General features: G+C 72.3%; 46 protein-coding genes and 1 other RNA gene (2 of these 47 running past the window's edge). 31 read left to right on the forward strand and 16 right to left on the reverse strand.

Annotated elements, in window-relative coordinates:
- Both ACIBCT_RS04640 and ACIBCT_RS04645 read right to left on the reverse strand, forming a co-directional pair.
- On the reverse strand, positions 1-1,294 hold the 5' portion of the coding sequence (locus ACIBCT_RS04640; RefSeq protein ID WP_399185997.1) for a PTS transporter subunit EIIC. Its footprint begins 131 nt before the window's first position; only the first 1,294 of its 1,425 coding nucleotides appear in the window; it begins with the start codon at positions 1,292-1,294; its stop codon lies off the left edge, out of view.
- Between the two features lie 190 nt (positions 1,295-1,484).
- Positions 1,485-2,225, reverse strand: coding sequence for a GntR family transcriptional regulator (locus tag ACIBCT_RS04645; RefSeq protein ID WP_399185998.1), 741 nt, complete (start codon positions 2,223-2,225; stop codon positions 1,485-1,487).
- A 160-nt stretch (positions 2,226-2,385) separates the two neighbouring features.
- On the opposite strand from ACIBCT_RS04645, the gene ACIBCT_RS04650 reads away from it, so the two are divergent.
- The 7 genes from ACIBCT_RS04650 to ACIBCT_RS04680 all read left to right on the forward strand — a co-directional run bounded on the left by ACIBCT_RS04650 (position 2,386) and on the right by ACIBCT_RS04680 (position 8,508).
- The gene (locus ACIBCT_RS04650; RefSeq protein ID WP_399185999.1) at positions 2,386-3,420 is read left to right on the forward strand and encodes an SIS domain-containing protein; all 1,035 of its coding nucleotides are present in this window, start codon (positions 2,386-2,388) and stop codon (positions 3,418-3,420) included.
- 81 nt (positions 3,421-3,501) lie between these two features.
- Complete coding sequence (locus ACIBCT_RS04655) at positions 3,502-3,738, forward strand: glucose PTS transporter subunit EIIB (RefSeq protein ID WP_344889252.1); 237 nt, start codon at positions 3,502-3,504, stop codon at positions 3,736-3,738.
- 43 nt (positions 3,739-3,781) lie between these two features.
- Complete coding sequence (locus ACIBCT_RS04660) at positions 3,782-4,237, forward strand: PTS glucose transporter subunit IIA (RefSeq protein ID WP_399186000.1); 456 nt, start codon at positions 3,782-3,784, stop codon at positions 4,235-4,237.
- Positions 4,238-4,352: 115 nt separating this feature from the next.
- Positions 4,353-5,018 (forward strand): HAD family hydrolase, encoded by a 666-nt coding sequence (locus ACIBCT_RS04665; RefSeq protein ID WP_399186001.1) that lies wholly within the window; start codon positions 4,353-4,355, stop codon positions 5,016-5,018.
- A 50-nt stretch (positions 5,019-5,068) separates the two neighbouring features.
- Positions 5,069-5,326, forward strand: coding sequence for an HPr family phosphocarrier protein (locus ACIBCT_RS04670; protein WP_399186002.1), 258 nt, complete (start codon positions 5,069-5,071; stop codon positions 5,324-5,326).
- Complete coding sequence (gene ptsP, locus ACIBCT_RS04675; protein ID WP_399186003.1) at positions 5,323-7,005, forward strand: phosphoenolpyruvate--protein phosphotransferase; 1,683 nt, start codon at positions 5,323-5,325, stop codon at positions 7,003-7,005. The genes ACIBCT_RS04670 and ptsP overlap by 4 nt, the downstream gene beginning before the upstream one ends.
- Before the next feature lie 117 nt (positions 7,006-7,122).
- A complete protein-coding gene (locus ACIBCT_RS04680; RefSeq protein ID WP_399186004.1) occupies positions 7,123-8,508 on the forward strand; it encodes a glycoside hydrolase family 3 protein in 1,386 nt (461 codons plus the stop codon).
- Between the two features lie 72 nt (positions 8,509-8,580).
- On the opposite strand, the gene ACIBCT_RS04685 is transcribed toward ACIBCT_RS04680, so the two are convergent.
- Both ACIBCT_RS04685 and ACIBCT_RS04690 read right to left on the reverse strand, forming a co-directional pair.
- Positions 8,581-8,724, reverse strand: coding sequence for a hypothetical protein (locus tag ACIBCT_RS04685; protein WP_399186005.1), 144 nt, complete (start codon positions 8,722-8,724; stop codon positions 8,581-8,583).
- A 66-nt stretch (positions 8,725-8,790) separates the two neighbouring features.
- Entirely contained in the window at positions 8,791-13,359 is a 4,569-nt protein-coding gene (locus tag ACIBCT_RS04690; RefSeq protein WP_399186006.1) for an HAD-IC family P-type ATPase, read from the reverse strand.
- A 170-nt stretch (positions 13,360-13,529) separates the two neighbouring features.
- Here ACIBCT_RS04690 and ACIBCT_RS04695 point away from each other — a divergent pair, with 170 nt between their 5' ends.
- The 6 genes from ACIBCT_RS04695 (at position 13,530) to ACIBCT_RS04720 (ending at position 20,681) form a co-directional block, all read left to right on the forward strand.
- Positions 13,530-15,044: a hypothetical protein gene (locus tag ACIBCT_RS04695; protein ID WP_399186007.1), complete on the forward strand. Its 1,515-nt coding sequence runs from the start codon at positions 13,530-13,532 to the stop codon at positions 15,042-15,044.
- A 607-nt stretch (positions 15,045-15,651) separates the two neighbouring features.
- The gene (locus ACIBCT_RS04700) at positions 15,652-16,296 is read left to right on the forward strand and encodes an HAD family hydrolase (protein WP_399186008.1); all 645 of its coding nucleotides are present in this window, start codon (positions 15,652-15,654) and stop codon (positions 16,294-16,296) included.
- Between the two features lie 195 nt (positions 16,297-16,491).
- Positions 16,492-16,998 carry a DUF6912 family protein gene (locus ACIBCT_RS04705; RefSeq protein ID WP_399186009.1) on the forward strand — a complete coding sequence of 169 codons (507 nt, stop codon included), beginning with the start codon at positions 16,492-16,494 and terminating at the stop codon, positions 16,996-16,998.
- A 39-nt stretch (positions 16,999-17,037) separates the two neighbouring features.
- Complete coding sequence (locus ACIBCT_RS04710; RefSeq protein ID WP_399186010.1) at positions 17,038-17,670, forward strand: HAD family hydrolase; 633 nt, start codon at positions 17,038-17,040, stop codon at positions 17,668-17,670.
- A 223-nt stretch (positions 17,671-17,893) separates the two neighbouring features.
- A complete protein-coding gene (locus ACIBCT_RS04715) occupies positions 17,894-18,628 on the forward strand; it encodes an HAD family hydrolase (protein WP_399186101.1) in 735 nt (244 codons plus the stop codon).
- 100 nt (positions 18,629-18,728) lie between these two features.
- Positions 18,729-20,681 (forward strand): acetoacetate--CoA ligase, encoded by a 1,953-nt coding sequence (locus ACIBCT_RS04720; protein WP_399186011.1) that lies wholly within the window; start codon positions 18,729-18,731, stop codon positions 20,679-20,681.
- Between the two features lie 34 nt (positions 20,682-20,715).
- On the opposite strand, the gene ACIBCT_RS04725 is transcribed toward ACIBCT_RS04720, so the two are convergent.
- From ACIBCT_RS04725 to ACIBCT_RS04745, 5 genes are all read right to left on the reverse strand, one after another.
- Positions 20,716-22,278 (reverse strand): FAD-binding oxidoreductase, encoded by a 1,563-nt coding sequence (locus ACIBCT_RS04725; protein WP_399186012.1) that lies wholly within the window; start codon positions 22,276-22,278, stop codon positions 20,716-20,718.
- Positions 22,279-22,465: 187 nt separating this feature from the next.
- On the reverse strand, positions 22,466-24,031 hold the full coding sequence (locus tag ACIBCT_RS04730) for an NADH-ubiquinone oxidoreductase-F iron-sulfur binding region domain-containing protein (protein WP_399186013.1): 1,566 nt from the start codon (positions 24,029-24,031) through the stop codon (positions 22,466-22,468).
- A gap of 49 nt (positions 24,032-24,080) precedes the next feature.
- Complete coding sequence (locus ACIBCT_RS04735; RefSeq protein ID WP_399186014.1) at positions 24,081-24,902, reverse strand: hypothetical protein; 822 nt, start codon at positions 24,900-24,902, stop codon at positions 24,081-24,083.
- Between the two features lie 140 nt (positions 24,903-25,042).
- Positions 25,043-26,527 carry a DUF1996 domain-containing protein gene (locus ACIBCT_RS04740; protein ID WP_399186015.1) on the reverse strand — a complete coding sequence of 495 codons (1,485 nt, stop codon included), beginning with the start codon at positions 26,525-26,527 and terminating at the stop codon, positions 25,043-25,045.
- Positions 26,528-26,532: 5 nt separating this feature from the next.
- Positions 26,533-27,210, reverse strand: a complete 678-nt coding sequence (locus tag ACIBCT_RS04745) for a DUF4142 domain-containing protein (RefSeq protein WP_399186016.1) — start codon at positions 27,208-27,210, stop codon at positions 26,533-26,535.
- 358 nt (positions 27,211-27,568) lie between these two features.
- Here ACIBCT_RS04745 and ACIBCT_RS04750 point away from each other — a divergent pair, with 358 nt between their 5' ends.
- The 3 genes from ACIBCT_RS04750 to ACIBCT_RS04760 all read left to right on the forward strand — a co-directional run bounded on the left by ACIBCT_RS04750 (position 27,569) and on the right by ACIBCT_RS04760 (position 33,914).
- Complete coding sequence (locus tag ACIBCT_RS04750) at positions 27,569-28,060, forward strand: sigma-70 family RNA polymerase sigma factor (RefSeq protein WP_399186102.1); 492 nt, start codon at positions 27,569-27,571, stop codon at positions 28,058-28,060.
- A 23-nt stretch (positions 28,061-28,083) separates the two neighbouring features.
- Complete coding sequence (locus ACIBCT_RS04755; RefSeq protein ID WP_399186017.1) at positions 28,084-28,263, forward strand: zf-HC2 domain-containing protein; 180 nt, start codon at positions 28,084-28,086, stop codon at positions 28,261-28,263.
- Positions 28,264-29,036: 773 nt separating this feature from the next.
- Positions 29,037-33,914, forward strand: a complete 4,878-nt coding sequence (locus ACIBCT_RS04760) for an NAD-glutamate dehydrogenase (protein WP_399186018.1) — start codon at positions 29,037-29,039, stop codon at positions 33,912-33,914.
- A 69-nt stretch (positions 33,915-33,983) separates the two neighbouring features.
- Here ACIBCT_RS04760 and ACIBCT_RS04765 read toward each other — a convergent pair whose 3' ends face one another.
- On the reverse strand, positions 33,984-35,093 hold the full coding sequence (locus ACIBCT_RS04765; protein ID WP_399186019.1) for a hypothetical protein: 1,110 nt from the start codon (positions 35,091-35,093) through the stop codon (positions 33,984-33,986).
- A 65-nt stretch (positions 35,094-35,158) separates the two neighbouring features.
- On the opposite strand from ACIBCT_RS04765, the gene prfB reads away from it, so the two are divergent.
- A complete protein-coding gene (gene prfB, locus ACIBCT_RS04770) occupies positions 35,159-36,280 on the forward strand; it encodes a peptide chain release factor 2 (protein ID WP_399186020.1) in 1,122 nt (373 codons plus the stop codon).
- A 48-nt stretch (positions 36,281-36,328) separates the two neighbouring features.
- On the opposite strand, the gene ACIBCT_RS04775 is transcribed toward prfB, so the two are convergent.
- A complete protein-coding gene (locus tag ACIBCT_RS04775; RefSeq protein ID WP_399186021.1) occupies positions 36,329-36,520 on the reverse strand; it encodes a hypothetical protein in 192 nt (63 codons plus the stop codon).
- A 236-nt stretch (positions 36,521-36,756) separates the two neighbouring features.
- Between ACIBCT_RS04775 and ftsE the strand changes: the two genes are divergently transcribed.
- The 5 genes from ftsE to ssrA all read left to right on the forward strand — a co-directional run bounded on the left by ftsE (position 36,757) and on the right by ssrA (position 41,346).
- Positions 36,757-37,446, forward strand: coding sequence for a cell division ATP-binding protein FtsE (gene ftsE, locus ACIBCT_RS04780; RefSeq protein WP_012888192.1), 690 nt, complete (start codon positions 36,757-36,759; stop codon positions 37,444-37,446).
- Between the two features lie 31 nt (positions 37,447-37,477).
- The gene (gene ftsX, locus ACIBCT_RS04785) at positions 37,478-38,389 is read left to right on the forward strand and encodes a permease-like cell division protein FtsX (RefSeq protein WP_344889191.1); all 912 of its coding nucleotides are present in this window, start codon (positions 37,478-37,480) and stop codon (positions 38,387-38,389) included.
- 89 nt (positions 38,390-38,478) lie between these two features.
- Positions 38,479-38,952: an SsrA-binding protein SmpB gene (smpB, locus tag ACIBCT_RS04790; RefSeq protein WP_344889188.1), complete on the forward strand. Its 474-nt coding sequence runs from the start codon at positions 38,479-38,481 to the stop codon at positions 38,950-38,952.
- On the forward strand, positions 38,949-40,838 hold the full coding sequence (locus tag ACIBCT_RS04795; RefSeq protein WP_399186022.1) for a penicillin-binding transpeptidase domain-containing protein: 1,890 nt from the start codon (positions 38,949-38,951) through the stop codon (positions 40,836-40,838). Before smpB ends, ACIBCT_RS04795 begins: the two co-directional genes overlap by 4 nt.
- A gap of 123 nt (positions 40,839-40,961) precedes the next feature.
- Positions 40,962-41,346: a transfer-messenger RNA gene (gene ssrA, locus ACIBCT_RS04800) on the forward strand.
- A gap of 216 nt (positions 41,347-41,562) precedes the next feature.
- Here the strand turns inward: ssrA and ACIBCT_RS04805 are convergent.
- Entirely contained in the window at positions 41,563-41,928 is a 366-nt protein-coding gene (locus ACIBCT_RS04805) for a hypothetical protein (protein ID WP_399186023.1), read from the reverse strand.
- Positions 41,929-42,567: 639 nt separating this feature from the next.
- Here ACIBCT_RS04805 and ACIBCT_RS04810 point away from each other — a divergent pair.
- The gene (locus ACIBCT_RS04810) at positions 42,568-43,530 is read left to right on the forward strand and encodes a hypothetical protein (RefSeq protein ID WP_399186024.1); all 963 of its coding nucleotides are present in this window, start codon (positions 42,568-42,570) and stop codon (positions 43,528-43,530) included.
- 86 nt (positions 43,531-43,616) lie between these two features.
- Positions 43,617-43,985 (forward strand): roadblock/LC7 domain-containing protein, encoded by a 369-nt coding sequence (locus ACIBCT_RS04815; protein WP_399186025.1) that lies wholly within the window; start codon positions 43,617-43,619, stop codon positions 43,983-43,985.
- Positions 43,986-44,085: 100 nt separating this feature from the next.
- On the opposite strand, the gene glpK is transcribed toward ACIBCT_RS04815, so the two are convergent.
- The gene (glpK, locus tag ACIBCT_RS04820) at positions 44,086-45,603 is read right to left on the reverse strand and encodes a glycerol kinase GlpK (RefSeq protein WP_399186026.1); all 1,518 of its coding nucleotides are present in this window, start codon (positions 45,601-45,603) and stop codon (positions 44,086-44,088) included.
- Between the two features lie 86 nt (positions 45,604-45,689).
- Positions 45,690-46,520 (reverse strand): MIP/aquaporin family protein, encoded by an 831-nt coding sequence (locus ACIBCT_RS04825; protein ID WP_399186027.1) that lies wholly within the window; start codon positions 46,518-46,520, stop codon positions 45,690-45,692.
- Positions 46,521-47,485: 965 nt separating this feature from the next.
- Between ACIBCT_RS04825 and ACIBCT_RS04830 the strand changes: the two genes are divergently transcribed.
- From ACIBCT_RS04830 to ACIBCT_RS04840, 3 genes are all read left to right on the forward strand, one after another.
- A complete protein-coding gene (locus tag ACIBCT_RS04830; RefSeq protein WP_399186028.1) occupies positions 47,486-47,698 on the forward strand; it encodes a hypothetical protein in 213 nt (70 codons plus the stop codon).
- Positions 47,699-47,784: 86 nt separating this feature from the next.
- Positions 47,785-48,129, forward strand: coding sequence for a type II toxin-antitoxin system VapC family toxin (locus ACIBCT_RS04835; RefSeq protein WP_399186103.1), 345 nt, complete (start codon positions 47,785-47,787; stop codon positions 48,127-48,129).
- Between the two features lie 155 nt (positions 48,130-48,284).
- Positions 48,285-49,352 (forward strand): polysaccharide deacetylase family protein, encoded by a 1,068-nt coding sequence (locus tag ACIBCT_RS04840; RefSeq protein ID WP_399186029.1) that lies wholly within the window; start codon positions 48,285-48,287, stop codon positions 49,350-49,352.
- 100 nt (positions 49,353-49,452) lie between these two features.
- Here ACIBCT_RS04840 and ACIBCT_RS04845 read toward each other — a convergent pair whose 3' ends face one another.
- Both ACIBCT_RS04845 and ACIBCT_RS04850 read right to left on the reverse strand, forming a co-directional pair.
- A complete protein-coding gene (locus ACIBCT_RS04845; protein ID WP_399186030.1) occupies positions 49,453-50,340 on the reverse strand; it encodes a S1C family serine protease in 888 nt (295 codons plus the stop codon).
- Positions 50,341-50,602: 262 nt separating this feature from the next.
- A complete protein-coding gene (locus tag ACIBCT_RS04850; protein ID WP_399186031.1) occupies positions 50,603-52,090 on the reverse strand; it encodes an AMP-binding protein in 1,488 nt (495 codons plus the stop codon).
- A gap of 111 nt (positions 52,091-52,201) precedes the next feature.
- On the opposite strand from ACIBCT_RS04850, the gene ACIBCT_RS04855 reads away from it, so the two are divergent.
- From ACIBCT_RS04855 to ACIBCT_RS04870, 4 genes are all read left to right on the forward strand, one after another.
- Positions 52,202-53,551: a hypothetical protein gene (locus ACIBCT_RS04855; RefSeq protein WP_399186032.1), complete on the forward strand. Its 1,350-nt coding sequence runs from the start codon at positions 52,202-52,204 to the stop codon at positions 53,549-53,551.
- A 382-nt stretch (positions 53,552-53,933) separates the two neighbouring features.
- Positions 53,934-56,162, forward strand: a complete 2,229-nt coding sequence (locus tag ACIBCT_RS04860; RefSeq protein WP_399186033.1) for an acyl-CoA dehydrogenase — start codon at positions 53,934-53,936, stop codon at positions 56,160-56,162.
- A gap of 12 nt (positions 56,163-56,174) precedes the next feature.
- Positions 56,175-56,939 (forward strand): FkbM family methyltransferase, encoded by a 765-nt coding sequence (locus tag ACIBCT_RS04865; protein WP_399186034.1) that lies wholly within the window; start codon positions 56,175-56,177, stop codon positions 56,937-56,939.
- Positions 56,939-57,671, forward strand: partial view of a hypothetical protein gene (locus ACIBCT_RS04870; protein ID WP_399186035.1) — the beginning only. The gene runs 950 nt beyond the window's last position; the window shows 733 of its 1,683 coding nt (coding positions 1-733); it begins with the start codon at positions 56,939-56,941; its stop codon lies off the right edge, out of view. The genes ACIBCT_RS04865 and ACIBCT_RS04870 overlap by 1 nt, the downstream gene beginning before the upstream one ends.

Here is a 57,671-nt window from a genome sequence, read left to right on the forward strand (position 1 = left end):
CGACGTCGGGTTCGGGCTCCCGGCCGGGGGTCATGATGTTCAGCCTCCTGATCAGGAAGCTGAACCCGGTGTAGTAGACCACCGCGTAGACCAGCCCCATCACGATGATGATCGGTATCCCCTGGGCGTTGGGCGCCGTCCCGTACAGGACCAGGTCGATCAATCCCGAGGAGAAGCTGAAGGCGAGCTTGGCGCCCAGGGCAGAGGCCAGCGCCAGGGAGACGCCGGTCAGCACGATGTGGATCACGAACAGGACCGGTGCGACGAAGATGAAGGCGAACTCGATGGGCTCGGTGATCCCGGTGAGGAACGCGGTGAGCGCCGCGGAGATCATGATCGAGCCGACCGCGGTGCGCCGGTGCGGCGGCGCGGCCCGCCAGATGGCGAGCGCGGCGGCCGGCAGGCCGAACATCAGGACCGGGTAGAAACCGGCCTCGAAGCCACCGTGGCCGACGGCGCCGTTGTTGAAGCAGATCAGGTCCCCGGCGAGCCTCTTGCCGTCCACCACGCACTCGGGGACCTGCGTCCAGATCACGTTGTTGACGATGTGGTGCATCCCGAGCGGGAGCAGGGCGCGGTTGACCATGCCGTAGATGCCGGCGCCGAGCTCGCTGTTGGAGGCGAGCCAGGTCCCGCCGGCGCGGACCCAGCCGCCCAGCACCGGCCAGACGGCGCCGAGGAACACGCCGATCACCAGCCCGGCGAAGGCGGTCAGGATCGGCACCAGGCGGCGTCCGCCGAAGAAGGCCAGCCAGGTGGGCAGCCTGGTGCGGTGGTAGCGCTGCCAGAGCAGCGCCGACACCAGGCCCATGACGATGCCGCCGAGCACCCGGGTCGGGTTCTGCGCACCGAGGTCGAGCACCACGTCCGGGACGCCCGGGGTGCTCCTGTCGAACACCTCGACGGTGATGGACTCCCGCATGCCGGCGTCGAAGAGGATGAAGAACATGTTCATGCTGACGGCGTGGAAGACCAGGTAGCCGACCAGGGCGGCCAGCGCGGTGGAGCCGTCGGCCTTGCGCGCGAACCCGATGGCGACGCCGATCGCGAACAGCACGGGCAGGTTGTCGAACAGGGCGCCGCCCGCGGTGCCGACGACGCGGGCCACGTCGTCGAGCAGCGCGCTGTCGCTCCGGCCCAGCAGGTCGTCCTGCCCGAGCCGCAGCAGCAGGCCCGCGGCCGGCAGGACCGCGATCGGCAGCATCAGGGAGCGTCCCAGACGCTGGAGCACGCTCATCGCGGCGGACCCGGCCGGGGCGGCGGGCAGGCCCGCGTCCGCCGAAGGAGGACTCATACGGGCATTTCCTCCAGGGCTGGAAGGGAGGAGGTCGGCGGGACCGGTCACCCGGAGCGGTCCTCCCGGAAGGCGGGACCGGTCACGAGGGGCGGCGATCGGCGGGACCGGCCGCCGGGACGGACCGGCGGGACGGGCTCACTGGACGGGTTCGGGGGACGGGCGGGGACGGATCCGCGGGCGACCGGGGTCAGCCGCGGCGGGCCGGTGTCTCCAGGATGGTACGGAGCTGGTAGCGGTCGGCGCGATAGGTGGAGACGCCGAGTTCGGCGCAGACGCCCCCGGCGAAGGAGCGCCGCTGGAGCAGCAGCACGGCCCCGCCGCGCGGGATCTTCAGCAGGTCCGCGTCCCCGGGGTCGGCGATGCCGCCGTCGATGGTCAGCTCGCCGGCGTCCAGCACCAGGCCGTAGCGGGTCTCCAGCAGGGCGTACAGGGAACGGCCCGTCAGGTCGTGGGTGTCCAGGTCGGGCGCGATCGAGACCGGGATGTGGGCCCGCTCGATGCACATGGGCTCGTCGGCCGCGGTCCGCAGCCGCTCGATGAAGTGCACCTCGTCGCCGGGCCGGATGCCGAGCTCCCTGGCCAGGTGGGCGCTGGCCCGGACCACCCGGCGGTCCAGGTCGCGGGAGCCGGGCTCCATGCCGCGGGCGCGCATCTCGTCGCTGAAGGAGGTGAGCCGCAGCGACATCTCGATCTTGGGACGGGCCACGAAGGTGCCCTTGCCGGCGACCCGCTGGAGGCGGCCCTCGGAGACCAGGTGGTCGACGGCCTGCCGCACGGTCATCCGGGAGAGGCCGAAGCGCTGGCAGAGCTCGCGCTCGGACGGGATCGCCGTGCCGATGGCCAGCTCGTTGTTCTCGATCAGGTCGAGCAGGATCTCCCGCAGCTGGAAGTACTTCGGGACCGGGCTGTCCGGGTCGATGTGCGCCATGAGATTCCTCCCCCCTCGATCTGAGATGACTGATGAGTTATGGTTCGTACTGGTCTAGTCCGGACTAGACCACAGGCCGGAAAAGGGTGTCAACGTACGGACCGGCGACGGATCGATAACGGCCCGATCTCGTCCGTCCGAACCGAAGGATGAGCGCGAGATGACCACCAAGATGCGCAGCGAGATCGCCGAGCAGCCCGCTGCGTTGAGAGCCACGCTCGACGCACTCCTTCCCAGGACCGCGGAGGTGGAGCGGCTCGCGGGGCAGACCCGTCAGCTGCTGTTCATCGCCCGCGGCACCTCGGACAACGCCGCAGTCTACGGCCGGTACCTGGCCGAGGCGCACACGGGCAGGCTCTCCACCCTGGCCGCCCCCTCGATCGCCACCACCTACCGGCGCAGGCTGGACCTGGACGGCGTGCTGGCCGTCGCGCTGTCGCAGTCGGGCCGTACCGAGGAGATCGTCGAGACCCTGACCTGGGCCAAGGACTGCGGGGCCCGGACCGTGGCCATCACCAACGGCGGCGAGGGCACCCCCCTGGCCCAGGCCGCGGACCTGGCCCTGTGCACGGTGGCGGGCGAGGAGAAGGCCGTCCCGGCGACCAAGACCTACACCACCGCGCTCGCCGCGCTGGCGGTGCTCGCCCTCGGCCTGGGGGCCGACGTCGACCGTGACGACCTGCGGCGGGTCCCGGACGCGGTGGAGAAGCTGATCACCGACCCGGGTGACCTGGAGGCGATCGTCGAGGGCCTGGCCGACAAGCCGGGCGTGGTGGTCTCCGGCCGCGGGCTGGCCTTCTCCACCGCGCTGGAGCTGGCGCTCAAGCTCAAGGAGGCGTGCTACCTGCACGCCATGGGCCTGTCCTACGCCGACCTGCTGCACGGCCCGATCGCGGTGGTCGACTCCGACACCCCGGCCCTGCTGGTCGCGGCCGGCGACGGGCCGACCCTGGCCGGTACGGTGGCGCTCGCCGAGCGGGTGACCGGCGCGGGGGCGGCGGCGTACACGGTCGGCGGCGGCACCGCGCTCTCCTCGGTCGCGACCGCCGCGCTGAACGGCCCCGACCTGCCCGAGTGGGTCGCCCCGATGGGCCTGATCGTCCCGGGCCAGCTCCTCACCGAGGCGCTGGCGCGACGGCTGGGGATCGACCCCGACGCCCCGCGCGGCCTCAACAAGGTGACGCAGACCGACTGACACCGGCGCGGACCGGCGGGTGCCCGCCTCCTCTAGCCTGTTCATGGCCTGGGAGCAGGATGGCCACGATTGGAGGGCGACATGGCGGCCGACGCCGACGCGATCATCGCTGGACTCGGTGGTGCGGGCAACATCATCGAGATCGAACCGTGCATCACCCGGCTGCGCACCGAGGTGCGCGACGCCTCCAAGGTCGACCAGGCGGCCCTGCGCGCGGCCGGTGCGCACGGCGTGATGGCCGCGGGCAACATCGTCCAGGTGGTGGTGGGGCCCGAGGCCGACACGATCGCCAGCGACATCGAGGACATCATCGGCTGACGGGACCGTCCTCGCGGGCGGCGGGCGTGCCGAGGGGAGTGCGGTGACCACGGTTCTGGCACCGGTCACGGGGGTGGCCGTCAGGCTCGGCGCGGTGCCCGACCCGGTCTTCTCCGAGGGCCTGGTCGGCTCCGGCATGGCGATCGAGCCGGACAGGACCCCCGGCCCGGTGGTCGCCCCCATCGCGGGCACCATCGTCAAGCTGCACCCGCACGCCTTCGTCGTGGTCGGCGACGACGGCCGCGGGGTCCTGGTCCACCTGGGCATCGACACGGTCGAGCTCAGGGGCGAGGGGTTCGAGCCGCTGGCCGCCGAGGGCGACCGGGTGAGCGCGGGGCAGCCGGTCATGGCGTGGGACCCGGCCCGCATCGAGGCGGGCGGGCGCCATCCCATCTGCCCGGTCGTGGCGCTGGAGGCCGCGACGGGCACCGTCTCCGGCTTCGCGGCGGGCGCGGTGGCCGCGGGGGACGGGCTCTTCGAGTGGGACGACCCGGCCTGAGGGCTCGCGTCCCGCCGGGGCGGCGGGGATGCTGGAAGGGCCGGCGGGAACAGCGACGGACGACGACGGACGACGACGGACGACGACGGACGACGACGGGGAAGGAGGGCCTGCCATGGAACCGGCCATGCCGGCCGCGGGAGGGCGGACGAAGGCGGCGCTCTTCGACCTGGACGGGACACTGGTCAACAGCGAGCGGCGGAGCATGGCCATGTGGTCGATGCTGCTGGAGCGGCACGGGGTGAGCCACGACGAGACCGTGCTGCGCGAGTTCATGGGACGGCGGGGCCGCGACGTGCTGGCCGAGCGGGCCCACCTGTTCCCCGGCAGGAAGGTCGAGGACCTGATCGGTGAGGTCCTCTCCTTCAAGGACCATCCCGGCCTGCCCGACATCGTGCCGGTCCCCGGAGCGGCCGAGCTGATCCGCGGCGTCGCGGCGTACGGCTCGCCGATCGCGGTGGTCACCTCCGCGGGCCGCGACTGGGCCGAGGAGCGGCTGGCCCAGATCGGCGTCCGCGACCTGCTGGACACGCTGGTGTCCGCCCTGGACGTGACCAGGGGCAAGCCCGATCCCGAGGGCTTCCTGCTCGCCGCGGCACGGCTGTCGGTGGATCCGGCAGACTGTGTCGTGTTCGAGGACTCGATCGCCGGGATCGCGGCCGCCAAGGCGGCCGGCATGGCCTGCGTGGGCATAGCGACGACCCACGAGGGCACGGACCTGGCCGCGGCCGACCTGGTGGTCGCGGACCTGACGGGGGTCACCTGGCCCCCGGGTACATGAACGACGAGCCGTGCGGTCCCCACCGCGCGGCCGATACGCAGGAGGAACACGTGGCCGAGCGCCAAGTCACCGTCAAGTCAGAGGTCGGCCTGCACGCCCGGCCCGCCGCGACGTTCGTGCAGACGGCGGCCAAGGCGTCCCTGGACGTCACCATCGCCAAGGGATCCGGTGAGCCGGTGAACGCCAAGAGCATCCTGTCGGTCCTCTCGCTGGACGTCAGGGAGGGCGACATGGTGGTGATCAGGGCCGAGGGCGAGGGCGCCGACGAGCTCCTGGACCGGCTGGCCGGGATCGCGTCGGCGCCGTGAGCGCGCTGACGGGGGTGGGCGTGAGCCCGGGGGTCGGTCTCGGCCCCGCCTACGTGCTCGCGTACCGGGCCCCCGTCCCGGAGCCGGGGTCCCGGCACGACGGTGACGCCGCCGCGGAGCTGGCCGTTGCCGTCCGGGCGCTGGAGCGGGTCGCCACCGACCTGGAGGAGCGCGGCGCCAGGGCCGGGGGCGAGGCCGCGGGCATCCTGGAGGCCCAGGCCATGATGGCGCGCGACCCCGGGCTGGCCGCCGGGGTGGCCGAGCTGATCGAGGCGGGTACCGCCGCGGCCCGCGCGGTCCACGAGGCGTTCGGCCGCTACCGGGAGGTGCTCGCCGCCGCCGGAGGCTACCTCGCCGCGCGCGTCGCCGACCTGGACGACGTCAGGGACCGGGCCGTCGCGGTGATCGAGGGCCGTCCGGTCCCGGAGCTGCCCACCGGGGACGGGGAGCCGTACGTCCTCGTCGCCCGGGACCTGGCGCCCGCGGACACCGCGCTGCTCTCCCGGGACGTGGTGGCCGCCTTCGTCACCGAGCAGGGCGGCCCGACCAGCCACACCGCGATCCTGGCCCGCGCCATGGGGGTCCCGGCCGTGGTCGCCTGCCCCGGGGCGGCCTCGATCCCGTCGGGCACCCCGACGCTGGTGGACGGCACCTCCGGCCTGGTGCGGACCGTGCCCTCCGGCGAGGACGTCCTCGCCGCGCGCGACGCCGACGCCGCGCGTCAGGCCGCGCTGTCCGCCGTCACCGGCCCCGGGGCCACCGCCGACGGGTACGCCGTGCCGCTGCTCGCCAACGTCGGCGGACCGCACGACGTGGCCGCCGCGCTGGAGCACGGGGCCGAGGGGATCGGGCTCTACCGGACCGAGTTCCTCTTCCTGGACCGGGCCGAGGCGCCGTCGGCGGCCGAGCAGGAGGCCGCCTACCTGGAGGTGCTGGACGCCTTCCCGGGCGGCAGGGTGATCGTGCGGGCCCTCGACGCGGGCGCCGACAAGCCCCTGGCCTTCCTGCCGCCGGGCGAGCACGAGCCCAACCCGGCCCTGGGGGAGCGCGGGGTCCGGCTGCTGCGCGCGCACCCGGAGGTGCTGGCCGCCCAGCTGACGGCCCTGGCCGCCGCGGCGGCGCGCTCGGCCGGTGCGCTGCGGGTGATGGCGCCGATGGTGGCCACCGCCGAGGAGGCAGCCTGGTTCGCGGCCGCCTGCGACGCGGCCGGGCTGCCGGCGGCGGGCGTGATGATCGAGGTGCCCTCCGCGGCGCTGCGCGCCTCCGACCTGGCCGCGCACGCGGGTTTCCTCTCGGTCGGCACCAACGACCTGACCCAGTACGCGCTCGCCGCGGACCGGCAGCTGGGCGCGCTGACCGGCCTCCAGGACGCCTGGCAGCCCGCGGTGCTCGACCTGGTCGCGCTGGCCGCGCAAGGCGCCGCCGAGCACGGCAGGCCGTGCGGGGTGTGCGGCGAGGCCGCGGCGGACCCGGCGCTCGCCTGCGTGCTCGTCGGGCTGGGAGCCACCTCGCTGTCGATGTCCGCACCCGCGCTGCCCGCCGTACGGGCCGCGCTGTCGCGACACACCCGGGAGCAGTGCGTCCTCGCCGCGGGGTCCGCGCGCGCCGCGACCGGCCCCGAGGACGCGCGCGCCGCCGCCCGCTCCCACCTGCCGGGCCTGGCGGACCTGGCCCTGTGAGACAGGCGGCCGGGTGCGTTCGGACCCGGCCCGGTGAGACGGAGGCCGGGTGCGCCGCGGACCGGCGGCGGGCGCCGGGGCGTCCACCCGGATAGCGTAAGCGTCATGTTTCGGTGGATGCGTGTGACGGGAATCGCGGTGACCGCGTCGATGGCGGCGGTGGCGTCGGTGTTGTCGATGGCGGCCGGATGCGCCGGTTCGGCCAGGACGGCCCCGCCCGCGGCCGGAGTCACCGGGCCGGGCGGGACCCCGGCGAGCTCCGAATCGTCCGGTACGGCGGACGGTACGGGCACCGGTGAGGCGTCGGCGAGCCCCACGGCCCCGGCGACCGCCGCCACCCCGGCGGCGCGGTCGCGGGACGTGGAGGCGGTGCTCGCCTCGATGACCGTGGAGGAGAAGGTCGGCCAGCTCTTCATGCCCGTGCTGTACGGCCAGGCGGCCGACACCGTCTCGGGGGAGAACCAGGCGCGGTTCGGCGCGGGCACCCCGGCGAAGGTGGTCGCCCGCCATCGTCCCGGCGGGGTGATCCTGTTCCCCTGGGCGGGCAACATCAAGAGCGTCCGCCAGGTGGTGGCGCTGACCAACGGGCTGCAGAAGGCGTCGCCGGAGATCCCGCTGCTGATCGCCGCCGACCAGGAGAACGGCAAGGTCTCCCGGCTCGCGCCGCTGGTCACCGACCTGCCCGGGGCCGCCACGATCGGCTCCACCGGGGACGCCTCGCTGGCCCGGCGGGCGGCCGAGGTGACCGGGACCGAGCTGCGCGCCCTGGGGATCAACCTCGACTTCGCGCCGGTGGCCGACGTCAACATCAACCCGCGCAACCCGGTGATCGGCCCGCGCGCGTACGGCTCGGACCCGAAGAAGGTGGCGCCGATGGTGGCCGCCGCGGTCCGGGGGTTCCACGACGCCGGGATCGCGGCCACGGCCAAGCACTTCCCCGGCCACGGCGACACGAGCGTCGACAGCCACACCGGGCTGCCGGTGATCAAGCACTCCCGCGCGCAGTGGGACAGGCTGGACGCGCCGCCGTTCGCCGCGGCCATCGGCAGGGACGTCGACGCGATCATGACGGCGCACGTCGTGATGCCCCGGCTGGACCCCTCCGGCGACCCGGCCACGCTCTCCAGGCCGATCCTGACCGGCCTGCTCCGCGAGAAGCTCGGGTTCGACGGGGTCGTCTCGACCGACGCGCTCGACATGGAGGGCGTGCGGAAGAAGTACGGGGACGGGCAGGTGGCGGTACGGGCGATCCAGGCGGGAGTGGACCTGCTGCTGATGCCGCCGGACTACGACGAGGCCCACGGGGCGGTGCTGGCCGCCGTCCGGTCCGGGAAGATCTCCGAGGCGCGGCTCGACCAGTCCGTCCGGCGCCTGCTGAGGCTGAAGGCCGCCCGCGGCCTGCTGGGGAAGGCGCCGGTGGCCGACCCGGCCAGGGCGGAGCGGGTGCTGCGCTCGGCCGAGCACCGCAGGGTCGCCCGGCTCATCACCTCCAGGGCGCGCTGAGCGGGACGGGACCCGGGATCGGACGCGGCCCAGGGCCGGGGCCGGATCCGGGCCGGGGCCCGCGGGCCCGGGTCAGGCGAGGCCGAGGTTGCCGTTCCTGCCGAGGTTGCCGGTCCTGGAGAGCGAGGTGATCAGCGACTGGACGATGCGGGTGAGGAGTGCCTCGAGCAGCATCACGACCGCCTTGGCGAGCACGGTGGAGAGAAATCCGGACATCAGAGCCTCACAGTGAGAAGGAACACTTAAGGCGATAATTCATACCAAACGTGGATAAGTCACCTATCAGCAGGTTGCTGTTCGGTGAACGTTCGGTGACGTCTCCTGCGTGACGGCCTGGAAGGCCACGGCCGCCGCGGTCGTGGCGGCCGCGCTGCCCAGGGCGATGATCCATCCTGTCGGGCCGAGGACGTGGCAGCCGAAGAACCGGCACAGGCCCGGCACCGAGACGGTCAGGCCCAGCACGGCCAGGGAGACCAGGGACGCCAGCACCACCATGCGGTCCCGGCTGCCCAGGACCAGCGTCTGGAGAAGCTGCGTCGCCACCAGCGCGACCAGGCCCATGGTGTCCGCCCGGCCGCGCGTGCCGGTCATCCGGCCGATCGCCCAGGCCGCGCCCGCCGCGCTCGCCGTGGTGACGGCGCGGAGCTGGATGTCCCGGGTCAGGGAGGCGCCCAGCGAGGCCTCGGGCCCCTCCTGGAGGAGTTTCTCGGGGCTGGCCGCCGCGGGGGGACGGGCCGCGACCGCCATCGCCGGCAGCATGTCGGTGAGCAGGTTGACCAGCAGGAGCTGGCGGGTGTTCAGCACGTTCGCGCCGCTGATCAGGCTGGACCCGACCGCGAAGACGATCTCGCCGATGTTGCCGCCGAGCAGGATGCTCAGCGCGTCGCGGACCGAGCTCCACATGGCCCTGCCCTCGATGATCGCGTCCACGATCGTCTCGATGCGGTCGTCGGTCACCACGATGTCGGCGGCCGACCGGGCCGCCGGGGTGGCGCGGGAACCGAGGGCGATCCCCACGTCCGCGCCCCGGATCGCGGGGGCGTCGTTGGCGCCGTCACCGGTGACCGCGACGACCTTGCCCGCCCGGCGCAGGCAGGCGACGATCCTGGCCTTGTGGGCCGGGGTGGTCCTGGCGAAGACCGTCACGTCGGGCAGCGCCTCCACCAGCGTGTCGTCGTCCAGGTCGTCCAGCTCGGGGCCGGTCATGACCCGCCCGCCGTTCAGCACGTTCAGCTCGGCGCCGATCGCCTCGGCGGTGCTCGGGTGGTCGCCCGTGATCATCACGATGCGCACGCCCGCCCGCGACAGGCGGCCGACGCTCTCGGCCGCGGTGGGCCGTACCGGATCGGCCAGGCCGAGGAACCCCAGGAAGCACATGTCCTGGATGCGGGACTCGTCCAGGTCGCGACGGTCGGAGGCGGCGCGTTCGGCGACCGCGAGCACCCGGTAGCCCCGCCTGGCGAGCTGGTCGAGCTCCTTGCCCAGCTCCGCCTCGACGACGTCGGTGAGCGGGACCACCCGGCCGTCGCGCAACGCGCTCGAACAGCGGGTGACCACGATCTCGGGGGCGCCCTTGACGCTGAGCAGCGGTCCCGAGCCGCCCGTCCCGAGCACGGCGTGGTAGCCGCGTCCCGGCTCGAAGGGAAGCTCGTCGATCCGTTCCCAGGCCCCGTCCTCCTCCGGCGTCACGCCCAGCCGCTCGGCGCCGTTCAGCACGGCCCGGTCGGTGGGGTGCGGGACCGGCCGCCCGTCGTCGTGCCGCGGCCCGGCCCGCAGGCCCGCCGCCACGATCTTCCTGAGCGCGGGCGTCAACGCCTCGACGGGACGCTCGTCCTGCCCGTCCGAGACGCACCTCAGGCTGATGCGCCCCTCGGTGAGAGTGCCGGTCTTGTCGAAGCAGAGCACGTTCACCCGGCCCAGGGCCTCGATCGTGGAGGGGTTGGGCACCAGGGTGTTGCGCGTCGACAGCCGCCGGGCGGCGGCGAGCTCCGCGACCGAGGCGACGAACGGCAGCCCCTCGGGCACCGCGGCGACGGCGAGGCTCACCGCGGGCGCCAGCGCCGCGGGCAGGGACCTGCCCCGCATCAGGTCGGCGACCAGCAGGACCACGCCCGAGCCCACCGCGACCGGCAGGATGCGCCGGCTCAGCGACCGCAGCCGCAGCTGCACGCCCGAGGCCGGGGGCTGCTCCCGGGTGAGCCTGGCGGTCCTGGCCGCCTCCGTGGACTCGCCCGCCGCGACCACCACGGCCAGCCCGACGCCGGCGGCCACCGTGGTCCCCTCGTAGACCATCGACGTGCGGTCGGCGACGGCCGGCGCGTTGACCGGCGCCGGTGACTTGGCGACGAGCTGGGACTCGCCCGTCAGGGCCGACTCGTCCATCTCCAGGTTCGTCGCCTTGGTCACGCGGCAGTCGGCCGGCACGGTGTCGCCCGCGCGCAGCTCGATCACGTCGCCCCGTACGAGCCCGTCGATCGTGGTGCTCACGGGCTGGTGGGGGCGGCGTACCCGCGCCGGGGTCGCGACCGCCTCGGTCAGCCGGTTCAGCGCCCGGTCGGCGCTGAAGCGCTGGCCACCTCCGATGAGCGCGTTGGCGGCCACCACCGTGGCGATCATCGCCGAGTCGGAGACCGAGCCGACCATGGCCGACAGGCCCGCCCCGGCCGCCAGGATCGGCGTCATCGGGTTGACCAGCTCCTCCAGGGACGCGCGGAGCAGCGAGGGCGGGCCCTGCGTGCTCTTCAGCCTCGTCGAGGCCCTGCGGCGCGCGGCCTCGGCCTCGGTGATCCCGCCGGGGGAGGACTCCAGCAGGGAGAGCACGTCCTCGACCGCCATCGCGTGCCAGGGCGTGCGGTCCTCCCGGACCGGGGGCGCCTCCCGGCCGGCGTGCCAGCCCGCCCACTCGCCCATGGCGATGGTCGCGATCGTCGTACAGTCGTTCGCCAGCTGGGCCCTGCCCAGCGCCTGGGCCGAAGAACCGAAGGCGGTCAGCGCGCCGGCGGCCGTGGTGCCCGCGGTGGTGAGCCACACGGAGCGCTCGCTGGTCCTCCTGGCCGGTGCCAGGCAGGTCAGCAGCAGGTGCGCCTCCTCCAGCTCGGCGATCACGTCCGCGTCCCAGGGGGTCCGGCCCGGCCGGCGCGGCACGCCGATGCCCAGGTCGGCCTGGGCCAGCGCGGCCATCCGCCGTGCCGACACCACCGCGACCCCGTGCCCCTGCGCCTGGAGCGCGCGGACCGACCGGGCCAGCCGGGAGCCTCCCGGTACGGTCTCGTCCACCCCGAGCCGCGCGCCGAGCTCGGGCCCGCCGCCGGCCAGCCGCACGGCGCAGCCGCTTCCGGCCGCGGCGACGACGGCGTCCGCCAGCGGATCCACGCCCGGGGTCATGCCGACCAGGGCGACCGGGACGCCCTGCCTCGTCACGCGGACGGCCCGCACGCCCCGGACCTCCCAGCCGGCGGCCTCGGCCGCGACGAGCACGGCCGGGGCCTCGACCGGCTCGGCCGCCCAGCCGTCGCGTTCCCGCCGCGCGCCCGGGTCGCTGAGGTCCAGCAGGGAGTGCAGCCGCGCGTGCAGCCCGTCGGTGTCCGCCCCGTCGGTGCCGGTCCCGTCGCCCAGCGGGACGACATGGTCGATCTCCCAGCAGCCCGTGCCGAGCACGTCGGCGTCCAGGACGACCATGTCGATGCCGTCCATGTGGCGCAGGGCCCGGGAGTCGAGCACGATCGCCCCGCGCCGGGCCAGGGCGCGCCCGATCGCCGAGGCGAAGGACTCCCTGCCCTGTTTCGCGGCCTTGGGCGTGGTCGCGGTGAGCATGGCGACGGTCCGGTGCCGGTCGTGGCCGAGAAGCTGGGTCAGGCCGGAGACGCCCGCCGCCGCGGGGCTCGCGGCACGCTCGAACCGCTCCACCGGGCTGTGCCTCAGCGGGGCCGGGCGCGGGCTTCTGGGCGAGCGGATGTGGCGGTAGGAACCGTCGGCGGAGGCCAGCTCGCGCTCGCGCGCGGCCCAGGCCCGGCGCGTGTCACGTGCCTCCAGGTAACCGCCGGCGGCGGTGGCCGACTGGATGATCATGCCCAGGGGACGCAGCGCCAGCGTGTGGGTGACGATGTTCGCGGTCACGAGCAGGTCGAACGTGGCCGAGGAACCCAGGCGGCGTTCCAGCCCGGCGCGCACCTTCGGGGTGGACTCGGCCAGGTTCAGCAGGGCGGGGACGATCGCGGGCAGGGCCGGGGCGCGCACGGCGCGTCCGGCGATCGTCAGGCCCGCCCCGAGCAGGGTCGCGCCGAGCCGGATACCGGCCCGCGTGTGACGCTCCACCAGCCTGGCGGCGTGATGCTCGGCGATCATGGAGATGAGGGCCGCGGGTCCCGCCGAGGGGTCCTTCGCGGACGCCGGGTCGTCGGCGTCCTCGGCGTCCTCGGCGTCCTCGGCGTCCTCGGCGTCCTCGGCGTCTTCGTCGTCGTCCTCGTCGGTGCCGGTGATGTCGTCGGCGTCGTCGGCGTCGTCGGCGTCACCGGTGTCGTCGTCGGCGTCCTCGGGGTCGTCGCCGTCGAACGCCTCGACCAGTTCGAGGATCTTCTCCAGGTCGATCGAGGCGGGGTCGCATCCCACGAAGACGGAGCCGAGGACGCCGTTCACCTCCGCGCGCTCGATCCCCTCCAGCCGCAGCAGCAGGCTCTCCAGCCGCCGCGCCTTCTTCCGGCTGCCCGGATCGCCGACCGTGCGCAGGTCGACGCGGAGCCCGCCGGGACAGACCCTGCTGCCCCGGGAACGCGGCAGCAGGCCGCGGACCGCTTCGGGTACGACGCTCCGGAGGGTTTCGTTGGCGGGTGAGAGCAGGCGGGGCATGAACATCCAGGACTCCGGTGGAAGAAATGACGAGGCCGATCAGGCCGCGGTCGCGCATGGCCTGATCGGCCTCATCATGTGATCACCCGGACGAGCGACCGCCGGCCGAGCTCCTCGACCGGGCGCCGGACGCCCCGGCCCGGGAGGCGGTCGCCCGGGTCGTGCCCGTCCGGGACGTGGCCGTTCTCCGCGAGCTCCGCGAGGCGGCGGTCCGGGACGTGCCGCTCCCGGCCCGTGCGGTGGACGCCGAGGCCCTGGACGCCGGCTTCGTGGTGCGCGCGGCGGGCTTGGCGGTCCGCGACGCGGGCTTGGCGGCTCGCGAGGCCATGCTCCCGGTCCGGGAGGTGGCGCTCCCGCTCCGGGACGCGGGCTTCGCGCTCCGCGAGGTGCCGGACGCCCGTGAGGTGCCCGACGCCCGCGAGGTGGACGCCGTCGCCCGGGTGGTGCCGCCGGTGGACCGCGACGTGGCCGCCGAGGTCCGTGCCGCGCCGCTCCGGGTACCGGACGCGGCCCTCGACGCGGTGGTCCGCGTGGTCCGGGACGCGGCACCCGCGGTGCGCGAGGCGGGCCTCGTGGCGCGGGACGTGGTGCTCGCCGTGCGAGACGTCGAGCCCGCGGCCCGTGCGGTGGAGCCCGTGGCGCGGGACGCGGTGGTCCTGCTCCTCGACGTGGAGCCCGCCGCCCGCGACGCCGGTCTCGTCCTCCCGCCGGCCGAGGCCGCCGTACGGGACGTCGCGCTCCGGGTCCGCGGTGTGGTGGTCCGGGACGTGGTGCCCGTGGTGCGGGACGCGGTCGTGCGGGTCCGCGGGGTGGTGCCCGTGGTACGCGACGCCGTGCTCCGGCTGCGGGTGGCGGTACCGGTGGTCTTGGACGCGGTGCCCGCGGTGCGCGAGGCGGGCGTCCTGGTCCGGGACGCGGTGCCCGTGGTGCGGGACGCGGTGGTGCGGGTCCGCGGGCTGGTGCCCGAGGCCCGGGTGGCCGCCGTCCTGGTCCGGGACGTGGTGCCGGTCGCGCCTGAGGCGGTGCCCGCGGCGCGGGTGGCGGGTGTCCTGGTCCGGGACGCGGTGCCCGTGGTGCGGGACGCGGTCGTGCGGGTCCGCGGGGTGGTGCCCGTGGTACGCGACGCCGTGCTCCGGCTGCGGGTGGTGGAGCTCCCGGAGGCGGTCCCCGTGGTCTTGGACGTGCCGCTTCTCGTGCGGGAGGTGGTGCTCCGTCCGCCCGAGGCCGAAGCCGCCGTCCGGGTGGTCCCGCTCGCACGGGAGGCCGTGCCCGTCGCCCGGGAGGTGGAACCCCCGGTGCGGGAGGCGGCCCCCGTCGTACGGGACGCCGAACCGCTCGTCCGGGAACCGGTGCTCGCGCTGCCGCCGCTGCTCGTCGTGCTGCGGGACGCCGTGGACCGTGAGGTCCTGGACGCCGTGCCGCCGGACGACCGCGAGGCGGTGCCGCGCGAGGTGGTGCGGGAGGCGGACCCTCCGGTGCGGGACGCGGATCCCGTGGAGCCGGACCCGGTCATCGCGGAGATCGGGTTCATGCTCTGCGCGGCGGACGCGATGGAGCTCGCGGCCCGGGAGGCGCCGGAGGACCGGCCCCTTCCCCGTGCGCGCTGGGCTATCAGCGTCCCCACCCCGATGGCGGCCGCCACCGGCCACTCGATCAGTCCCACCACCGCGAGGGCGCCGAGCCCTCCGTAGTAGGCGATGCGTTCGGCCGGAGGGAGGAACGATGTGGCGGTTTCAGTGGCCTGAGCCGCCCCCCGGGTGTCGACACGTGGCATGCGGACGTTCGGGGGTCGGAGCTGCACGGTCAGCATCGGAAGCTTGAGCGTTAGCGAGTTGCCGTCGCGCTTCCGTTCCGTCGTTGCATTGGTGGCTGATGCGGTCGGTCTCGACGCCGTACGGGCGCGGGAGCGACTCGCCTGAGTTACTGCCATGATCCCTCCTCATGGGAACCGAGGGAAGGTGCGGATGGAGCCCGCAGGAGGTTGATCACGCCTTCTACGTGCGGTTATATGGCACGACTGCCATTCTCATAATCTTCCTCGTATTAGAGCCGCGAAACTCGCACCAGTCCTTGAATCGGATGTTAGGGGATGAATCTCCGGTCAATCGCACCCTTCTTGTGTCGTTCCAGGAGAGATACGGCTTGAACTCGCGATGGGACTGCGCGCGCGGACGGACCCCGTCGCGTCGCGTCGCGACGCGTCGCGGCGTCACGGTGCGCGGACGCGGAGGCCGTCCCCGCGCTCGGCCGGTCCGCGGGACGCGTCTACTCTGAAACCCGTTCCATCGAGGAGGACGGATGCTGAAGGGCGTGCTGATCGACTGGGGTGGCGTGCTGACCGTCGGTCTCTCCCAGGCGGTCGCGGAGTGGATCGTCGACGAGAGGCTCGACGCGACCCACTACCGGCAGGTGATGAGCGAGCTGATATCACACGCGTACGAGGGCTCGGAGAACGGGGAGAACGCGATCCACGCGCTGGAGCGCGGTGAGATGTCCGGGCTGGACTTCGAACGTCACCTCGCCGACAGGCTGGTCACCACGGACGGCGTGCCGCCGGAGGCCGAGGGGCTGCTGTCCCGGATGTTCTCCCGCTTCCACCGGGTCGAGCCGATGTACGAGATGCTCCGCGCGGTCCGCGCAGCCGGGTTGCGGACCTGCCTGCTCTCCAACTCCTGGGCGAACGAGTACCCCCGGGAGGGCTGGGACGACGTCTTCGACGAGGTGGTCATCTCCGGCGAGATCGGCATGCGCAAGCCCGAGCCGAGGATCTTCGAGCACGCGCTCGGCAGGCTCGGCCTGGCCGGTGAGGAGTGCGTGTTCGTCGACGACATCGAGACGAACATCGAGGCGGCCCGGCGGCTCGGCATCGTCGGCGTGCACCACCGCGAGCCCGACCTCACCATCGCCGAGCTGGAGCGCCTGCTCCGGATCCCGCTGCGCTGAGCCGTCCACCAGGGCGGTCGTCACCGCGGATCCCGCCGTGCCGAGCCGTCCACCAGGGCGGTCGTCACCGCGGGTCCCGCTGCGCCGAGCGGTTCGCACGGGCGGTCATCACCGGGACTCGCCGGTACTGGCACACTCGATGGGTGAATCGGTGCCGAACCGGCGCCGACGTGGGAGAGACAGATCGAGGCATGGATGCGCGTCTACCTGCCGTGCACGCTCCCGGCGCTGGCCCGCGTGGCCACCGCGGGGGAGCTCGGCCCGGCCCCGCTGACCGGTTACGCGGTGACCCCCGCGCTGATCGAGTGGTACGTCTCGGGTGACACCGAGGAACTGGAGTACGTGGCCCTGACCGAGGCGGCCAGGGCCTCGCTGCGGATGCTGGCGGCCGACCGCGCGGACGGGGTCGAGGTCGCCGCCCGGCGGGTCGTCGTGGCCGTCGACGTACCGGACGGCGACGTCACCGTCCGGGCGGACCTGGAGGAGCGCGCCCGGGTACGGCTGGACGCGGCGGTGCCGTCGGCGCGGATCGCCGCCGTCCACGTGGACGAGCCCGAGGCGGTGAAGGACGTCGAGGCCGCCATCGCGGCGCTGCCCGCGGCCGACCTCGGCGACGACGACGCCCGGTTCACCGTGGACGGCGCCGAGGCCAACGAGCTCCTCTGGTACGCCACCCAGGAGATCCCCGACCTGATCGGCTGACCGCGCCCCTCCCGGGGCTTTGGCTATTCTTGACGGCATATGAGACACATCGTGTGGGATTGGAACGGCACGCTTTTTCATGACATCGACGCTGTCGTCGGTGCCACGAACGCGGTGTTCGAGCCGTACGGGCTGGGCTCCTACGACGCCGATCGCTTCCGTGCCGTCTACACGCGCCCGATCTGGGCCGCCTACGAGCGCATGCTCGGGCGTCCCCTCCGCGAGGGCGAGTGGGAGGCGCTCGACCTCGGCTTCCATGACAACTACCACCGGCTGATGCTGGAGTGCGGGCTGGCCGAGGACGCGCTCTCCACCCTGGACGCCTGGAAGGCCACGGGGGGCCGGCAGTCGCTGCTGTCCATGTGGGCGCACGAGCGGCTGGTCCCCAAGGTCGCCGAGCTCGGCATCGACCACCACTTCACCCGGATCGACGGCCTGCGCGGCGTCCCCGGGGGGCACAAGGCCGAGTGGATGGTGGCCCACCTCGCCGCGCTCGGCGTCGACCCGGCCGACGTCCTGGTGATCGGTGACAGCCTGGACGACGCGCACGCCGCCCGGCACGTCGGCGCGCGGGCGGTGCTCTACACCGGTGGCATGACCAGCCGGGCCGACCTGGCGGCCTGCGGGGTGCCGGTCGTCGACACCCTCGCGAACGCCCTGGACCACGCCTAGCGACATACCCCGGTCCTGGTCCCGACCCCGGCCCCGACTCCGACTCCGACTTCGACTCCGGCGCAGGTCCCGGTCCCGGGAGGCCCGGGACCGGTACGGCCGCCACCGGTGCCCGCTCGATGTCGGGAAACATCCGGAAACAGGATGGTTTCAGCATCGGAGGCGGTCGCCGGGCGCCCCGGGCCGTACCCTGGGCATCCGCACCCTCTCCGGGAGGCCCCCGATCAACCGCCTCGTTCTGTGGAACATCGACCTCACCCTGGTGGACGTCTCCATCGTCACCCGTGAGGCGTACGCGGAGGCGTTCCGTGCCGTCACCGGACGTCCCCTGGTCAAGCTGACCCAGCCCAACGGCCGCCCGGACTCGGAGATCGTCTTCGAGATGCTCGCCATCAACGGGATCGTCGCGAGCGACGAGCACCTGCCCAGGTTCCTCGACGCGCTGGCCGCGGCCTTCGGAGCCCGGCGCAGACGCCTGGCCGAGGAGGGCAGGATGATGGCCGGTGCCCGCGACGCGCTCAAGGCGGTGGCGAGGCTCGACGGAGTGGTCCAGTCGGTGCTCACCGGAACGATCAAGAGCAACGCCGCGCACAAGCTGGCCGCGTTCGGCCTCGACAGGTACGTCGACATCGAGATCGGCGGTTACGGCGAGGAGGTCTATCCCAAGGCCACGCTGCTGCAGGTCGCGCAGGGCCGTGCCGGTCGCCGGCACGGGACGGTCTTCGACGGGCGCAACACCGTGCTGATCGGCGACTCGGCCAGGGACGTCCAGGCGGCCAGGATCGCCGGGGCCTCGATGATCGGCGTGGCCTCGGGCAGGTCCCTCCCGGCCGAGCTGCACGAGGCCGGGGCCGACGTGGTCCTGCCCGACCTGTCCAACTCCTCCGAGGTCGTCGCCGCCGTCGCGAGCCTCACCTCTCCGGCCTGCGGCGCCGGCCGTTTCCCCGCGGGCCGCTGACCTGGCCGGACTCTCCCACGTGGGCCTCCCACACGCTCCGGGTGCGCGCTGTGTGGACCCGGGGGATGACATTCGGGTGGGGCGCCGAGAGGATGGGGGCATGGTTGAGGAAGGTGCGCTGCTCTGGGAGCCGTCCCCGGAGGTCGTGAAGAACGCCAGGATCACCCGCTACATGCGATGGCTGGGCCGCAGCGCCGACTACGAGGCGCTGTGGCTGTGGTCGGTGGAGGCGCCGGCCGAGTTCTGGACGTCGATCTGGGACTACTTCAAGGTCGTGGGGGAGCGCGGCCACGGGCCGGTCCTGTCGGGGGAGATGCCCGGGACGGAGTGGTTCGGCGGATCGACGCTGAACTACGCGGCCAACGCGCTGCGCAGGGCCGCGACCGAGCCCGAACGGCTCGCGGTGATCTTCCGTGACGAGGCGGGCGGGCGGCGGGAGCTCACCCTGGGCGAGCTGGCCGAGGAGGTGGCGCGGGTCCGCGCGGGCCTGGCCGCGCTGGGCGTCGGGCGCGGTGACCGGGTCGCGGCCTACCTGCCGAACATCCCCGAGACCCTGGTCGCCTTCCTGGCCACCGCCTCCCTGGGGGCGATCTGGTCCTCCTGCTCGCCCGACTTCGGCGCGCCCAGCGTGATCGACCGCTTCACCCAGATCGAGCCGAAGGTGCTCCTCGCGGTCGACGGCTACGACTACAACGGCAGGCACTACGACCGCGGCGCCGTCGTGGAGGACATCGCCGCCCGGCTGCCCACCCTGGTGGCACGGGTACGCGTCCCGTCCACGAGCACCCCCGCCCCCCCGGACGACCTCCCGGAGGCCGGCTCCGGGACCCGTACCCTGGACTGGGCCGCGCTGCGCGCGGACACGGCGCCGCTCGCGTTCGAGCCGGTGCCGTTCGGTCACCCGCTCTGGATCGTCTACTCCTCGGGCACCACCGGGCTGCCCAAGCCGATCGTGCACGGCCACGGCGGCGTGGTGCTCGAACACCTCAAGGCCCTCTCCTTCCACCAGGACCTGGGCGAGGACGACGTCTTCTTCTGGTACACCACCACCGGCTGGATGATGTGGAACTACCTCATCGGCGGCCTGCTGGTCGGCTCGACGGTGGTGCTCTACGACGGGTCGGCGACCCATCCGGGGACCGACGCGCTCTGGCGGCTGGCCGCGGAGGAGGGGGTCACCTACTTCGGCACGGGCGCACCGTACATGATCGCGTCCATGAAGGCCGGTCTGCGGCCGTCGGGCCTGGACCGGCTGCGGGGGCTCGGCTCCACGGGCTCGCCGCTGCCGCCCGAGGGCTTTGCGTGGGTGCACGACGCGCTCCCCGAGGTCCAGCTCGGCTCGTTCTCCGGGGGCACCGACGTGTGCACCGGTTTCGTGGGAGCCGTCCCGCTGCTCCCGGTACGGGCGGGCGTGATCCCCTGCCGCTGCCTGGGGGCGAGGGTCGAGTCCTTCGACCCGTCGGGCAAGCCGGTGGTCGGGGAGGTCGGCGAGCTGGTGCTGACCCTGCCGATGCCGTCGATGCCGGTGATGTTCTGGAACGACCCCGACGGGTCGCGCTACCGGGACAGCTACTTCTCCGAGTATCCGGGCGTCTGGCGGCACGGTGACTGGATCAAGGTCCTTCCCGACGGGGGCTGCGTCATCTACGGCCGGTCCGACTCGACCCTGAACCGGGGCGGGGTGCGGATGGGCACCAGCGAGTTCTACCGTGTGGTCGAGCGCTTCGAGGAGATCGCCGACAGCCTGGTGATCGACACCGGGCAGCTCGGCCAGGAGGGGCGCCTGCTGCTGTACGTGACCATGACCGAGGGCGCCGTCCTGAGCGACGAACTCGTCCTGCGCCTGCGCAGGGAACTGAAGGAGGCGCTCTCTCCGCGCCACGTGCCGAACGAGATCGTCGAGGTTCCCGGCATCCCGCGCACCCTCAGCGGCAAGAAGCTGGAGGTGCCCGTCCGCAAGATCCTGCTCGGCGTCCCCCCGGAGAAGGCCGCGAACCTCGACGCCATGGCCAACCCCGAGGTGCTGTCGCACTTCCTGCCGTCCGAGGGGTGAACCCTTTCCGGGAACCCCGGCCCCCGGGCCCCGGTCAGATGCCCTGGGGCAGGCGGAACAGGCGGCCGGGGTCGTAGGCGGCCTTGACGCGGGCCAGGCGGGCGGCGTTGGGCCCGTAGTAGGCCGAGCGCCAGCCGGAAAGGCCCGCGTCGACGTAGTTGACGTAGGCGTGGTCGCCGAAGTGGGGCCGCATCGCCGCCCGCGCGGTCCTGGTCCAGGTCGCGGCCCCGGCGCGGTGGGCGTAGTACTGCACGCTGTAGAGGGCGGCCCGGTGCGGGAAGGCCGTGGCGTCGGGGCGGACCCGGGCGACGGCGCCGCCCAGGGCGTCCAGCAGCACGGTGTGCTCACCGGCGCGGGCGACCTGGGCGACCAGCGTCCTGGCCCCGCCCTCCGAGAGCGGCCGGTAGGCCATGTGCGACGCGGCCGAGAACCTGTCCCGCGACAGCCGCCCGCCCCGGGTCTGCCCCGGCAGCGATCCGCCCAGGTGGCACTGGCCGACCGAGAGCGACCCGCAGCCCGCCATGGTCAGCATGGCCTGCCGGTAGGAGGTCCGGCGGACGAGACTGGACGACGGTGAGCCGGCCGCGTCGGCCAGCCGGTCGAGCAGCCGCTCGCAGCCGTCCCTGCCGCCCAGGTAGAGGCCGACGACCTGCACGTCCATGCCACCGTCGCGGCTGAGGTGCATGCCCGACCACATCGCGTCCGGTGCCGAGGGCGCCCACGCCTGCCAGGCGCGCAGCGCCCGGACCGCCCTCGACCACGGCCAGTGCAGGAAGAACACGGTGACCTCGCGGGCCGGGTGGGTGCGGAACTCGAAGGAGACGGCCACCCCCAGGTTGCCGCCCCCGCCGCCGCGCGAGGCCCAGTACAGGTCGGGGTGGTGGTCCGCGTCGCAGGTCAGCAGCCGCCCGTCGGCGGTGACGATCCGGACCGACTCCATCACGTCACAGGTCAGGCCGTACCTCCTGGAGACGACCCCGATCCCGCCGCCCAGGGCCAGCCCGCTCACCCCGACCGTGGCGCAGGTCCCGGCGGGGACGCTCACCCCGCTCGCGGCCAGCCTGTCGTAGACGTCGACGAGCCTGGCGCCCGCACCGACGGTGGCCCGTCCGGAGGCGTGGCGCACCGTGTTCAACCGGGAGACGTCCACGACCAGGCCGGTCCCGGTGGACCAGCCGGCGTAGGAGTGCCCGCCGGACCGCACGGCCAGCGGCACGTTCAGCCGCCGCGCGAACCCGACGCACTCGGCGACGTCGGACGGGTCGGCGCAGTAGGCGACGCCCGCGGGCCGTACCGCGTCGAAGGCGGGGTTGAACAGCCGCCGCGCCCTGTCGTACGTGGCGTCGCCCGGCCGGACGAGCGAGCCCTCCAGCCCTTCGGCCAGCGCCCGCCAGTCCGCGGGCCGCGGCGCGCCGCCGGTCCGCGTCGAGGCGCGGCCGGGCGTGCCGCCGGCTCCCCGATGCGGACCGGCGGCTCCACCGGACGTGCCGCCCGCGCCCGGGGCGGGTGTGCCCGAGGTGCCGAGCCCGGTGCCGAAGGCGAGGGCCGCCAGGCCGCCGGTCCGCAGGAACGCCCGCCTGTCCGGAGGGATCCGCATGTCGTTCTCCCCGAGGGTCCGTGTCAACTGCTCGATAGGACGACCGATCCGCCGATCCGGTTGGCCACATTCGCATCACCTTTCGCCCGATGTCCCCGGCGGGTCGCCCGGCCGTCCCGGATCGCCGGGTGATCCCGGTGATCCCGGTGCTTCCTTCGGGGCGTCCGGACGTCCCGGCGGGGGTGGTTCACACCCCCTGCGCCACGCGCAGCGCCAGCGCCGGGCACATCTCGACGGCCCTGCGCGCCATCCGCCGGAACTGGGCGGGCACGGTGTCCCGGCCGAACACCGGGTAGCCGTGCTCGTCGAGGTGGACCAGGTCGGGGGCGAGCTGGGCGCACAGGCCGTGGCCCTGGCAGCGGGTCCAGTCCACGGTCAGCCTCACCTCCGGCTCGTTCTCCTGCGGCGGCAGCGGGAGCACCCCGTGCACCGGGCGCCCGCAGGTGCCGTGCAGCAGGTGCTCCTCGATGTCGTCGGGGAAGGCGTCCAGGGCCGAGAGCACGAACCGGGAGGTCCCGTCGGGGTGGAAGCAGGCGCCCCTGCCCTTGACCCCCGCCGCCCTGACCCGCAGCTCGTCCAGGGCCGTGGCCGACCCGGCCATGACCTCGGCCAGCGACTGCGCCACGTCCGGCAGGCCCAGGCGGCACGGGCCGCACTGGCCCGAGGACTGCGCGGCCAGGTAGCGGGCGACCCTGACCGTCTCGCCGATCGGGCAGGTCTCCCCGCCGAGCGGCACGATGATCCCGGCGCCGAGCTGGCCGCCCGCCTCGGCGATGCCCTGGCGGGAGACGGTCGCCACGGCCGCGGCGTCCGCGGACAGCCACGCGCCGTGGTACCCGCCGACCAGCACGCCGTCGCCGGTGGTGGCCTTGCAGGCGTCCAGGACGGCGTACAGCGGGGTGCCGGTCGCGACCTCGACGACGGCCGGTGCCTTGGCCGACCCGCCGACGGTGAGCAGGACCGTCCCGGGCTCGCGCGCGGTGCCGACGTCGGCGTAGCGCTCCGCGCCCAGGGTGGCCAGGACGGCGAGCTGGGCGTAGGTCTCGGCGTTGGACAGCAGCGTGGGCAGGCCGTTGACACCGCTCTCCACGGCCCTGACCTTGCGGCCCGGCGGCTCCCCGATCTGCCCGTTCACCGACCGGACCAGGGCGCCGCCCTCGCCGGAGATGAACCGCTCGACGATGCCCGCGACCCGGACCTGGTGGCCGATGCCGCGCTCCTCGACCGCGGCGGACACCGACGCGTGGCCCATGCCGCCCGCGACGGTGGCGATCACCACCTGCTTGGCGCCGATCGCGTTCGCCGCGAGCAGGGCGCCCTCGATGACCAGGTGCGGGGTCCGGGTGAGCAGCATGGTGTCCTTGCTGCTCGCCGGTTCGCCCTCGGCCGCGTTGACCAGGACGATCTTGTCGGCCTTCTTGCCCATCACCGCGCGGAGCTTACGGGCGAAGGGGAACGCCGCGCCGCCCCGGCCGCGCATGTCCACCTCGTCGGCCAGCGAGGCCAGGTCCTCGCCGCTCATCGCCGGCGCGGTGCCGTGCATGTCGCGGTGGGCCGCCAGGTCCATCCTGCGGCAGTCCTCCAGCCCGGCCGTCAGCCGGGCCGGTCCGAGCTGCCGGACGGGAGGGACGCGGTAGGGGATCATCGGCGGCGCCGGGTCGGCCGAGGCGGCCGAGGCCGCCGGGCCCGTCATGCCGGCCGGCCCCGTCAGGGGCGTCACGGTCGTCGTGTTCCTCTTGGTCAAAGTGATCATCGAACACCTCCGGTGGAGAGACGCTGGGGTCCGGCCGTGGGGGAGGTCGTCACCCGACGCCTCCGACGCGACGGAGTTCCGGCGGGTCCTCGCGCGCCTGGCGCGGGATACGGCCGACGATGCTCGTGGGCGGGGTCAGCTCCGCGACGGCGGGCGGCTCCACCACGATCTCCTCGCGCACCGGGATCTCCCTGGGCTGCAGCTCGGAGATCACCCGGATCAGCAGGGCCGCTCCCACCGCGACCAGGCAGACCACGTAGCTCCAGGTCACCCACTCGGCGGGACGGCGGCCCGCGGTGAGGCCGTGCAGCACCGACAGCGGCCACGCCAGGTAGGCCGAGCCGTGCAGCAGCCGCCACATCCACGGCCTGCGGTTGTCGGCGAACCTGGCCCGGGCGACGCCGGTGAGGAAGACCAGGATCATCAGGTCGGAGGCGACGGCCCCGAAGCCGACGTAGAGGCTCTGGCCGCTCACACCCAGCGGCAGCACGACGGACGCGAGAGAGGTCCTGCTTTCGATGATCTTCATGATGACGTGCAGGGCGAGGAAACCCATGCCGAGCATGGCCGCGGCCCGATGGGCGAGCTGGGAGCGGATCCTGCCGATGACGGGAAGCACGATCCGGTCGGCCGAGAGCAGGCCGAGCGCCACGGTCGTGGTGAGCGACACCAGGGCGATCACGCCCGAGAAGAACGAGAAGACTCCGCGGACCGTGGCGGCGGCCTGCATGCCGGGCGCGGTCCGCCCGAGCATGAGAAGGCCGACCACGGAGACCGTGATCGCGACACCGAGACCGATCCTGGAGGGCCTCTCGTCGAGGCGTATTCCGGCCTCCGACCGGGTGTGTCGCGGAGTCCGTCTGTTACCCACCTATTGCTCCTGTCTGCGAAGCGGCTCGACGGCGTGTACGTGCAAGGGGAAGGACCCCCATACCGCGGATGCCGCTCCCCGTCCTCGCGGGATCGTGGAAGAGGCGCGAGGACGGGGAGCGGCGGTCCCGGGCGGGGGCGTCAGCAGCGACGGCCCCGGTTGATGCAGTCGACTGCGAACCTCATGAGCCGCTCGGGCATCACGTTCGCGAAGTCGGCGTGGTCGGTGACGGGATTGTGGCGCTGCTCGGGGAAGGCGTCCAGCGCGAAGGACGGGGTGCGCGGCGTGGAGTAGACCAGGGTCATCCGCAGCTGCGGGATCGCCCGGGTGCCGGACGGGCAGTTGCCGCCCGCGTCGGGGAAGAGCACGTGCGTGCGGTGGTTGGCGCTGTCGTTGTTCTGGCCGTCCCAGCAGCTGGGGAAGTCCAGGATCCGCACGAGCTGGCTGCCGCGGGGGCAGAGCGGGTACTTGGTGGTGATCCGGTCGGTGAAGCCGGTGCAGCTCCACTTGGCCAGGGCGTTGGCGCCGCCGTTCGTGGCGGCCTTGGCGTCACCGGTGAGGATCCTGATGAAGCGCGGCATGGCGGTCACCCTGGAGACCGGGTTGCCGCGGAACTGCAGGTTCACCTGACGGGCCCGCATGATGGTGCCCACGTTGCCGTCGGGGTCGTCGGCGTTGGCGTCGGAGGTGCGGTCGCGCAGGACCGGCCAGAAGTACGTCGAGCGGTCCCCGAAGGCGCACGTGGTGCCCGCGGCCGCGAGCGACTGGTCGGTGCTGAACGCGTCGGTCGACAGGTTGCCGACGTAGTCGTGGATGTGGTGGGCGCCGTTGCTGACGCCGGGGGCCACGATGAAGTTGTCGGGGTTGCGGTGGCCGTTGCCGTTCGTGCCGCAGCGGGAGGTGAAGGTGCCGCGCGAGCCGCCGCGCCGCGTCCGGGGCTCCTGGACGTTGCGCTGGACCTGCCGGATGTCGATGAAGTCCTCGGGGAACGGGCCGAGGTCGGCGCACTCCTCCTCGTCCCCGCCCGGCGCGGGGCTCTCGGTGGGGGCGGGCGTCTCGGCGGGCGGTGCGTCGGTGGGGGCAGGGCTCGGCGACCTCGTGGGCCGGCGGCGGGAGGTGTCCTGGTTCCGGCGCTGGTCCTGCTCCTGCACGCCCTGCTGGTCCTGGTCCTGGTCCTGGTCCTGGCCCTGGTCCTGGCCCTGCTGGTCGCCGTCCGGTTCGGGGGCGGGCGGCTCGGTGGGGGACGCCGGGACGGCGGCTCCGGCCGGGGGAGGCACGTCGGCCCCCTGCCGGTCCTGACCCTGCCGGTCCTGCGCGGGCCGGTCCTGGGCCGGCGGGCTCTCGGCAGGGGGGTCCTGCGCGGGGGGCGCCTGCTCCTGGCCCTGCTGATCCTGGCCCTGCTGGTCCTGAGGCGGCTGGTTCTGGTCCTGCTGCGCGGGCGGGTTCTCGGCCGGCGCGTCCTGCTGCCCCTGGCGGTTCTGCCGGTTCTGCTGGTTCTGGGCCTGCTCGGCGGGGTCGCAGTGGTCACCGTAGGCGGGGGGCGTGCTCGCCACCGTGAACGTGACGGTGGTGAGCGTGCCGGCGGCGAGTGCCAGCGCCGACAGGGAGACGAGCGAGCGTTTCATGCGTTTCAAGCGTGTTCTCTCCTCACAGGTGTGTCGAGAGCGGCCGCGACGGGCGGCGGCGGCGAGGGCACCGGGGGCTCGGGCAGGGCCGAGTAGTCGACGAGCCCGGTGCTCTCCAGCAGGGTCATGTGCTTCATGACCACATCCACGGCCCGCTGGGCGAATGCCCGGACCAGGTCGTTGCGGGTGCCGGCGCGTACCGCGGCGACCACCGTGAAGACCTTTCCGTGGGCCTTGCGCAGCAGGTCGGCGAAGAGCAGGTCGTACTCGGCACCGGCCGGGACGGCCGCGAGCTGCGCCATCCACTTCTGCTGGTCGGCGCTGGCCTGGCTGGGCAGCGTCACGCTCAGCTTGGCGGCGAGGGCGCGGACCTCCTCGTCGAGCTTGAGGTGGTCGGTCATCAGGTGCATGCCCACCTCCTTGACCCGTTTGCTCGCGGCCCGCTGCTGGGCCTGCTGGCCGCTGGGGATCTCCCAGAGCCCGGCCTGCCTGACCTTGATCAGCAGATCGCGGTCGGCCGGACCCAGGGGCCCCTGCGGGGTCTGGGTCCAGCCCTCGGTAGCCAGGGAGGGGGAGCCGCCGGGCGGCGTGATCAGGACGACCGCCACCGCGGCGACCGCGATGAAGACCCCGAACAGCAGGGGTTCGCCGTTCTTGAAGCGGCGGAACAGTGATCTGAACATGACCCGGCTTCCGCTCTCAGATGACGGCCGTCACCGGGGCCGTCCCGGCGCCCGGCGTGGTGGCCGACGTGCCGTTCCGCCCGGGCCGGGCGGAACGCGCAAGGAGGAGGACGGGTCCGACCGGCCACGGGATGTGCCGCTCTGCCATGCCGTTTCCTTTCCCCGAGGCCCGCCGGTGCGGGCGCACTTGGTGGGAGGTACGCGGCGCTCGCCGGGGTGGTTCACAGGAAGTGATGAGATAGTTAGAAATGACTGGAGTTGCGCGAGTTGCAGACGTGACGCATAACGAAGGTGTAAAGATGTGCCCGTGCGTCGTCAACTCGACAGTCGTTTCGAGAGCACGGACACCGATGTCGTCCTGGTAGAGGACTTGTACCGGGAGTTCGGTGTCCCACTGCTCCGGCATGTTCGCAAGGCCACAGGCAACGACCTGCAGTGGGCGGAGGACGTCGTCCAGGAGACGCTCGTCCGCGCCTGGCGTAACGCAGGGAGGTTGCAACGAGAGCCCGGCCTGTTGTGGGCCTGGCTCCTCACCGTCGCCCGCCGTATCGTCATCGACGGTCGTCGCAGGCGAGGGACGAGACCACAGGAGGTCGAACCGGCCGACGCCAACGCCGTACCGGTCCCCGACGGGGCGGATCGCGCGCTCGAGGCGATGATCGTCGCCGAGGCGCTCCGTGAATTGTCACCAGAACACCGCGAAGTCATCGAGCAGACGTACCTACAGGACCGTACGATTAACGAAGCGGCGGAGATCCTCGGAATTCCGCCGGGTACGGTCAAGTCTCGGCTCTACTACGGGATCCGAGCTCTCCGCAAGGTCCTGAAGGAGAGAGGTGTCGCGAGTTGATGTTGCCCTCCCCGCATCATGACGTGGCGGCGTACGCCCTCGGTGTGCTCGACGACGAGGACCACGAGGCCTTCGAACGCCATCTCATGGAGTGCGAGGAGTGCCAGATCGAGCTCCGGGAGCTGAGCGAGGTTCCCGGCCCGCTCGACGCACTGCGACGGGACCGCTCCAACTCGCGGGACGACGACCGGACGTCACATTGACGTTTCATTGGTTTTCGGGTGGTATCAGGGACGGTGGTGCATTCCGGTCAACGAGGACCGGGACTGACGGCCACTGGAGGTGCCGTGCCGCGGGCCATGCCCGATGGGCGGAGCACGGACCGCGAGGTCCGGCCCGCCGGGCGACAGGCCGCGGGCGAGACCGGACTCGCCCGGCTGCGCCACGACCTCTCCGGACCGACCCTGTGGGATGATCGCCGTACCGCGGTCTCGCGGGAGGGACCGGCCCTGTCCGACCGGAGGACCCGCCGTTCTCCGCAGGCTGTGGCCACGAACCGTGTTTCCCGCGTTTCCCGCGTCTCCTACCTTTCCGACGTTACCGACGTTTCCGACGACGAACCGCGGCGGCCGGCCGTGAACCCGCCGGCCCTCCACGACGGAGCGGTCACCCCGCACCGAGCGCCCCGCGTCCCGGTGCCCGAAGATCCGGGAACGCCCGGCGGCCCGGCGAGGCTCGACGGGCCGGCGGGGCTCAACAGGCCCGCAGGGCTTGGGAACCCGGCAGGGCTCACGAGGCCCACAGGTCTCGAGAACCCGGCAGGGCTCACGAGGCCGGCAGGGCTCGAAAGTCCGGAAACACCAGATGAATCAGGAACGCCGGAAGCGTTCGGCACGTCCGACACGCGGCCCGACGTGGACGTCGCGGCCCGCCCGATGCGCGCGACGGCATCACCTTCTCCGGGACGGGCACCATGAGTCCGGTCATGGATTCCCATCAGAACATGCAAAATCCCTCACAAAGGAGTGAGAGCGACATGCCGCTCGACGAGGCCAAGGACGAGCTGCTGAGGAGTGCCGCCGAGACGTGCGCGCGCACCCCGGGCAGCGACCACGCGAGCGTGGAGGAGGTGCTCGCCTTCCTGCGGCGCTACTACCGGCATGTCGCCCCGGAGGACCTGCTCGGCCGCGAGCCGGCCGAGGTGTACGGGCCGGCGCTGGCCCAGCGGCGGCTCGCCGCGACGCGCCCCCAGGGACGCGCCCTGGTGCGCGCCTCCACGCCGGAGCCGGGCGAGCACGGCCGCGACGCCGACATCTCCGTGGTGGAGATCGTCACCGACGACATGCCCTTCCTCGTCGACTCGGTGACGATGGAGCTCGACCGCCACGGCATCGCCGTCCACCTGGTCGTCCACCCGCAGATGCGGGTGCGCAGGGACATGACCGGCACGCTGCTGGACGGCGACCGGCAGGACGTCACCGGGCAGGTGCTCGCCGAGTCCTGGATGCGCCTGGAGATCGACAGGCAGTCCGACCCCGAGGTCCTCAGGCGGATCGAGACCGACCTGCAGCGCGTCCTGGAGGACGTGCGCAACGCCGTCGAGGACTTCACCAAGATGCGGGCCATCGCGCTGCGCACCGCCGAGGACGTCGAGGCCCACCCGCCGCCCCTGGACCCGGCGGGCGTGGAGGACAGCCTGGAGCTGATGCGCTGGCTGGCCGACGGGCACTTCACCTTCCTCGGCTACCGCGAGTACCGCCTGGAGGAGAGCGAGGGCGGCGACAGGCTGCACCCGCTGCCCGGGACCGGGCTGGGCATCCTCCGCCACGACAGCACCGACTCCGGAAGCTTCGCCGCGCTCCCGCCGGAGCTGCGCGCCAAGGCCCGCGAGAAACAGCAGATGCTGATCATCACCAAGGCCAACACCCGCGCCACCGTCCACCGCCCGGCCTACCTCGACTACGTCGGCGTGAAGCTCTTCGACGCCTCCGGCGAGGTCGTCGGCGAGCGGCGCTTCCTGGGCCTGTTCACCCACGTGGCCTACAACGAGTCCATCTCGCGGGTGCCGGTGCTGCGGCGCAAGCTGGCCGAGGTGCTCGTGCTCGCCGGCCTGGACGCCGACAGCCACGACGGCAAGGACCTCATCGAGATCCTGGAGACCTTCCCCCGCGACGAGCTCTTCCAGACCTCGGTGGAGCAGCTGCTGCCGATCGCGCTGGGCGTCCTGCGGCTCCGCGAGCGCAAGCAGGTCAAGCTCTTCCTGCGCCCGGACGACTACGGCCGCTACATCTCCTGCCTGGTCTACCTGCCGCGCGACCGCTACACCACCAAGATCCGCCTCAAGATGCAGGAGATCCTGCTCCGGGCGCTGGGCGGCACCTCCTTCGACTACAGCGCCATGATCGGCGAGTCGGCCCTGGCCAGGCTGCACGTGGTGGTGCGCGGCGAGCGCGGCAGGCCGCTGGCACTGGACGCGGTGAACGTCGAGGAGCTGGAGGCCAGGCTGGCCGAGGCCACGAAGTCCTGGGAGGACGACCTGGCCACCGCGATCGCCGAGCTCTGCCCCGAGCAGGACGCGCCCGCGCTGACCCGCCGCTACGCCGCGGCCTTCCCCGAGGGCTACAAGGCCGACTTCCCGCCCCGGACCGCGGTCGCCGACCTGCGCCGCCTGGAGGAGCTGGCCGCCTCCGGCGACGAGATCGGGATGAACCTGTACGAGCCCTACGACGCCTCCGAGGGGGACCGCCGCTTCAAGGTCTACCGCATCGGCGCGCCGGTCTCCCTGTCGCACGTGCTGCCGCTGCTGCAGCGGATGGGCGTGGAGGTGGTCGACGAGCGGCCGTACGCGATCGACCGGGACAACGACCCGGCCACCAAGGACGCCTGGATCTACGACTTCGGCCTGCGCCACACGCCCTCGCCCGAGGTGGACAGGGACGAGTTCAAGCGGCTCTTCCAGGACGCGTTCGGCGCCCTGTGGGCCGGGCGGGTGGAGAGCGACGGCTTCAACGGGCTCGTCCTGGCCGCCGGGCTGACCTGGGAGCAGGCCGAGATCCTGCGGGTCTACGCCAGGTACCTGCGCCAGGCCGGCACCGCGTTCAGCCAGGAGTACATCGAGCGGGTGCTGACCGGCAACGTGCGGATCGCCCGCTTGCTGGTCCGGCTGTTCGACGCCAGGCTCAACCCCCGCCGCCCGGCCGAGGTCCGCGCGGACCTGGCCGAGGCGCTGCGCGAGGAGATCCTCGCCGCCCTGGACGACGTGGCCTCCCTGGACGAGGACCGGATCCTGCGGACCTACGTGGAGATGATCGGGGCCACGCTCCGGACCAACTACTTCCAGACGGCCGACGGCGCCCGCAAGCCGTACGTCAGCCTGAAGTTCGACTCGCCGTCGATCAGCGCGCTGCCGCTGCCCCGGCCGAGGTTCGAGGTGTTCGTCTACTCGCCCCGGGTCGAGGGCGTGCACCTGCGCTTCGGCAAGGTCGCGCGCGGCGGGCTGCGCTGGTCGGACCGGATGGAGGACTTCCGCACCGAGGTGCTCGGGCTGGTGAAGGCGCAGATGGTGAAGAACACCGTCATCGTCCCCACCGGCTCCAAGGGCGGCTTCGTGGTGAAGAACCCGCCCAGGTCCGGCTCGCGCGAGGACGTGCTGGTCGAGGGCGTCGCCTGCTACCGGATGTTCATCTGCGGCCTGCTCGACATCACCGACAACCTCGTCGACGGCGCGGTGGTCCCGCCCGCCGACGTGGTCAGGCACGACGAGGACGACACCTACCTGGTGGTCGCCGCCGACAAGGGCACCGCGACGTTCTCCGACATCGCCAACGGCGTGGCCAAGGAGTACGGCTTCTGGCTCGGCGACGCCTTCGCCTCGGGCGGTTCGATCGGCTACGACCACAAGGCCATGGGCATCACCGCGCGGGGTGCCTGGGAGTCGGTCAAGTACCACTTCCGCACGATCGGCGTGGACGTGCAGACCACCGACTTCACCGTGGCCGGCATCGGCGACATGTCCGGAGACGTGTTCGGCAACGGCATGCTGCTGTCGGAGCACATCCGGCTGGTCGCCGCCTTCGACCACCGGCACGTCTTCGTCGACCCCGACCCCGACGCCGCCCGCGGCCACGCCGAGCGCGCCCGGCTGTTCGCGCTGCCGCGCAGTTCCTGGGCGGACTACGACGCCTCGCTCATCTCCGCGGGCGGCGGCGTCTGGCCCCGTACGGCCAAGTCGATCCCGGTCTCGCCGCAGATGCGCGCCGCGCTCGGCATCGACGGCGAGGTGACGTCGCTGGCCCCGGCCGACCTGATCAGCGCGATCCTGCGGGCCCCGGTCGACCTGCTGTGGAACGGCGGCATCGGCACCTACGTCCGCGCCTCCACCGAGTCCAACGCCGACGTCGGCGACAAGGCCAACGACGGCCTGCGGATCACCGCGGCCGAGCTGCGCTGCAAGGTGATCGGCGAGGGCGGCAACCTGGGCTTCACCCAGCCGGCCAGGATCGAGTTCGCGCGGGGCGGCGGGCTGGTCAACACCGACTTCATCGACAACTCCGCCGGGGTGGACACCTCCGACCACGAGGTGAACATCAAGATCCTGCTGGACCGGGCGGTCCGCGACGGCGAGCTCACCGACTCCGAGCGCAACCAGCTCTTCCTCGACATGACCGACGAGGTGGCCGGGCTCGTCCTGCGCGACAACTACGACCAGAACGTGGTGCTGGCCGCGGCCCGCGCCCAGGCCCCCGAGATGCTGCACATCCACGCCCGCCAGCTGCGCAGGCTGGAGCGGGCCGGGCTGCTCAACCGGGAGCTGGAGGCCCTGCCGTCGGACAAGATGCTCGCCGAGCGGCGCCAGGCCCGGCTCGGGCTGACCGCGCCGGAGTTCTCGGTGCTGCTGGCCTACACCAAGCTGGTCACCGACGCCGAGATCCTCGCCTCGGACCTGCCCGACGACCCCTACCTGGCCTCCTGGCTGGTCTCCTACTTCCCCTCGGCGCTGCGCGACCGGCTGCGCACCTACATGGACTCCCACCCGCTGCGCAGGGAGATCATCACCACCGGCGTGGTGAACGACCTGGTCAACTCCAGCGGGACCACCTTCATGTTCCGGCTGGGCGAGGAGAGCGGGGCCTCCAGCCCGGACATCGCCCGCGCCTACCTGGTCACCCGCGAGGTCTTCGACATGCCGAGCCTGTGGCGCCGGATCGAGGAGCTGGACAACAGGGTCGACACCGCCACGCAGATCGCGATGGAGCTGGAGGCGCGCAAGCTCGTCGAGCGGGGCACCCGGTGGCTGCTGGGCAACCGGCGCCCGCCGCTGGACCTGGCCTCCACCGTCGGCTTCTTCGCCAAGGGCATGAACGGCCTGCTGCCGCACCTGCCCAAGCTGCTGACCGGGTCGGACCTGTCGGCGTTCGAGGAGCGGCGCGACGGCTTCGTCGCCCGGGGCGTCCCGGCCGACCTGGCCGAGCGGGTGGCCGCGATGGTGCCCGCCTACTCCACGTTCGACCTGGTCGAGGTGGCCTCGCGGACCGGCCGCCCGGTGCACGACGTCGCCGAGGTCTACTTCGACCTCGCCGACCGGCTCCAGCTGGCCCGGCTGCGCGAGCGGGTGGTCGCGCTGCCCAGGGACAGCCGCTGGAACTCGATGGCGCGGGCCGCGCTCCGCGACGACCTGTACGCCGCGCACGCGGCGCTCACCCACGACGTCGTGACGCACAGCACGCCGGGGCTGTCGCCGGAGGAGCGCCTGGCGCGCTGGACCGAGGCCAACTCGGCGGCGGTCGCGCGGGCCCGGCAGACCCTGTCGGAGATCTGGGAGAGCGACACCTTCGACCTGGCGACCCTGTCGGTGGCGCTGCGTGCGATCCGCACCCTGGTGGCCACCATCAACCTGCCGCACGCCGGGGCCTGACGGCACCGGCGGGCCCCCGCCCCGCCCGGCCCTGCCCTGCCCGGCCCGGTCGGGTCGGGTCGGGCGGGGTCAGTTCCCGGTCACCTTGGTGAGACCGCCGAGGTAGCCGATGACCCTGGCCGCCCGGCCGCTGTTCCTGGCCGGGACCGTGGTCACGTACTGCTGCGTCTCCACCATGCGCAGCTCGTCGCGGATGAACCTCGCCGTGGTCAGTTCCCTGGCCTCGGGCGGGACCGGGGTGTCCGACCCGCACGGATCGACCCTGACGATCCTGGTGGTGGTCCTGATCAGGGAGTACAGGACCAGCGCGCCGCCGTCGGCGGTGCGCAGCGCGTGCACCGGGTAGTTGCTCGCGGCGAAGATCGAGTCGTAGCTCAGGCAGGCGGTCTTCTCGATCCTGGTCCTTCTGGCGATCTCGTCGGCGAAGCCGGTGGTGTGCGGGCCCTTCTCGATCAGGCCCGCCGTGAACCCGCGCTCGCCCTCCTCGGCGGAGGTCGCGTGCAGCGGGGCCATCAGCCGGGGGCTGATCACCACGGTCGTGTCCTGCGGGTCCAGGGCGGTCGCGTACCCCTCGGCGTCCCTGGCGACCTGCGGCGGGGGAGCGCCCACCTCCAGCAGCGAGGTCGAGCTGAGCTGCCAGTTCTCCCGGTCGTGGCGGACCAGCGTGAGCACGGCGGTCCTGGTCCCGCCGGAGGCGTCGGTGCGCTCCACCGTCGCGGCGAACCACGCCGGGCCGCTCTGCTCGCGCGGGACCAGCAGGCTCGGGGTGCCCCAGGTGTGGCGGGGGAGCCTTCCGGCCGAGCCGTTGAAGGCCGCCAGGGTGAGGGCCTCCTGCCCGTCGCGGGTCTGGGCCAGCAGCAGCCTCTGCTCGGCGTCCAGGCGCGGTGTGGCCGCCCCCAGCACGCCGTCGGCGCCCAGCACGCCCGCCACCGCCCTGGCCGCCTCGGCGAGCGTCACCCGGGGGGCGGGACGGGGCGTGCCGGTGGGGCCGGCCGTGGCGGTGGCCACGCCCGCCGCCCGGCTCGGCCCGGGCCGGGCCTCGCCGGAACCGGAGCACGCGGCGCCCCCCGCCACGACGGCCGACGCCAGCGCGAGGGCGAGCACGCCCCGCCGCCCGTGTCCGCGCACGTCCACCTCCCGCGCCTTCCGATGATCCCCGCCGCTCCCGATGCGGGCCATGCTAGCCATGGTGACGCAGCGGGCCGTACACGATGGGGGCCGGGGGTCGCGTACCCTTTACAGACGTGGCACTCATCGATCCGGCAGAACAGATCAACGAGCTTAGCGGGACGCTGAAAAGCATCCAGGACGTGCTCGACCTCGGCGCGATGCGCAAGCAGATCGAGGAGCTGGAGGACCAGGCCGCCGCCCCCGACCTGTGGAACGACCAGGACCGCGCGCAGAAGGTCACCAGCAGGCTCTCCTACCTCCAGGGCGAGGTCAACAGGATCGAGTCGCTGGGGCAGCGCCTGGACGACATCTCCGTCCTGTACGAGCTGGCGGCCTCCGAGGACGACGAGGACACGCTCGCCGAGGCCGAGCGCGAGCTGGTGTCCCTCAAGAGCGACATCGGCGCCCTGGAGGTCCGCACCCTGCTGTCCGGGGAGTACGACGCCCGCGAGGCGGTCGTCACGATCCAGTCGCAGGCCGGGGGCGTGGACGCGGCCGACTGGGCCCAGATGCTCCAGCGGATGTACCTGCGCTGGGCCGAGCGCCGGGGCTACCCGACGGACGTCTACGAGACCTCCTACGCCGAGGAGGCGGGGATCAAGTCGACGACCTTCACGGTCAAGGCGCCCTACGCCTACGGCACGCTCCGCGGCGAGCACGGCACCCACCGCCTGGTGCGGATCAGCCCTTTCGACAACCAGGGACGCCGCCAGACGTCGTTCGCGGGCGTGGACGTGGTGCCGGTCGTCGAGACGACCGACCACATCGACATCAACGAGGACGACCTGCGCGTCGACGTCTACCGCTCCTCCGGCCCCGGCGGCCAGGGCGTCAACACGACCGACTCCGCGGTCCGGCTGACCCACCTGCCCACCGGCATCGTGGTGTCCTGCCAGAACGAGCGCTCGCAGCTGCAGAACAAGGCGACCGCGATGGCCGTCCTGCAGGCCAAGCTCCTGGAGCGCAAGCGCCAGGAGGAGACCGCGGCGCTGAACGAGATCCGGGGCGAGTCGACCACCTCGTGGGGCACCCAGATCCGCAACTACGTGCTGCACCCGTACCAGATCGTCAAGGACCTGCGGACGGGCGCCGAGGCGGGCAACCCGAGCGCGGTGCTCGACGGCGACCTGGACGCCTTCATCGAGGCGGAGATCCGCTGGACCCGCCGCCAGGAGTCGGGCGTCGACGGAGCCTGAGACGCCTGACCGGGCCCCAGGGCCCCTCCGGGGGCCCGCACGGGCGTCTCAGGCGCCGGTGAGCCGCTCCAGGGCCAGGGTGAGGAACAGGAGCACGATCAGCGCCAGCGACACGAGCGCCGGGGTCAGGCCGCCGAAGGCGTTCTGGTGCATCCGCTCGCGGTACGCGCGGCACCGGGGGCATCTGCCCTCGGCCACCGGGTGAGCACACCCCGCGCAGACCAGGTCTTCACAGCTCATGCCGTCCTCCCTCGTCGAGGTCAGAACCACTTTATGCGGTCGTTACCGGGCGCCGAATCGTTTTGTTTCCGTTATGGACGTTCCATGCCAGTCTTCCCCCTAGACTGGGCACCGGCCAACCGGAGCTTCGGTCTGGAGACAAGACCGGGGTCCTCGGGCCGGAGAGTAGGTGGAAGTGGCCCTCTGCCACTCCTGCGACCGTCCTAACCCCTAGACTGGCATGCCGTGATGCGCCCGTGATCCATTTTGATAATGTCACCAAGGTCTACGCGAACCAGAACCGGCCCGCGTTGGACCACGTCAGCGTCGATGTCGACAAGGGCGAGTTCGTGTTCCTCGTCGGCCCCTCGGGGTCCGGGAAGTCGACCTTCCTCCGGCTGGTCCTGAAGGAGGAGCGCCCCAACTCGGGCGCGATCCACGTGGCCGGCAAGGACCTCGCCCGACTGTCCAACTTCAAGATTCCGCACCTGCGCCGCCGGATCGGATGTGTCTTCCAGGACTTCCGGCTGCTCCCCAACAAGAACGTGTACGAGAACGTCGCGTTCGCTCTGGAGGTCATCGGCAAACCGCGCCGTTTCATCCGTAAGGTGGTCCCGGAGGTCGTCGAACTCGTCGGCCTGGAGGGCAAGGCACACCGGATGCCCGACGAGCTGTCCGGTGGTGAGCAGCAGCGGGTCGCGATGGCCCGGGCGTTCGTCAACCGGCCGATGATCCTGCTGGCCGACGAGCCGACCGGGAACATCGACCCCGCGACGAGCATCGGCATCATGAAGGTGCTCGACCGGATCAACCGGACCGGCACCACGGTCGTCATGGCCACGCACGACGCGGCCATCGTCGACTCCATGCGCAAGCGGGTGGTGGAACTGGAGGACGGCAAGATCGTCCGTGACCAGTCGCGGGGCGTGTACGGCCAGGCGTACTGACACCAGGACCGGAAAGAGCGACAGGAAGAGCATGCGGGCAAACTTCATCTTCTCCGAGGTCTGGATCGGCCTCCGCCGCAATCTCACGATGACCATCGCGGTCGTCCTGAACGTGGCGATCGGCATGGCACTGCTCGGCGTGGGGCTGCTGATCAACTCTCAGATCAACGCCATGAGCGACTTCTGGACGGACAAGGTCGAGGTCTCGGTCTTCCTGTGCGACAAGAACAGCCCCTTCCCGAGCTGCAAGGGCAGCGCCGGGATCAAGGAGGAGGAGAAGGCCGAGCTCAAGGCGACCATCGAGGCCATGCCTCAGGTGCAGCAGGTCACCTTCGAGAGCGAGGCCGAGGCCTACGAGAAGTGGAAGAACGACAACAACAGCAACCCGGTCCTGATCTCCGCCATCCAGGTCGGCGACATGCCCGAGTCGTTCCGGGTCAAGCTCAAGGACCCGAACACCTACGACGCGGTGATCGAGGCGCTCAGCGGCGCCAAGGGCGTCTCCAACGTGGTCAACCAGAAGCTCCTGCTGGAGAAGGTCTTCGGGCTGATGGAGATGTTCCGCTGGGCCGCCATGCTGGTGGCGATCATCCTGGTCTTCGCCGCCACCCTGCAGATCGGCAACACGGTCAGGCTCTCGGCGTACAACCGCAGACGCGAGACCGGGATCATGCGCCTGGTGGGCGCGTCCAACCTGTACATCCAGCTCCCGTTCGTGATGGAAGGCGTCATCGCCGGTCTGCTGGGCGGTGTGGTGGCCGCGATCCTGCTGATCGTCAGCAAGGTCTTCATCTTCGACAGCGTGCAGGGCTACCTCGCCGCCGGGAACAACCAGCTCTCCTGGGAGACGGTCGCCTCGGTGATCAGCTTCACCATGGTGGTCGGCGTGGTCATCTGTGTGCTGGCCTCGTTCTTCACGCTCCGCCGCTACCTGCGGGTGTGACGCCCCCGTGTCGGCCTCCTCGGGTGTCTTAGGCGACCCCGGCGTTCTCGGACGCGGCCCGCGCGCCCGGTCACCGGTAGGCTCCAGACATGCCACGTGAGACCGGGCGGAAGGTCATCGCCCAGAACAAGCGTGCCTGGCACGATTACCACATCGAGGACACCTACGAGGCTGGTCTCGTGCTCCAGGGCACGGAGGTGAAGTCGCTGCGGCTCGGCCGCGCGTCCCTCCTCGACGGGTACGCGGTCATCAAGGATCGCGAGGCCTGGTTGATCAACGTCCACATTCCCGAGTACACCATGGGGACCTGGACCAACCACGCCGCGCGCCGAACCCGCAAGCTGCTGCTGCACCGCAAGGAGATCGAGAAGCTGATCTCCAAGACCAAGGAGGGCGGCCTGACCCTGGTGCCGCTCGCCATCTACTTCAAGGACGGCAAGGCCAAGATCGAGATCGGCCTCGCCAAGGGCAAGAAGGACTGGGACAAGCGCCAGACCCTGGCCGAGAACCAGGCCAAGCGGGAGATGGCGCGCGCGCTCCGGCACAGGAACAGGGGATCGTGAGGGGAAAGGCCCGGCGTGCCGGCGCCGCGGCGCTCGCGCTGGCGGTGACGGCTCCCATGCTGTCCGCCTGCTTCGAGGAGCCCTCCGCCCACGAGGCGGTGCGCGACTTCCTGATCGGCTGGCAGACGGGCGACTACGAGTACGCGGCCCGGCGTACGGACGGCGACGAGAAGACGGTCGGCAAGGCGCTGGAGAACGCCTCGTTCGACCTCGACGCCGCGTCGTTCCGCTTCACCATCACCGGGATGCGCCGCGCCGCCGACCAGGTCGAGGCCGACTTCGACGCCGAGGTGGACCTGGGGGAGAACAACCCGCTCTGGGAGTACCAGGGCAAGATCCCGCTCCACCTGGTCGACGGCCGCTGGAAGGTGCGCTGGTCGCCCAGCGTGCTGCACCCCAAGCTCGCCGAGGGGCAGCGCTTCGCGGTGGACGTCGATCCCGAGGGACGCCAGCCCATCCTCGACCGCAACCGCGACCCCCTCCAGGAGAAGGCCGTCCTGCACGTGGCGCAGGTGGTCCCGGCCAACCTCAAGGACGGCGAGGCCGAGAAGCTCTGCGAGCGGCTCTCCAGGATCACGGGCTTCCCGCAGGACCGGCTGCTCAGCCGGATCCGCTCGGCGCCGCCCAACGTGCAGGTGCCGCTGGTGACCTTCGGCCGTACCCGGTTCGGGCAGCTCAGCGCCGACCTGCGGGCCGTCCCCGGCATCACCCTCACCGAGCAGGAGCAGGAGCTCGCGCCGGCCTCGCCCAGGGAGATCGTCGGCACCGTCACCGCCGTGACCCAGGAGGCGGTGCAGCAGCTCGGCGGCCCGCAGCGGGCCGGGGACACGGTCGGCAAGACGGGGCTGCAGAAGGCGTACCAGGAGCACCTGACCGGTTCGACCGACACGCGCGTGATCACCGTCGACCTGAAGACGCTCAAGGAAGTGGCCGAGCTCAAGAAGTGGCAGCCCGACCGGTCCACCGCACCGGTGCAGACCACGCTCGACCGTGCCCAGCAGAAGGCGGCCGACGCCGCGCTGCTGGGCGGCCCCCCCGGCATGCTGGTGGCCGTCCAGGCCTCCACCGGTGACATCCGGGCGGTGGCCAGCACCGAGGAGTACAACCAGGAGAGGCACGCGCTCGCCGGGAAGTTCTCCCCGGGCACCGCGTTCTCCATCATGTCGGTCGGCGGCATGGTCAAGGCGCAGATCGACCCCAAGCAGAAACTGTCCTGCCCGGCCGACCGGAGCGTCGGCGGCGCCTCGTTCCACCAGGAGGGCTCGCCCGCCGGGACCTCGCCGACGCTGCAGGCCAACTTCGCCAACGGCTGCGTGACCGCGCTCGCGTCGCTGGCCCGCAGGATCGACGGCGCGGACCTGGCCGAGGAGGCGGCGAAGTTCGGCATCGGGGCGAAGTGGAGCCTGCCGCTGAAGGCGTTCAGCGGGGTGACGCGGCCGCTCACCGGCGACGCCGCCACCGCCAAGGCCATCGCCGGGCAGAACGTCCTGGTCAGCCCGCTGTCCATGGCGCTGGTCGCCGGAGCCGTGGCGTCGGGCACCTGGCGTCCCCCGGTGCTGGTCACCGACCCCAAGACCACCGACCCCACGACCGACGCCGAGCCGACCAGGCCGCCCGACCCGATCAAGCTGGACGACAGGACGGTCAAGACCCTGCGCACCTTCATGCGCGCCGGGGTGACCACGGGATCCGCCCGCGCCGCCGCGGCGCTCGGCGACCCCGTCCACGGCATCGCGGCCGCCGCGCTGCAGAAGCGCAAGCCGTACGCGTGGTTCGTCGGCTGGCAGGGTGACGTGGCCGTGGCGGTGCTCACGCAGAGCTCCGACCCGTCCGCGGGCGCGACCGTCGCGGGACGGTTCTTCCAGGGGCTGCAGGCCACTCCCTGAACCCGGAACCCGGGCCCGCTCCCGGGTTCCGGCGCGTCGGCGGGAATTCGATTGGCGTTGACCCCGTTGTAACGGGTATCTTCGGATGGCTCGGCCCCGCGGGGACGAGTTGAAAACTCAACAGGGGGTGACTGGTTTCGACTTTGGCTTTGCAAGCCAGGTGAAGCGGGTCGAGGACTGCGGACATAACCTCGTTAACACTGTGACCGCGACCAATAAGTGCCAATAAGACGCACTCCGAAGTCAGCCAGGGCAACCTGGCACTCGCCGCCTAAGCAGCGAGTGACTTCTGCCGGCCCGGGAGCGCCTCCGGCCCGGATCCGGCATCGCTAGGAGGCTCAACCGATCGACCCGGCCACGGGGAAGATCGGGAAATCAAACAGTGGCTGAGCCCGTCGGCGTCTTGCCTGTGTGATCGCCGGGGCTGAGAAAAGCACAACAGGCTGCACCCGGAGAAGCCCTGTCTTGGAGTTGAAGGACGCGGGTTCGATTCCCGCCACCTCCACCCCCGTTCCGCGTTCGAACGCGCGGAACAGATCGCCCGAGGGCGGTCGGAGCGGCCTCGGCGCCGTCCCGGCCGCCCTTGGTCTTTCTCCGGCTCCGGCGAATCCTCGCCCGGCCGCCCTTCGAGGACCCGCCGGTCCTTCGAGGATCACCGTGGTGCCGGCCCGGGGACGTTCGGGTGATCGCCGCCTCGGACGTGTCCCCGTGGCGGACGGCCACGCTAGACGGTGAGGGCGCCCTCGATACGGCGCAGGTGGTGCCGGGCCAGGGCCAGGTTGGCGCGCTCGCGGTCGAGCACCAGGTACAGGAAGATGTGGCCGCCGCTGTCCGACAGGAGCCGGATGATGTGGTACTGCCGGGCCAGGGTGATCAGGATGTCCTCGACGGTGTCGTCGATGTTCAGCGCGGACAGCGTCCGGACCTTGGCCCGGACGACCTCGGTGTTCCCCGCCGCCGCGACCTCCAGGTTCAGGCCCCGGTCTCCTCCGGTGGTGCCCAGGCACATGCCGCTTTCGTAGTCGACCAGCGCCGCGCCGATCGCGCCGTCGATCGCCATGGTTTCCTTGAGAGCGGTCTCGATGTTCATGAACTTCTTCCCCACGATCGCGTGTGCCCCGACGTCTCGCCCGGCGGACCTTTCGGTCGTACCGAGGAGATCGTTTGTGACGGTAGATACGTAAAGTACACTCATTTACTACCGTTAGTGAAGTGTCATATGCTTTAGTACCGGATACAAGGGTCTATTGGGGGACATATGCCCCACCATGTGACCTGAGTGTGATCCGTTCCGTCCACGGGGCAGGGGTGGCGGGCCGGTCGTCCACGGGGTGCCTTCCGGACGTCCGCCGGTGCGCGGTGCGGTGTCCGTGACGTCGTCCTCCCGGGGCGGTGTGCCCGGGGAGAGTCGAGGGAGAACGCAGTGGTGAGGACCGGCCCGCTTTTCACACGTGATCGGCTCGCCCGCGGCGATCAGGGCCGGGGGTGATCCCGTGCCGTCGCCGGTCGTGGCCCAGCCGTTGCCGTCCCGTGGAGCGGCCTGTCGCTCCCGCCTCGCGCATGCGATGACGGCATGACCGCGGGAGAGCTCCCGGAGCCCGGCGAGACCGCGGGACCCGGGACCGCGGAGCCCCGGACCGCAGAGCCCGGGACCATGGGACCCGAGGCCGTGGGGCCCGTGAACGGGGAACCCGAGGCCGTGGCATCCGGAAGCGAGGGGCCCGCGACCGTGGAGCCCGCACGCGTGGGGTCCGCGTCCCCGGTCACCGCGGCCGTGGGCGGGGTCCGGGAGCCCGGGACGGTCGCGAGGATCGACGAGTTCCTGCCGCGCTTCGCGCGCGAGAGGTTCTCCGGGGTGCTGCGCGTCGACGGAGGCCCGGGTGGCGCGATCTGGATGAGGGACGGCCTCGTGGTGGCCGCCACGACCCCCGCCGCCCCGGGCCCGGAGTCGCTGCTGCTGCGCTCGGGCCGGATCTCGGAGCAGGACTGGACCGAGGCGTATGCCGTCGGTGCCCCCGCCGACCGGCTGGCCGCGGAACTGGCCGGCCGTGGTGCCATCGGCGTCGCGGGCCTGGAGGCGGTCTGCCTGGCCGCGACCTTCGACGCGGTCTTCGCCATGGCCCTGTACGGGATCGAGTCCTGCCGCGCCGAGCCCGCGGGCGCGGGGGACCGGCTGCCGCTGCTCCCGGTCCTGCCGGGGATCGAGGCCGGGCGGCTGCTGCGCGAGACCGCCCGCCGCATGGAGTACGTGGCGGCCTGGCGACGGCTCGGCATGTCCATGCGGATCAGGCCCGTGCCCCCGGCTGTTCCCGTGCCCACCCTGCTGGGATCCGACCGTATCCGGCGTGCCGTCATGGAGCGGGCCAACGGCCGCCGGACACCACGCGACATCGCGTTCGTGCTGGGCAAGGGACTGTTCGCGGTGATGAGCGAGATCGCCAGGATGGTCGAGGAGGGCGTGCTCGACCTCGGTGCTCCCGGATCCGCGCCGGGCGGGAACGCCCCGGCGCCGGAGCCGGCCGGAGCGGATCCGGGCGGTCCCGCCGACCTGCCGCGCCGCCGTCCGGGCACCAGCAGGATCAACGAGGTGCTGGCCGCCGCGGGGGGAGGGCCGATCGCCTCCCGGCCCCTGCTGGCACTGCGGTCCCTGCCCCGGCAGTGGGCGGACGACGCCGGCCCGGCCGGTGAGTGAGGGATCCCCGCGACCCGCCGGGCGGCACCCCGCCGTCCTTCTCTCCCCGGGCCTCTGGCTCCGGGGCCGCACGCTGGAGGTGTCCGATGGGTAGGCAAGAGGTTCTCGCCGAGCTGAAGCTGCTGCGCGAGCAGGTGGCCGGTGTGCTGGAGACGGCCGTCGCGTCGGTGGACGGGCTGCTCGTCGCGGCCGACAGCGAGGGTGACAGGCCCGAGGTGCTGGCCGCCCTGGCCGCCGCCTCCCTGGGACTGGGCAAGCGCACCGGCCACGAGGTCGGCATGGGGGAGCTGCGCGAGGTGGTGACCCGGTGCCGGAGCGGGTACATCGTCGTCTACGCCGTCCGCCAGGCGGCGCTGCTGGTCGTGCTCGCCGACGAGGGGCTGGACGTGGCCCGGCTGCACGTGGAGTCGCGTCCCACGGTGGAGCGGCTGGGCGCGATGCTCGCCGGAGCCTGACGCGGGCGCCCCCGGTACCCGTCCCGGCCGCAGCCCCGGCCCCTGGGAACGCCGGCCCGGTCCCCGGGAGGACCGGACCGGCCATGGGGCCCGGGACCGCTCAGGAGACGTCGACCCAGTCCAGGGTGCGCTGGACGGCCTTCTTCCATCCGGCGTACCCCTCCGCCCGCTGCTCCTCGGACCAGGTCGGCTCCCAGCGCCGGCCCTCGTTCCAGTTCTGCTTGAGCTCGTCGGTCGACTTCCAGAACCCGACCGCCAGCCCGGCCGCGTAGGCGGCCCCCAGGGCGGTCGTCTCGGCCACCACGGGCCGGGAGACCGGTACGCCGAGCACGTCGGCCTGGATCTGCATGCACAGGTCGTTGGCGGTGACGCCGCCGTCCACCCGCAGGACGTCGAGGGTGACGCCCGAGTCCTCCCGCATCGCCTCGACCACGTCGCGGCTCTGGTAGCAGATCGCCTCCAGGGTGGCCCGCGCCAGGTGGGCGTTGTTGTTGAAGCGGGACAGGCCCACCACGGCGCCCCGGGCGTCGGAGCGCCAGTACGGCGCGAAGAGCCCGGAGAAGGCCGGGACGAAGTAGACGCCGCCGTTGTCCTCGACCTGCCGGGCCAGCGCCTCGCTCTGCGCCGCCCCGGAGATGATGCCGAGCTGGTCGCGCAGCCACTGCACGGCCGAACCGGTCACCGCGATGGAGCCCTCCAGCGCGTACACCGGGGCGTCCTCGCCGAAGCGGTAGCAGACGGTGGTGAGCAGGCCGTTCTGGGAGCGTACGAGCTCGGTGCCGGTGTTGAGCAGCAGGAAGTTGCCGGTGCCGTAGGTGTTCTTGGCCTCGCCGACCTCGAAGCAGACCTGCCCGACGGTGGCGGCCTGCTGGTCGCCGAGGTCGCCCGACAGCGGCACCTCGCCGCCCAGCGGCCCGCCCGGCCGGGTGGTGCCGTACAGGCCGGGGTGGGAGGAGGGCTTGATGGCCGGCAGCATCGAGCGGGGGATGCCGAAGAACGACAGCAGCTCGTCGTCCCAGTCGAGCGTCTCCAGGTCCATCAGCATCGTGCGGCTGGCGTTGGTGGGGTCGGTGACGTGCACGCCGCCGTCGACGCCGCCGGTGAGGTGCCACAGCAGCCAGGTGTCGGTGTTGCCGAAGATCGCGTCCCCGGCCTCGGCGGCCTGGCGCACCCCGTCGACGTTCTCCAGGATCCACTGGATCTTGCCGCCGGAGAAGTACGTCGCCGGGGGCAGGCCCGCCCTGCGGCGGATGACGTCGCCCCTGCCGTCGCGGTCCAGGGCGGAGGCGATCCGGTCGGTGCGGGTGTCCTGCCAGACGATCGCGTTGTGGTACGGCCGCCCGGTCCTGCGGTTCCAGACCACGGCGGTCTCGCGCTGGTTGGTGATGCCGAGCGCGGCCAGGTCGGAGGCGGTCAGGCCGGCCCGGGCGAGCGCGGTCTCGATCACCGCCCTGGTCCGCTCCCAGATCTCGACGGGGTTGTGCTCGACCCACCCGGCGCGGGGCAGGATCTGCTCGTGTTCGAGCTGGTGACGTCCTATCTCGTTACCGCCGTGATCGAAGATCATGAAGCGGGTGCTCGTCGTTCCCTGGTCGACTGCTCCGACGAAATCAGGCATTGACGGTGCCTCCTCTGTGAGACTCTCCGGGGGGATCGGCTGCTCTCCTGTGGCTGTTCCCGGCCGCGGCCGGTGTTCCGCGCCCGTCAGGCGACGTCGCGCGCCTCGTCGGACGGCATCCGCCCCACCTCGAGTTCGGCCTCCTCGGGAGGGAGGAACCTGGCCACCAGGGCCTGGTACAGGAACGCCCCGAGCAGGCCTCCGATGAGGGGCGCCACGATGGGCACCCAGAAGTAGAGCTGACCGTACTGATCCTGCCAGGCGGTCTCGTACCCGGTGAGGAACGACGCGAGCCGCGGGCCGAAGTCCCGGGCGGGGTTGATGGCGTAGCCGGCGTTGGTGCCCCAGGCCATGCCGATGGCCACGACGATCAGGCCGATGATGAACGGCGCCAGGTTGGCCACCGGCGCGGTGTTGCGCGCGTCGGAGACGGCCAGGACGAGCAGGAGCAGGATCGCGGTGCCGATGATCTGGTCGCGGAAGGCGCCCCAGGTGCCGACGGGGAGGGTTCCGTTGCCCGGCAGGGTGGAGAAGACCCCCTGGGTCTTGATGGTGAGACCGGGGTCGGCCTTGTGCAGCACCTCGGTGTAGTTGAGGCGGACGATGAGCGCCGCCACGAACGCGCCCAGGGTCTGCGCCAGCGCGTACGGCAGCACCTTGCGCCAGGAGAAGCCCTTGAAGACGGCCAGCGCGAGGGTGACGGCGGGGTTGAGGTGCGCGCCGCTGGTGCGGGCCGCGACGTAGACGCCCAGCGTCACGCCGATCCCCCAGGCCCAGGCGATGCTGTCGTGGTCGCCGATCTCGGCCGCGGCGACCTGGGCCACCACGCCCGCCCCGAAGAGGATGAGGATCAGGGTGCCCGCGAACTCGGCCGCCAGCTCCCCGAGAAGACCGGGCTTCTTCAGGCGCTCCGTCATCTGTCCCCCTCACGAATGCCGCTCGGATTCCCGGAACGTAAGCGCCAGACGCAAGGTCGTCAACGGTGATGTGACACGATTGTTGAATAATGGTCAGGAACATACGCTTCCTGCGACAGTGACGAAATATCGGGAAGGGCCCTTCACCTGGGCCGTGTTCACCGGGTGACATGTCCTTACGTACTGATTTTTCCGTCTTACTTACTTCTGTCACCTGGGGACGGCCGAGCCCGCGGGCCCGTTCCCTCTCTTCCGCCCGGTTCGTGCCGAGGGGTGTGCGTCAGCGTGTCCGGCCTTCGTCGGGAGGCGATCGGCGGGCGGGCCCGTATGCCGGGCGGGCATCCGCCCCGGCCCCTTGCCGACCTCGACCGAGCACCGGCACCGGCCTTCCCGGGCAGGGCTCGCCGCCGTTGAACGGCTCATCCACGCCCACCGGCGCCCCTGCGCGCCCGCCCGACGTGCCGGGTTGTGGCCACCGCTGCTCGCCGACGCTCTGATGGCCGATCATTTCGTCCCGCGATGACGTCCTCGTGACCCGAGCCGCCGAGCGTGGGTCTGTCCAGTAAACGACTTTGTCTCGTATTCGGCTCTGGCTCACTTTCGGTGGTAATGAAATGTGCGCATTGAGCCGACGTCTCGGAGCCGGGCGGTCTCCTCATCGGATGCCTGTGAGGCCACGCGGTCGCCCATGAACCTGCTCGCCGAACCACGCCACGACACCGTCCCGACCGGCTGATTCGTCCTGAGCGCATCCTCATCACCTATGACCACGCTCGGTCGGTGGCCTTCGAAGATCTTCTGGTGCGGGTAGGCCGGAGGGCGGTGCACATGTGATACATGTCCCACGAGCCCCGGTGTCTCTCGTCGATCGGGTGTGGGCCTCTCCCTTTCCCCCGCGAGAGTCGCCATCGGCTCGTTGAAGGTAACTCCTGGGTCCGACCGTGACAGGGTCGTACACTGCGGTTATGGGCGCGATGCGTGAGGAACTCCATCTGCTGGTCGACGAGTTGCCGGAAAGCCGGGTGCTGCCGGTGCTCGCGCTCGTCAGGGACAACGTCTCGTCGGCCCGTCGGCGGGAGAAGGCCGCGGCGGCACTGGAAGGCATCCGAGACCGGATGCGAGGGGTGACCGGAGTGGACGAGGAACTGGACCGGCTTCGAGACGAGTCGCGTGGCTGACGCTTACATCGTCGACACCGGCGTCTTCCTTCGGTGGTTCGTCGATCAGTCCGGTTGAGCATGCTCGTGAGGTTCAGGAGGCTTTCCTGGATGATCTCGTCATGCTGGAGACAGCGGACTTCGCCCGGATCGAAGTGGCCGGAGTGCTCCGTGAGAAAGGGCTCCTGGCGGGGCGACTGACGCCGGAGGAGTTCGCGATGGCCGTACGTGTCATCGATGATCTCGGTGTGACGGTTCACCCGGTCGGTGCCGATCACTTGGAGCGGGCTGCCGGGTTGGCCGTACGGCTGACACTGCGTATGTACGATGCCGTCTTTGCCCAGTTGGCACTCGACCGTGGAATTCCTCTGCTCACGACGGACGTCAAGCTCTGTCATGCGCTCGAAGGCGTGGTGAAGGCCGAACCGCTCCGAGGCGTGGCAGAGGCCTGACCTGGTCTGTCCACCGAGGCCAGCCCTTCGGGATCGCGGGCCGGGGATCCCGAAGCGCCGATGGGAGCCGCAGCGCGAACCTTTGCCCCTCCTGGAGATCGAGCCGCAGGTCAGAGGGGATGACAAGCGTATCGTCGGTGCGCTTGGAGGATTCGATGGGCCGTTGTGGAATGGGCAGGGCCGGTGTGGTGGCCGTCGTGGCCGGGACAGTGCTGGCCGGATGCTCATCGGGTCAGGACGAGGGGGGCGCGCAGAAGGCGCAGGTGGAGTCCACGTCCAACGCGTCGGCCGCCGCGGCCTCGCGGGCGAACGCCCTGAAGGCGAAGGCGCAGGCCGCCGCCAAGGTCAGGGCGAACGAGCTGGGCCAGGTGCCCGTGCTCATGTACCACCGGGTGGTCGACAAGCCCACCACGCAGGACGACCGTACCCCCGCGCAGTTCCGGGCCGAGCTGGAGCGGCTGGCCAGGGAGGACTACGTGCCGGTCACGGCGGCCGAGTTCGTCTCCGGGCGCATCGACATCCCGGCGGGCAAGCACCCCGTCGTGCTCACCTTCGACGACTCCTCGCCCACGCAGTTCGAGCTGGACGGGATGGGCGTCCCCAAGGCGAACACCGCCGTGGCGATCCTGCAGGACGTGGCCAAGACCCACCCGGGGTTCCGCGCGGTCGGGACGTTCTACATCACCCGCGACATGTTCGGCAAGGCGACCCCCGAGGAGGGGGCGCAGCTGCTCCTCTGGCTCACCCAGCAGGGCTTCGACGTGGGCAACCACACCCGCGACCACCTCAACCTGGGCGGCAAGGCGAAGAAGCGGGTGTACGAGGAGGTGGCGGCGGGCCACCGGCTCATCACCGACCTGATCAAGACGCCCCCGTCCACGCTGGCGCTGCCGTACGGCAACCAGCCCGACGGCAAGGAGTGGGGCCAGAAGGGGAGGGCCGGTGACGTCTCCTACGACTACGGAGGCGTCTTCCTCGCCGGGTACACGCCCGCGATGTCGCCGTTCAACAAGAAGTTCGACCCGCTCGGCATCCCGCGCATCCGCTCGATGGACAAGAAGGGCGACTGCGCCAAGTTCTGCTCCACCGCCTGGCTCGACTGGCTGAAGGCGAACCCCGACGAGCGCTACACCTCCGACGGTGACGCCCAGACGGTGGCCTTCCCCAAGTTCAAGGCGCCCTTCGTGTCCAAGACGTTCACCGAGCGGCTCCTGCCCTACTGATCCACACCGATCCACCACCCGCCCCGTCCGGGGCGGGTGAGCCGTCGACCGAGGGCCTCGCCTACGCGCCGCCACCGCCCGCCCCCGCGCGGGGCGGGCCTCAGCCTCCGGAGAGCTCCTCCAGGGGGACGGAGATGGTGCTCCTGCTCCCGTCGGGGCGCAGGATCTCGACCTTGGCGTCCTCGCCGGGCCGCAGGGTGGCCAGGATGGTCGACAGGTCCTGGGTGGCCGAGGTGGGCCTGCCGTCGATCGAGACGATCAGGTCACCGGCCTTGAGCCCGGCCCGTTCGGCGCCGCTGTTCCTCAGCACCCGCACGACGCCGACCCCGGCGGGCTGCCCGTTCATGTCGATCACGGTCCGTACGACGACGCCGAGCGTGGCCCGGCGGGTGTTGGTGACCCTGCCGTCCTTGACGATCTGGGCGGCGATGTCCTTGACGGTGTTGGACGGGATCGCGAAGCCGATGCCCGGGGCCTGGGCGTTGTCCAGCTCGGGGTTGACGGCGGTCAGCGTCGGCACGCCGATGACCTCGCCCGACAGGTTGACCAGCGCGCCGCCGCTGTTGCCCGGGTTGATCGGGGCGGAGGTCTGGATGGCCCCGCTGATCGTGGCTCCCGCCTTCCCGTTGCTCTCGGGCTCGCTGACCGTGCGGCCCAGCGCGGAGATGATCCCCTCGGTGACGCTGCCGGACAGGCCCAGCGGGTTCCCCATGGCCATCACGACCTGGCCGACGCGCAGCCGCGAGGAGTCCCCGAAGACGACGGGCCTGAGCCCGCTGGGGTCGTCCACCTTGATCACGGCCAGGTCGCCCAGCTCGAAGGAGTCGACCAGCCTGGCCGTCCGCGGCATGCCGCCCGTGGCGAGCGTGACCTCGAAACGGCGGGAGGACCCGACCACGTGGGCGTTGGTGATGATGTGCCCCAGCGTGTCGTACACGACCCCGGAACCGAGGTCGTCGCCGGTGGTGATCTGCACGACCGACGGCATCACCCGGGTGATGGTCCGCTCGTAGGCGTTCTCCAGGTTCCCCGGGTCGCTCCCCGGGGTTCCGGGTGAGGGCCCCCGAGGACTCGCGGGGGAGTCCTCGGCCGAGGCCCCGGGGGACGCCGGTGCCGGTGACCCCGGGGAGGCGGCCATTTCGGCGGGCCGCGGCCCCCGTTCCGTGCCGCAGCCCGCGAGCGCGACCGCGGTTGCCGCCAGTAGTGCGACGCTTGTCTGTGATGCCCCCATACAGGGGTATATCCCCAGCTCAGGCTGGAAGATACTCCTCCCGGAGGGTGCTGCGGCTGAGCTTGCCCGTGGGGGTGCGGGGCAGCCGGTCGCGGTACTCGATCACCCGGGGGTGCTTGAGGCGGGCCAGCCGGGGCGCGCAGTGGGCCAGCAGCTCGCCGGTGAGCTCCGGGCCGGGCGTGGCCCCGGGCGCGGGCTGGACCAGCGCGACGACGCGGTGCCCCCACTCCGGGTCCGGCACGCCGATCACGGCCACGTCCGCCACCGAGGGGTGCTCCTGCAGCACCGCCTCGACCTCGGCCGGGTAGATGTTGACCCCGCCGGAGATGATCAGGTCGGTCCGCCGGTCGCAGAGGAACAGGTAGCCCTCCTCGTCCAGGTAGCCGATGTCGCCGGGCGTGTAGAGGCGGCCGCGCATCGCCGAGGCGGTCTTGGACGGGTCGCGATGGTACTCGAAGCGGTTGATGCCGCCGATGTAGACCAGGCCGGGCTCGCCCGCGGGCAGCTCGGCGCCGTCCTCGCCGACGATCGTGAACTCCAGGCCGTCGACCGCCCGGCCGACCGTGCCGGGCCGCTCCAGCCACTCGGCCGAGGAGACCATGGTGGCCACGGCGGCCTCGGTCGAGCCGTAGTACTCCCACAGCACCGGGCCGAGCCAGTCGATCATCGCCCGCTTGGTCGCGGGCGGGCAGGGCGCGGCGCCGTGGTACAGGTGCGTCAGGGACGACAGGTCGTACTTCGTCCTGACCGGCGCGGGCAGCGCCAGCAGCCGGTGGAACATGGTCGGCACCATGAACGCGTTGGTCACCCGGTGCCGCTCGACGAGCGCCAGGGTCTCCTCGGCGTCGAACCGCTCGGTCACCACGACGGTGTGGCCGAACTGCAGGGCCATCATCGCCTGCCCGTACGGGGCGGAGTGGTACAGCTGCGACAGCAGCAGGTGGACCCCGTCGGAGGGCAGCCCGAAGTGCCGCCAGCTCTTGCGCATCAGGATCGGGTGGAGATCCTCCGGGCTCAGCTCCAGCAGCCGCCGCCGCACACCCTTGGGCCTGCCGGTGGTGCCGGAGGTGTAGAGCATCATCGACCCGGCCCTGCGCCCCTCGGGCGGGCCGGCCGGCCGTCCCTCGGCCAGGTCGGAGGTCTCGACGAACCCGCCCGGCACCGCGTGCCCGTACCGCTCGGAGCCCACCACCGTCCGCGCCGCGCAGTCGGCGACGATGTAGCCGATCTCCTCGGCGGTGTAGTGCCAGTTGACCGGGACGTGGTACACGCCGATCTGGTACGTGGCCAGCATCATCGTGATCGCGTCGATGCCGTTGGGCAGGACCGTCACGACGGTGTCACCGGGCCGGGTGCCGCGTGCCAGCAGGCCGTGCGACACCCGGTTGACCCTCTCGTGCAGCTCGCCGTAGGTCACGGTGACGTCCGCGACGACGGCGGTGCGCCCGGGGTCGGCATTCGCGATCTCGTAGAAGCCCCTCATGGCGGCGACCTTACAGAACGACATTCTGTTCATGGAAGGGGAAGCGCGGTCACCTGGGCTGATGCACAGCCCGTGGCCGAAGCGTAATAAACGCCGATGCGCTGAATCTTTCGCGGGTGACATAACCTGACGCGTATGGCGGACGTCGGCGGCAACTCCTCCGGGCGCTCTAACGAGCGGTACGTTCCCTCCTATGACGCGCCCACGGCGCCCATACCCGCCATCCCCGCCGAGGACGGTTCGATCATCAGTCCCCGGGTCCCCCGGAGGTTCCCCATCGGGGACGGCGAGGAGACCGCACTGGTCTCCAGGCCCAAGATTCCTGGAGCGTTCCCCCCGTACTCCTCCCCGCCGGGCTCCGGCCGTCCCGGCGCGGACCGCCCCGGCTCCGGCCGTCCGGGGACGGCCTCCGGCGACCGTCCGGACGAGGCCGAGGAGAACACCGGCGACACCGGCGACACCGGGCGGGCGCGCGAGTCCGGCGGTCTGGGCACGATCCCGGTCAGGCAGGTGGGCGGTTCCGCCGGCCCCTGGCGTCCCGACCGCCCGGGTGCGCCCCTTCCCCCGGACGCCGGGACCCGGCGGGGCGCGGGCGCGGCCCCGGGGGCGACCTCGGGTGGCATGACGGGCACGGCCACGGGATGGCCAGGCGCGGCGGAGCGCCCCGGCGTGTTCGGCGACCCGGGCGCGGCGGACGGCGCCGGTGTGCCCGCCGGCGCGGGACCGCGACGGCCCGGCGGGGCCAAGCGGTCCGGCGGCCTGCTGATGCGGATCGGCGACATCCCGATCCGGGTGGCCTACAGCCTGGGGGCCGCCGTCATCACGGGCCTCGTGGTGATCCTGATCTTCGTTCTCTTCTCGGGCGACGAGCCCTCCGACCCGGCGAGCGCCGACCGGGCCGCGGCGCCCGGCGTCAGCGCCTCGCCGACGTCGTCCCCGGTCACCCTGCCCGCCCTGCCCGGCACGACCTCCCTGAGCGTGCTGCCGGGACGGCCCAGCGCGGTGCTCGGGGCGGTGACCGACACCAGGTCCGCGCTGACCTACTCCAGCCTGGGCGCGCCCTGGGCCGCCAGGGCCGTGCCGTCCTTCTCCGTCGGCCAGCAGGTGGGCGCGACCCGGCTGCCGCGTACGGTGATCGGCTCCGGCCCGCTCCCGGGCGCCACGCCCGCCAAGGCCCTCAAGAGCGACGCCGACTACCGCAAGGCCGCGCTGGGCGCGGTGCGCTGGACGATCCGCAACCACCACCCCGCGGGCAGCAGGGTCGTCTGGACCGGTTCGCAGCGCCTGACGAGCGGCAAGGGTTGGGTGCTCGGCTACCAGGTGACCTACCGGATCAAGGGGAAGAAGCGCGTCTCCCACGCCGCGCTCGCGGTGGTCGACGTGGGCCGCAGGAAGCCGTCGATGCTGTTCGTGACCGTGCCCGACACGCGCAAGCGGCTCTGGGCGGACATCGCCCCCCTGATGACCGGCGTCCGGGCCCTCTGACGGATTCCCGCGAAGGCCCTTTCCCGGAGTGATCATTTCCGATGGTCGTCCCCGTCGGGGCGGCCTGCCCGTGCGACCCCTCCCGTGCGACCCCTCCCGTATGACCCTGCCCGTGCGCGACCCCTCCCGTGTGATCCGTGATCCGTGATCCGTGATCCGTGATCCGTGATCCGTGATCCGTGATCCGTGATCCGTGACCTGTGATCCGTGACCTGTGATCCGCGACCCGTGACCCCGATCCGGTGGCCCGCGAGCCCCTGCCCCTGCGATCCGGCGGCCCGCCGGTCCCGGTCCCGCGGCCGGGGCGTCCGAGAGGGGCGCGTTGTGATGGAAGCACCTTCTAGAATATGGTTCTGTCATTGAATCGCGTCTGGAGGCTGTCATGGCGATCGGGTTGAGCGAGGAGCACGAGGCGCTCCGGGAGTCGGTGACCGGATGGGCGGAGCGCAACATCCCGTCCGGGGTCGTGCGCGCCGCCATGGCGGCGGAGGGGGAGGAACGTCCCGGCTTCTGGTCCGGGCTGGCCGACCAGGGCCTGCTCGGCCTGCACATCCCCGAGGAGCACGGCGGCAGCGGCTACGGCCTGCTGGAGACCGCCATCGCGGTGGAGGCCCTCGGTGAGCGGGTCGCCCCCGGCCCCTACGTCCCCACGGTGCTCGCCAGCGCCGCGATCCTCGCCTCCGACGGCAAGGCCCACGCCGAACTCCTGCCCGGCCTCGCCGACGGCACGCTGACCGGAGCGGTCGCCCTGTCGGCCTCGATCACCGGCACCCGCGGCGAGGACGGCGCCCTGACGATCGGCGGGACCGCCGAGCACGTCCTGGGCGGCGCCCTGGCCGACGTCCTGGTGCTCCCGGTGAGCACCGACCGCGGCGAGGAGTGGGTCGCGGTGGACGCCTCCGCGGCGACCGTGACCCCGGTCGGGGCCCTGGACGTCACCCGTGGCGTGGCGCGGATCGAGCTGGACGCCGTCGCCGTGCCGGCGGGCCGGATCCTGGACGGGCTGCAGGGCCCCGGGGTCCTCAACCTGGCCGCGATCGTGCTCGGCGCCGAGGCCGCGGGCGTGGCCTCGTGGTGCGTGACCGCCGCCGCCGAGTACGCCAAGGTCCGCGTGCAGTTCGGCCGCCCGATCGGGCAGTTCCAGGGCGTCAAGCACAAGGCCGCCCGGATGCTCGTCGCCCTGGAGCAGGCCCGCGCCACCGTGTGGGACGCCGCCCGCGCCTGTGCCGGAGCGGGCTCCGGCGACTGGGTCACGGCCGACGAGCTGGCCTACGCCGCCGCGATCGCCGGTGTGGTGGCGCCCGACGCGGCCGTGCACTGCGCCAAGGACGCCGTCCAGATCTTCGGCGGCATCGGCTACACCTACGAGCACGACGCCCACCTGTACTACCGCCGGGCGCTGACCCTGCGCGCCCTGCTCGGCTCCTCGGGCGAGTGGGCCGAGACGGTCGCCGAGCTGGCGCTGAACGGCGTCAGCCGGGAGCTGGAGGTCGAGCTGCCCGAGGAGGCCGCCGAGCTGCGCGAGGGCATCCGCGCCGAGGTCGCCGGGTTCGCCGCGCTGGAGGGCAAGGAGCAGAAGCGGGCGCTGGCCTCGGCCGGGTACGTCATGCCGCACCTGCCCCGGCCCTGGGGGCGTGACGCCAAGCCGCTGGAGCAGGTCCTCATCATCCAGGAGCTCAAGGCGGCCAGGGTCAAACTGCCCCAGATGATCATCGGCGCCTGGGTGGTGCCGTCGATCGCCACGTACGGCACCCCCGAGCAGCAGCAGCGCTTCCTGCCGCCCACGCTGAGCGGCGAGATGATCTGGTGCCAGCTCTTCTCCGAGCCCGGCGCAGGCTCCGACCTGGCGAACGTGCAGATGAAGGCCGAGAAGGTCGAGGGCGGCTGGCGGCTCAACGGCCAGAAGATCTGGACCTCGGTGGCGCACTTCGCCGAGTGGGGCATCTGCATCGCCCGCAACTCCTCCGAAGGCTCCAAGCACGAGGGCATCACCTACTTCCTGGTCGACATGAAGGGCCCCGGCGTCACGGTCAGGCCGCTGACCGAGATGACCGGCGAGAACCTGTTCAACGAGGTCTTCCTCGACGACGTGTTCGTCCCGGACGACCTGGTCGTGGGCGAGGTGGGACAGGGCTGGAAGGTCGCCAGGAACACCCTGTCCAACGAGCGGGTCTCGCTCTCGGCGGGCTCCGGCGGCACCGGCGCGTCCGTCCCCGACCTGCTCGGCCTGGTCGGGCGGCTCGGCCGGGAGCTGACCGCCGCCGAGCGCCAGGAGCTGGCCCGGGTCGTCTGCGAGGGCCACTCGATCGCGGCGCTCGGCCTGCGGGTGACGCTCAAGCAGCTCACCGGCGTCGAGCCCGGGGCCGACGCCTCGGTCCGCAAGCTGCTGTCCACCTCGCACGCCCAGCACGTCTCGGAGTGCGCGGTCTCGCTGCTCGGCCCCTCGGCCGTCATCGCCGCCGACATGAAGCTCGGCGACGCCGGCTACTGGAACCGGGCCGTGCTGGCCACCCGGGCCATGACGATCTACGGCGGCACCACGGAGGTGCAGCTCAACATCATCGGCGAGCGCATGCTCGGCCTGCCCAGGGACCCCGAGCCGGGCAGGTAATAGGCTTCGCGCATGTCGATGCGGTTCCGGCCAGGGGTGGCCGTCCGGAGTGCCGTGGCCGGCGCGGTCCCGCCGCGCTGGTTCGGCGCGGCGATCCGCAGGGTCTACCCCCGGCTGGACGCCGAGCTGGCCCGCGCCGGCGAGTTCGTGCCGCGCGGCGGCACCGCCGTGGACGTGGGCGTCTGGTACGGGCCGTGGACGGCCACGCTGCGGCGGCTCGCCTCGCAGGTGGTCTCGATCGAGGCCAACCCCCGGCTGGCCGCCCTGCTCGCGAGCACCTTCCCCGACGTGCGGGTGGTCGCGGCGGCGGCCTCGGACCGCTCCGGCACGGCACGGCTCTGGATCCCCGGGGGCGGCCGGGGCGCCGAGGCCACGGCCTCGGTGGTGCACGGACAGGGCGTGCCGGTGGACGTCCCGGCCGTTACCATCGACGAGCTGGACCTGAGGGACGTCCGGTTCATGAAGATCGACGTGGAGGGTCACGAGCTGGCCGCGCTGCTCGGGGCCGAGCGGACCGTCCGCCGTGACCGGCCCGTCCTGCTGGTCGAGCTGGAGACCCGGCACCAGGACATCGGCCTGGTCGTCGACCGGCTCGCGGAGTGGGGCTACACCGGCTTCGTCCTGACCGGCGGCTCCTGGCACCCGCTGGACGGCTTCGACCTGCCGGCCCACCAGGAGGAGGCGGTCGGCGAGGTGCGGCGGAGTTTCATCTCCCGCCTGCTCGTCCCCGGCCGGGAGTACGTGAACATGGTGCTCTTCCGCCCCGCCGCACCGTAGTGGGCGTTCCCGGGGCCGATGACAGGCGCCCCGCCCGCCCGCCGGACCGGCGATCGGCCCGATCCCGGATCCGGGCGCGCCGATCCCGTCCCGGGGACCGGCGACCGGCCCGGGAGCGGTGGCGCGGACGGGCCGTCCACGCGCTGCCCGCCCTGGCGGGGCTGCTGCTGGGGGTGCTCGCGCTGGGACCCGCGCTCGGTCCCGGCTTCGTGCTCCGCTACGACATGGTGTTCGTACCGGATCCGCCGATCCTTCCGCAGGGCGGCGGCTTCCCGCGTGCCGTGCCGAGCGACACGGCGGTGGCCCTGATCTCGGCGGCGTCGTCGTTCCTGCCGTTCCCGGCGGACCAGGTGGTGCAGAAGGCGATCCTGCTGGGCCTCTTCGTGCTCGCCGCGACGGGCGCGGCGGCCCTGGTCCCCGGGGAGCGCGGGGAGCGCACGGTCGCCCGGCTGGTCGCCGCGGTGTTCTACGCCTGGAACGTCTACCTGGCCCAGCGGCTGCTGCTGGGCCAGTGGGCAATGCTGCTCGGGTACGCGGGGCTGCCGTGGGCGGTGCGCGCGGCCACCGGCAGGCGGGCCGGTCCGCTGGTCCTGGCGCTGCTGCCCGCCGCGGTCGGGGGCTTCCAGGCGATGCTGGTCTCGGTGATGACCCTCGTGCCGGTGGCCGGCCGCCGGGCCCCGCGCGTCCTGACGATCGCCGCCGTGCTGAGCCTGCCGTGGCTGGTCCCGGCAC

Origin of the sequence: Streptosporangium sp. NPDC050855 (assembly GCF_044456585.1) — a bacterium.
GTDB lineage: Bacteria > Actinomycetota > Actinomycetes > Streptosporangiales > Streptosporangiaceae > Streptosporangium > Streptosporangium longisporum.

Excerpts from the sequence above, each read along its gene's own strand:
- ACIBCT_RS04645 (WP_399185998.1), bottom strand. The coding sequence starts at position 2,225 with ATGGCGCACATCGACCCGGACAGCCCGGTCCCGAAGTACTTCCAGCTG.
- ACIBCT_RS04650 (WP_399185999.1), top strand. The coding sequence starts at position 2,386 with ATGACCACCAAGATGCGCAGCGAGATCGCCGAGCAGCCCGCTGCGTTG.
- ACIBCT_RS04655 (WP_344889252.1), top strand. The coding sequence starts at position 3,502 with ATGGCGGCCGACGCCGACGCGATCATCGCTGGACTCGGTGGTGCGGGC.
- ACIBCT_RS04665 (WP_399186001.1), top strand. The coding sequence starts at position 4,353 with ATGGAACCGGCCATGCCGGCCGCGGGAGGGCGGACGAAGGCGGCGCTC.
- ACIBCT_RS04680 (WP_399186004.1), top strand. The coding sequence starts at position 7,123 with ATGCGTGTGACGGGAATCGCGGTGACCGCGTCGATGGCGGCGGTGGCG.
- ACIBCT_RS04685 (WP_399186005.1), bottom strand. The coding sequence starts at position 8,724 with ATGTCCGGATTTCTCTCCACCGTGCTCGCCAAGGCGGTCGTGATGCTG.
- ACIBCT_RS04690 (WP_399186006.1), bottom strand. The coding sequence starts at position 13,359 with ATGTTCATGCCCCGCCTGCTCTCACCCGCCAACGAAACCCTCCGGAGC.
- ACIBCT_RS04700 (WP_399186008.1), top strand. The coding sequence starts at position 15,652 with ATGCTGAAGGGCGTGCTGATCGACTGGGGTGGCGTGCTGACCGTCGGT.
- ACIBCT_RS04705 (WP_399186009.1), top strand. The coding sequence starts at position 16,492 with ATGCGCGTCTACCTGCCGTGCACGCTCCCGGCGCTGGCCCGCGTGGCC.
- ACIBCT_RS04710 (WP_399186010.1), top strand. The coding sequence starts at position 17,038 with ATGAGACACATCGTGTGGGATTGGAACGGCACGCTTTTTCATGACATC.
- ACIBCT_RS04720 (WP_399186011.1), top strand. The coding sequence starts at position 18,729 with ATGGTTGAGGAAGGTGCGCTGCTCTGGGAGCCGTCCCCGGAGGTCGTG.
- ACIBCT_RS04725 (WP_399186012.1), bottom strand. The coding sequence starts at position 22,278 with ATGCGGATCCCTCCGGACAGGCGGGCGTTCCTGCGGACCGGCGGCCTG.
- ACIBCT_RS04730 (WP_399186013.1), bottom strand. The coding sequence starts at position 24,031 with ATGATCACTTTGACCAAGAGGAACACGACGACCGTGACGCCCCTGACG.
- ACIBCT_RS04740 (WP_399186015.1), bottom strand. The coding sequence starts at position 26,527 with ATGAAACGCTCGCTCGTCTCCCTGTCGGCGCTGGCACTCGCCGCCGGC.
- ACIBCT_RS04745 (WP_399186016.1), bottom strand. The coding sequence starts at position 27,210 with ATGTTCAGATCACTGTTCCGCCGCTTCAAGAACGGCGAACCCCTGCTG.
- ACIBCT_RS04760 (WP_399186018.1), top strand. The coding sequence starts at position 29,037 with ATGCCGCTCGACGAGGCCAAGGACGAGCTGCTGAGGAGTGCCGCCGAG.
- ACIBCT_RS04765 (WP_399186019.1), bottom strand. The coding sequence starts at position 35,093 with ATGGCCCGCATCGGGAGCGGCGGGGATCATCGGAAGGCGCGGGAGGTG.
- ACIBCT_RS04775 (WP_399186021.1), bottom strand. The coding sequence starts at position 36,520 with ATGAGCTGTGAAGACCTGGTCTGCGCGGGGTGTGCTCACCCGGTGGCC.
- ftsX (WP_344889191.1), top strand. The coding sequence starts at position 37,478 with ATGCGGGCAAACTTCATCTTCTCCGAGGTCTGGATCGGCCTCCGCCGC.
- smpB (WP_344889188.1), top strand. The coding sequence starts at position 38,479 with ATGCCACGTGAGACCGGGCGGAAGGTCATCGCCCAGAACAAGCGTGCC.
- ACIBCT_RS04805 (WP_399186023.1), bottom strand. The coding sequence starts at position 41,928 with ATGAACATCGAGACCGCTCTCAAGGAAACCATGGCGATCGACGGCGCG.
- ACIBCT_RS04815 (WP_399186025.1), top strand. The coding sequence starts at position 43,617 with ATGGGTAGGCAAGAGGTTCTCGCCGAGCTGAAGCTGCTGCGCGAGCAG.
- glpK (WP_399186026.1), bottom strand. The coding sequence starts at position 45,603 with ATGCCTGATTTCGTCGGAGCAGTCGACCAGGGAACGACGAGCACCCGC.
- ACIBCT_RS04825 (WP_399186027.1), bottom strand. The coding sequence starts at position 46,520 with ATGACGGAGCGCCTGAAGAAGCCCGGTCTTCTCGGGGAGCTGGCGGCC.
- ACIBCT_RS04830 (WP_399186028.1), top strand. The coding sequence starts at position 47,486 with ATGGGCGCGATGCGTGAGGAACTCCATCTGCTGGTCGACGAGTTGCCG.
- ACIBCT_RS04840 (WP_399186029.1), top strand. The coding sequence starts at position 48,285 with ATGGGCCGTTGTGGAATGGGCAGGGCCGGTGTGGTGGCCGTCGTGGCC.
- ACIBCT_RS04845 (WP_399186030.1), bottom strand. The coding sequence starts at position 50,340 with ATGCCGTCGGTCGTGCAGATCACCACCGGCGACGACCTCGGTTCCGGG.
- ACIBCT_RS04850 (WP_399186031.1), bottom strand. The coding sequence starts at position 52,090 with ATGTCGTTCTGTAAGGTCGCCGCCATGAGGGGCTTCTACGAGATCGCG.
- ACIBCT_RS04855 (WP_399186032.1), top strand. The coding sequence starts at position 52,202 with ATGGCGGACGTCGGCGGCAACTCCTCCGGGCGCTCTAACGAGCGGTAC.
- ACIBCT_RS04860 (WP_399186033.1), top strand. The coding sequence starts at position 53,934 with ATGGCGATCGGGTTGAGCGAGGAGCACGAGGCGCTCCGGGAGTCGGTG.
- ACIBCT_RS04865 (WP_399186034.1), top strand. The coding sequence starts at position 56,175 with ATGTCGATGCGGTTCCGGCCAGGGGTGGCCGTCCGGAGTGCCGTGGCC.